At 60.4% G+C, this 56,670-nt stretch carries 55 protein-coding genes, 1 pseudogene and 1 riboswitch (1 of these 57 only partly in view); of the genes and pseudogenes, 38 read left to right on the forward strand and 18 right to left on the reverse strand.

The window, feature by feature from the left end:
• Positions 1–135 precede the first annotated feature (135 nt).
• From hslV to QUE41_RS19855, 3 genes are read left to right on the forward strand one after another with little or no spacing between them, the layout of a single operon-like run.
• A complete protein-coding gene (gene hslV, locus QUE41_RS19845; RefSeq protein ID WP_286340683.1) occupies positions 136–666 on the forward strand; it encodes an ATP-dependent protease subunit HslV in 531 nt (176 codons plus the stop codon).
• Positions 667–671: 5 nt separating this feature from the next.
• Positions 672–1,997 (forward strand): ATP-dependent protease ATPase subunit HslU, encoded by a 1,326-nt coding sequence (gene hslU, locus QUE41_RS19850; RefSeq protein ID WP_286340684.1) that lies wholly within the window; start codon positions 672–674, stop codon positions 1,995–1,997.
• Between the two features lie 17 nt (positions 1,998–2,014).
• Positions 2,015–2,404, forward strand: a complete 390-nt coding sequence (locus tag QUE41_RS19855; protein WP_286340685.1) for a gamma-butyrobetaine hydroxylase family protein — start codon at positions 2,015–2,017, stop codon at positions 2,402–2,404.
• 73 nt (positions 2,405–2,477) lie between these two features.
• Here QUE41_RS19855 and QUE41_RS19860 read toward each other — a convergent pair whose 3' ends face one another.
• A complete protein-coding gene (locus QUE41_RS19860; protein WP_286340686.1) occupies positions 2,478–3,539 on the reverse strand; it encodes an MJ1255/VC2487 family glycosyltransferase in 1,062 nt (353 codons plus the stop codon).
• Between the two features lie 13 nt (positions 3,540–3,552).
• Positions 3,553–4,071: a phosphatase PAP2 family protein gene (locus QUE41_RS19865; protein WP_286340687.1), complete on the reverse strand. Its 519-nt coding sequence runs from the start codon at positions 4,069–4,071 to the stop codon at positions 3,553–3,555.
• Positions 4,072–4,274: 203 nt separating this feature from the next.
• On the opposite strand from QUE41_RS19865, the pseudogene QUE41_RS19870 reads away from it, so the two are divergent.
• A pseudogene (locus tag QUE41_RS19870) lies at positions 4,275–5,221 on the forward strand (IS1595 family transposase).
• A gap of 55 nt (positions 5,222–5,276) precedes the next feature.
• Here QUE41_RS19870 and QUE41_RS19875 read toward each other — a convergent pair.
• Entirely contained in the window at positions 5,277–5,525 is a 249-nt protein-coding gene (locus tag QUE41_RS19875; RefSeq protein WP_028107844.1) for a YgjV family protein, read from the reverse strand.
• A gap of 342 nt (positions 5,526–5,867) precedes the next feature.
• On the opposite strand from QUE41_RS19875, the gene rraA reads away from it, so the two are divergent.
• Together rraA and QUE41_RS19885 are read left to right on the forward strand one after the other, a co-directional pair.
• Positions 5,868–6,353 (forward strand): ribonuclease E activity regulator RraA, encoded by a 486-nt coding sequence (gene rraA / locus QUE41_RS19880; RefSeq protein WP_028107845.1) that lies wholly within the window; start codon positions 5,868–5,870, stop codon positions 6,351–6,353.
• A 2-nt stretch (positions 6,354–6,355) separates the two neighbouring features.
• Complete coding sequence (locus QUE41_RS19885) at positions 6,356–7,417, forward strand: formimidoylglutamase (RefSeq protein ID WP_286340688.1); 1,062 nt, start codon at positions 6,356–6,358, stop codon at positions 7,415–7,417.
• Here the strand turns inward: QUE41_RS19885 and QUE41_RS19890 are convergent.
• Positions 7,389–9,305 (reverse strand): EAL domain-containing protein, encoded by a 1,917-nt coding sequence (locus tag QUE41_RS19890; protein WP_286340689.1) that lies wholly within the window; start codon positions 9,303–9,305, stop codon positions 7,389–7,391. The two genes, QUE41_RS19885 and QUE41_RS19890, sit on opposite strands and share 29 nt — an antisense overlap.
• Positions 9,302–9,967: a transglutaminase-like cysteine peptidase gene (locus tag QUE41_RS19895; RefSeq protein ID WP_286340690.1), complete on the reverse strand. Its 666-nt coding sequence runs from the start codon at positions 9,965–9,967 to the stop codon at positions 9,302–9,304. The genes QUE41_RS19890 and QUE41_RS19895 overlap by 4 nt, the downstream gene beginning before the upstream one ends.
• Positions 9,968–10,125: 158 nt before the next feature.
• Here QUE41_RS19895 and ubiE point away from each other — a divergent pair, with 158 nt between their 5' ends.
• From ubiE to QUE41_RS19960, 13 genes are all read left to right on the forward strand, one after another.
• On the forward strand, positions 10,126–10,878 hold the full coding sequence (ubiE, locus tag QUE41_RS19900) for a bifunctional demethylmenaquinone methyltransferase/2-methoxy-6-polyprenyl-1,4-benzoquinol methylase UbiE (protein ID WP_286340691.1): 753 nt from the start codon (positions 10,126–10,128) through the stop codon (positions 10,876–10,878).
• A 12-nt stretch (positions 10,879–10,890) separates the two neighbouring features.
• Entirely contained in the window at positions 10,891–11,493 is a 603-nt protein-coding gene (locus QUE41_RS19905) for a ubiquinone biosynthesis accessory factor UbiJ (protein ID WP_286340692.1), read from the forward strand.
• Positions 11,490–13,124, forward strand: a complete 1,635-nt coding sequence (gene ubiB, locus QUE41_RS19910) for a ubiquinone biosynthesis regulatory protein kinase UbiB (protein WP_286340693.1) — start codon at positions 11,490–11,492, stop codon at positions 13,122–13,124. The genes QUE41_RS19905 and ubiB overlap by 4 nt, the downstream gene beginning before the upstream one ends.
• A gap of 65 nt (positions 13,125–13,189) precedes the next feature.
• Positions 13,190–13,414 (forward strand): twin-arginine translocase subunit TatE, encoded by a 225-nt coding sequence (gene tatE, locus QUE41_RS19915; RefSeq protein WP_286340694.1) that lies wholly within the window; start codon positions 13,190–13,192, stop codon positions 13,412–13,414.
• Positions 13,415–13,420: 6 nt separating this feature from the next.
• The gene (gene tatB / locus QUE41_RS19920) at positions 13,421–13,813 is read left to right on the forward strand and encodes a Sec-independent protein translocase protein TatB (protein WP_028107852.1); all 393 of its coding nucleotides are present in this window, start codon (positions 13,421–13,423) and stop codon (positions 13,811–13,813) included.
• Between the two features lie 2 nt (positions 13,814–13,815).
• Positions 13,816–14,571, forward strand: a complete 756-nt coding sequence (tatC, locus tag QUE41_RS19925; protein WP_286340695.1) for a twin-arginine translocase subunit TatC — start codon at positions 13,816–13,818, stop codon at positions 14,569–14,571.
• A gap of 71 nt (positions 14,572–14,642) precedes the next feature.
• Entirely contained in the window at positions 14,643–15,158 is a 516-nt protein-coding gene (locus QUE41_RS19930; protein WP_286340696.1) for a hypothetical protein, read from the forward strand.
• A complete protein-coding gene (locus QUE41_RS19935; RefSeq protein WP_286340697.1) occupies positions 15,155–15,931 on the forward strand; it encodes a TatD family hydrolase in 777 nt (258 codons plus the stop codon). The genes QUE41_RS19930 and QUE41_RS19935 overlap by 4 nt, the downstream gene beginning before the upstream one ends.
• Positions 15,932–16,084: 153 nt before the next feature.
• Positions 16,085–17,056, forward strand: a complete 972-nt coding sequence (gene hemB / locus QUE41_RS19940) for a porphobilinogen synthase (RefSeq protein WP_502876032.1) — start codon at positions 16,085–16,087, stop codon at positions 17,054–17,056.
• 162 nt (positions 17,057–17,218) lie between these two features.
• On the forward strand, positions 17,219–17,758 hold the full coding sequence (locus QUE41_RS19945) for a thioredoxin family protein (RefSeq protein ID WP_286340699.1): 540 nt from the start codon (positions 17,219–17,221) through the stop codon (positions 17,756–17,758).
• Positions 17,759–17,951: 193 nt separating this feature from the next.
• Positions 17,952–18,031, forward strand: a riboswitch (cyclic di-GMP riboswitch).
• A 79-nt stretch (positions 18,032–18,110) separates the two neighbouring features.
• Positions 18,111–20,756: a hypothetical protein gene (locus tag QUE41_RS19950; protein ID WP_286340700.1), complete on the forward strand. Its 2,646-nt coding sequence runs from the start codon at positions 18,111–18,113 to the stop codon at positions 20,754–20,756.
• Positions 20,757–20,873: 117 nt separating this feature from the next.
• Positions 20,874–21,437, forward strand: a complete 564-nt coding sequence (locus QUE41_RS19955) for a prepilin-type N-terminal cleavage/methylation domain-containing protein (protein WP_286340701.1) — start codon at positions 20,874–20,876, stop codon at positions 21,435–21,437.
• A 231-nt stretch (positions 21,438–21,668) separates the two neighbouring features.
• Positions 21,669–22,028 (forward strand): DUF3718 domain-containing protein, encoded by a 360-nt coding sequence (locus tag QUE41_RS19960; protein ID WP_286340702.1) that lies wholly within the window; start codon positions 21,669–21,671, stop codon positions 22,026–22,028.
• 45 nt (positions 22,029–22,073) lie between these two features.
• Here the strand turns inward: QUE41_RS19960 and QUE41_RS19965 are convergent, their stop codons facing one another.
• From QUE41_RS19965 to rhlB, 4 genes are all read right to left on the reverse strand, one after another.
• Complete coding sequence (locus tag QUE41_RS19965; RefSeq protein ID WP_286340703.1) at positions 22,074–23,408, reverse strand: CoA-disulfide reductase; 1,335 nt, start codon at positions 23,406–23,408, stop codon at positions 22,074–22,076.
• A gap of 59 nt (positions 23,409–23,467) precedes the next feature.
• Entirely contained in the window at positions 23,468–24,862 is a 1,395-nt protein-coding gene (locus QUE41_RS19970) for an L-cystine transporter (protein ID WP_286340704.1), read from the reverse strand.
• A gap of 169 nt (positions 24,863–25,031) precedes the next feature.
• Entirely contained in the window at positions 25,032–25,955 is a 924-nt protein-coding gene (locus QUE41_RS19975; RefSeq protein ID WP_286340705.1) for a Ppx/GppA phosphatase family protein, read from the reverse strand.
• On the reverse strand, positions 25,942–27,225 hold the full coding sequence (gene rhlB, locus QUE41_RS19980; protein WP_286340706.1) for an ATP-dependent RNA helicase RhlB: 1,284 nt from the start codon (positions 27,223–27,225) through the stop codon (positions 25,942–25,944). Before rhlB ends, QUE41_RS19975 begins: the two co-directional genes overlap by 14 nt.
• Positions 27,226–27,547: 322 nt before the next feature.
• On the opposite strand from rhlB, the gene trxA reads away from it, so the two are divergent.
• Together trxA and rho are read left to right on the forward strand one after the other, a co-directional pair.
• Entirely contained in the window at positions 27,548–27,874 is a 327-nt protein-coding gene (gene trxA, locus QUE41_RS19985; protein ID WP_028107862.1) for a thioredoxin TrxA, read from the forward strand.
• Positions 27,875–28,097: 223 nt separating this feature from the next.
• Positions 28,098–29,363: a transcription termination factor Rho gene (rho, locus tag QUE41_RS19990; protein WP_286340707.1), complete on the forward strand. Its 1,266-nt coding sequence runs from the start codon at positions 28,098–28,100 to the stop codon at positions 29,361–29,363.
• A 50-nt stretch (positions 29,364–29,413) separates the two neighbouring features.
• On the opposite strand, the gene QUE41_RS19995 is transcribed toward rho, so the two are convergent.
• Positions 29,414–30,367, reverse strand: coding sequence for a LysR family transcriptional regulator (locus tag QUE41_RS19995; protein WP_286340708.1), 954 nt, complete (start codon positions 30,365–30,367; stop codon positions 29,414–29,416).
• Between the two features lie 451 nt (positions 30,368–30,818).
• Between QUE41_RS19995 and QUE41_RS20000 the strand changes: the two genes are divergently transcribed.
• Genes QUE41_RS20000 through QUE41_RS20020 form a run of 5 tightly spaced genes read left to right on the forward strand, consistent with a single transcriptional unit; the run spans position 30,819 to position 33,450 of the window.
• The gene (locus QUE41_RS20000; protein ID WP_286340709.1) at positions 30,819–30,998 is read left to right on the forward strand and encodes a hypothetical protein; all 180 of its coding nucleotides are present in this window, start codon (positions 30,819–30,821) and stop codon (positions 30,996–30,998) included.
• A 46-nt stretch (positions 30,999–31,044) separates the two neighbouring features.
• Complete coding sequence (locus tag QUE41_RS20005) at positions 31,045–31,512, forward strand: cytochrome c3 family protein (RefSeq protein WP_286340710.1); 468 nt, start codon at positions 31,045–31,047, stop codon at positions 31,510–31,512.
• Positions 31,509–32,174, forward strand: a complete 666-nt coding sequence (locus tag QUE41_RS20010; protein WP_286340711.1) for a 4Fe-4S dicluster domain-containing protein — start codon at positions 31,509–31,511, stop codon at positions 32,172–32,174. Before QUE41_RS20005 ends, QUE41_RS20010 begins: the two co-directional genes overlap by 4 nt.
• On the forward strand, positions 32,174–33,133 hold the full coding sequence (gene nrfD, locus QUE41_RS20015; protein WP_502875912.1) for a cytochrome c nitrite reductase subunit NrfD: 960 nt from the start codon (positions 32,174–32,176) through the stop codon (positions 33,131–33,133). The genes QUE41_RS20010 and nrfD overlap by 1 nt, the downstream gene beginning before the upstream one ends.
• 26 nt (positions 33,134–33,159) lie before the next feature.
• On the forward strand, positions 33,160–33,450 hold the full coding sequence (locus tag QUE41_RS20020; protein WP_286340713.1) for a cytochrome c3 family protein: 291 nt from the start codon (positions 33,160–33,162) through the stop codon (positions 33,448–33,450).
• A 536-nt stretch (positions 33,451–33,986) separates the two neighbouring features.
• Here the strand turns inward: QUE41_RS20020 and QUE41_RS20025 are convergent.
• Complete coding sequence (locus tag QUE41_RS20025) at positions 33,987–34,460, reverse strand: NfeD family protein (protein WP_286340714.1); 474 nt, start codon at positions 34,458–34,460, stop codon at positions 33,987–33,989.
• Positions 34,457–35,389 (reverse strand): SPFH domain-containing protein, encoded by a 933-nt coding sequence (locus QUE41_RS20030; RefSeq protein WP_286340715.1) that lies wholly within the window; start codon positions 35,387–35,389, stop codon positions 34,457–34,459. Before QUE41_RS20030 ends, QUE41_RS20025 begins: the two co-directional genes overlap by 4 nt.
• A 124-nt stretch (positions 35,390–35,513) precedes the next feature.
• On the opposite strand from QUE41_RS20030, the gene ubiD reads away from it, so the two are divergent.
• Positions 35,514–36,980 carry a 4-hydroxy-3-polyprenylbenzoate decarboxylase gene (ubiD, locus tag QUE41_RS20035; RefSeq protein WP_286340716.1) on the forward strand — a complete coding sequence of 489 codons (1,467 nt, stop codon included), beginning with the start codon at positions 35,514–35,516 and terminating at the stop codon, positions 36,978–36,980.
• A gap of 102 nt (positions 36,981–37,082) precedes the next feature.
• Positions 37,083–37,778: an NAD(P)H-flavin reductase gene (fre, locus tag QUE41_RS20040; protein ID WP_286340717.1), complete on the forward strand. Its 696-nt coding sequence runs from the start codon at positions 37,083–37,085 to the stop codon at positions 37,776–37,778.
• A 66-nt stretch (positions 37,779–37,844) separates the two neighbouring features.
• On the opposite strand, the gene ubiA is transcribed toward fre, so the two are convergent.
• The 5 genes from ubiA to QUE41_RS20065 form a co-directional block, all read right to left on the reverse strand.
• The gene (gene ubiA, locus QUE41_RS20045) at positions 37,845–38,705 is read right to left on the reverse strand and encodes a 4-hydroxybenzoate octaprenyltransferase (protein ID WP_286340718.1); all 861 of its coding nucleotides are present in this window, start codon (positions 38,703–38,705) and stop codon (positions 37,845–37,847) included.
• An 86-nt stretch (positions 38,706–38,791) separates the two neighbouring features.
• Positions 38,792–40,423, reverse strand: coding sequence for a methyl-accepting chemotaxis protein (locus QUE41_RS20050; protein WP_286340719.1), 1,632 nt, complete (start codon positions 40,421–40,423; stop codon positions 38,792–38,794).
• 150 nt (positions 40,424–40,573) lie between these two features.
• Positions 40,574–41,077 (reverse strand): aminoacyl-tRNA deacylase, encoded by a 504-nt coding sequence (locus QUE41_RS20055; RefSeq protein WP_286340720.1) that lies wholly within the window; start codon positions 41,075–41,077, stop codon positions 40,574–40,576.
• 150 nt (positions 41,078–41,227) lie between these two features.
• On the reverse strand, positions 41,228–43,402 hold the full coding sequence (uvrD, locus tag QUE41_RS20060; RefSeq protein ID WP_286340721.1) for a DNA helicase II: 2,175 nt from the start codon (positions 43,400–43,402) through the stop codon (positions 41,228–41,230).
• 60 nt (positions 43,403–43,462) lie between these two features.
• Positions 43,463–44,176 (reverse strand): HAD-IA family hydrolase, encoded by a 714-nt coding sequence (locus QUE41_RS20065; protein ID WP_286340722.1) that lies wholly within the window; start codon positions 44,174–44,176, stop codon positions 43,463–43,465.
• 385 nt (positions 44,177–44,561) lie between these two features.
• Between QUE41_RS20065 and QUE41_RS20070 the strand changes: the two genes are divergently transcribed.
• The 9 genes from QUE41_RS20070 (at position 44,562) to QUE41_RS20110 (ending at position 54,016) form a co-directional block, all read left to right on the forward strand.
• Complete coding sequence (locus QUE41_RS20070) at positions 44,562–46,628, forward strand: TonB-dependent receptor (protein WP_286340723.1); 2,067 nt, start codon at positions 44,562–44,564, stop codon at positions 46,626–46,628.
• Positions 46,629–46,669: 41 nt separating this feature from the next.
• The gene (locus QUE41_RS20075; protein ID WP_286340724.1) at positions 46,670–47,896 is read left to right on the forward strand and encodes an ATP-binding cassette domain-containing protein; all 1,227 of its coding nucleotides are present in this window, start codon (positions 46,670–46,672) and stop codon (positions 47,894–47,896) included.
• Positions 47,883–48,578 carry a CbiQ family ECF transporter T component gene (locus tag QUE41_RS20080; RefSeq protein WP_286340725.1) on the forward strand — a complete coding sequence of 232 codons (696 nt, stop codon included), beginning with the start codon at positions 47,883–47,885 and terminating at the stop codon, positions 48,576–48,578. Before QUE41_RS20075 ends, QUE41_RS20080 begins: the two co-directional genes overlap by 14 nt.
• Complete coding sequence (locus QUE41_RS20085; RefSeq protein ID WP_286340726.1) at positions 48,511–49,050, forward strand: core component of ECF transporter; 540 nt, start codon at positions 48,511–48,513, stop codon at positions 49,048–49,050. The genes QUE41_RS20080 and QUE41_RS20085 overlap by 68 nt, the downstream gene beginning before the upstream one ends.
• The gene (locus tag QUE41_RS20090) at positions 49,047–49,772 is read left to right on the forward strand and encodes a DNA-binding protein (protein WP_286340727.1); all 726 of its coding nucleotides are present in this window, start codon (positions 49,047–49,049) and stop codon (positions 49,770–49,772) included. The genes QUE41_RS20085 and QUE41_RS20090 overlap by 4 nt, the downstream gene beginning before the upstream one ends.
• A gap of 12 nt (positions 49,773–49,784) precedes the next feature.
• Positions 49,785–49,967 carry a hypothetical protein gene (locus QUE41_RS20095; protein ID WP_286340728.1) on the forward strand — a complete coding sequence of 61 codons (183 nt, stop codon included), beginning with the start codon at positions 49,785–49,787 and terminating at the stop codon, positions 49,965–49,967.
• Between the two features lie 113 nt (positions 49,968–50,080).
• A complete protein-coding gene (locus tag QUE41_RS20100; RefSeq protein ID WP_286340729.1) occupies positions 50,081–52,279 on the forward strand; it encodes an OmcA/MtrC family decaheme c-type cytochrome in 2,199 nt (732 codons plus the stop codon).
• A 95-nt stretch (positions 52,280–52,374) separates the two neighbouring features.
• Positions 52,375–52,707 carry a DUF2956 domain-containing protein gene (locus QUE41_RS20105; protein ID WP_286340730.1) on the forward strand — a complete coding sequence of 111 codons (333 nt, stop codon included), beginning with the start codon at positions 52,375–52,377 and terminating at the stop codon, positions 52,705–52,707.
• 175 nt (positions 52,708–52,882) lie between these two features.
• The gene (locus QUE41_RS20110; RefSeq protein ID WP_502875913.1) at positions 52,883–54,016 is read left to right on the forward strand and encodes a hypothetical protein; all 1,134 of its coding nucleotides are present in this window, start codon (positions 52,883–52,885) and stop codon (positions 54,014–54,016) included.
• 121 nt (positions 54,017–54,137) lie between these two features.
• Here the strand turns inward: QUE41_RS20110 and QUE41_RS20115 are convergent, their stop codons facing one another.
• Positions 54,138–55,673, reverse strand: a complete 1,536-nt coding sequence (locus tag QUE41_RS20115) for a sigma-54 interaction domain-containing protein (RefSeq protein WP_286340732.1) — start codon at positions 55,671–55,673, stop codon at positions 54,138–54,140.
• 552 nt (positions 55,674–56,225) lie between these two features.
• Between QUE41_RS20115 and QUE41_RS20120 the strand changes: the two genes are divergently transcribed.
• A protein-coding gene (locus QUE41_RS20120; RefSeq protein WP_286340733.1) for an HAL/PAL/TAL family ammonia-lyase crosses the window boundary here: on the forward strand, positions 56,226–56,670 show its start. It continues 1,202 nt past the right edge of the window; only the first 445 of its 1,647 coding nucleotides appear in the window; its start codon is at positions 56,226–56,228; its stop codon lies beyond the right edge, outside the window.

The following is a 56,670-nucleotide window of genomic DNA, read 5'->3' on the forward strand; positions in this document are numbered from 1 at the left end:
GGCCAAAGGTTAATGGAGAATCACGAAATCAAACGCTTCGGGGTTGAAGGCGGAGGTGGCCGTCCCCACATCTATCTCAACGCAAGAGAAGATTCCCCTGTCGGGCACGGGCCCGACAACAGATAAGGATTCAGTATGACCACCATTGTTTCGGTTCGCCGCGGCGACAAAGTTGTCATTGCCGGTGACGGCCAGGTCTCCCTGGGCAACACAGTGATGAAGGGTAACGCCCGCAAGGTTCGCCTGCTGAGCGGCGGCAAGGTGCTGGCCGGATTCGCCGGCGCCACCGCCGATGCCTTCACCCTGTTTGAACTGCTGGAAGCCAAACTCAGTGCCCATCAGGGGCAGCTGACCCGGGCCGCCGTGGAACTGGCCAAGGCCTGGCGCACCGAACGCTCCCTGCAGAAGCTGGAAGCGATGCTGATTGTGGCCGACGCCGAGACCACCTTGCTGATCTCCGGCAACGGCGACGTGGTGGAGCCGGAATACGAGGCGATCGCCATCGGCTCCGGCGGCAACTACGCCCAGGCCGCCGCCCTGGCCCTGGTGCAGAACACAGATTTGGGTGCCCGGGACATCTGCGCCAAGTCCCTGCAAATCGCCGGTGACATCTGCGTGTTCACCAACCAGCACCACACCATCGAAGAATTGACTACCAAGGGTTAACCACCATGTCCGAGATGACCCCAAGAGAGATTGTTTCCGAACTGAACCGTCACATCATCGGTCAGGAGGGCGCCAAGAAGGCCGTCGCCATCGCCCTGCGTAACCGCTGGCGTCGCATGCAACTGGACAGCGAGCTGCGCCAGGAGGTGACCCCCAAGAACATTCTGATGATCGGCCCCACCGGTGTGGGCAAGACCGAGATCGCCCGCCGTCTGGCCAAGCTGGCCAAGGCGCCCTTCATCAAGGTGGAAGCCACCAAGTTTACCGAGGTGGGTTATGTGGGCAAGGAGGTGGAGACCATCATCCGCGACCTCACCGACTCCGCCATCAAGATGACCCGGGACATGGAGGTGGAGCGAAACCGCTTCCGCGCCGAAGAGGCGGCCGAAGAGCGCATCCTCGACGCCCTGCTGCCCAAGCCCAAGGATGAGTGGTCTCACGACAACAAGGGTGACAGCGCCACCCGCCAGACCTTCCGCAAGAAGCTGCGCGAAGGCCAGTTGGACGACAAGGAGATCGACATCGACGTGGCCCAGTCCCCCGCCGGTGTGGAGATCATGACCCCTCCAGGCATGGAGGAGATGGCCAGCCAGCTGCAGTCCATGTTCCAAAATCTGGGCAATCAGCCCAGCAAGCGTCGCAAGATGAAAGTGCGCGACGCCATGAAACTGATGATCGACGAGGAAGCCGCCAAGCTGGTGAACCCGGAAGAGCTGAAGGAGAAAGCGATCGAGGCCGTGGAGCAGAACGGCATCGTCTTCCTAGATGAGATCGACAAGATCTGTAAGCGTGGCGAAACTTCCGGCCCGGATGTGTCCCGGGAAGGGGTGCAGCGTGACCTGCTGCCCCTGGTGGAAGGCTGCACCGTCAACACCAAGCACGGCATGGTGAAGACCGATCACATCCTGTTTATCGCCTCCGGCGCCTTCCAGCTGGCCAAGCCGTCGGATCTGATCCCCGAGCTTCAGGGGCGTCTGCCGATCCGGGTTGAACTGGAAGCCCTGTCAGCCGAAGACTTCGTCCGCATCCTGACCGAGCCCAATGCCAGCCTGACCGAGCAGTACCAGGCACTGATGGCCACCGAAGGGGTGACCATCGCCTTTACCGAAGATGGCATCAAGCGCATCGCCGAGGCGGCCTGGCAGGTGAATGAGCGCACCGAGAACATCGGCGCCCGCCGTCTGCACACCGTGATGGAGAAGCTGATGGAGGAGATCTCCTTTGACGCCTCCGACAAGGGCGGCGAGACCCTGACCATCAATGCCGACTATGTGAATGCCCATCTGGATATGCTGGTAGAGAACGAAGATCTCTCCCGCTTCATCCTCTAACAGACAAGGAGTGGACCATGCGCCAGGCCCCAAAGGTGATCAAACTCAAGCTCAAGCGCCAATCCCGCATCCTGGAGGTGGGTTTCGAGAATGGCGAAACCGCCCAGCTCAGCTGTGAGCTGCTGCGGGTCTGCTCCCCCTCTGCCGAGGTGCAGGGGCACGGCAACCCGGTATTGGTGACCAACAAGAAAATGGTCAACATCGACAAGATTGAGCCGGTGGGCAACTACGCGGTGAAACTGGTGTTCGATGATGGCCATGACTCCGGGCTGTTCTCCTGGGACATCCTCTACGCCTTTGCCATGAATCAGAGCACCATGTGGGAGGACTACCTCAAGCGGCTCAAGGCCGCCAAAGGCAGCCGGGAGCCCCTGCTGGATGTGCAGATCCACTACAGCGATAAGTGACACCAGACCAAGTCACTGACGTGAAAAAGGAGCCTATCGGCTCCTTTTTGTTTGCGCGCTAACAACAACGAAATCAGTAGGCGTAGGCCCATTTGTGCTTCCAGCTCTCCGGCAACCTGGCTTCACTCCAGGCCTGCTGACACAGCTCTGAGACCTTATGCCACTCTCCCTTGGCCAACCAGCGGGCCAGCATCTGGCCCATCTGGGGGTAGTGAATTACCTCCTGGGCGCTGGAGGCCATCCAGCTGCGAATCTCTTCCCTGTCCCCCCGCTCCATGGTGCGGGCAGCCCCAAGCAGTTCAAGGGCCAGGGCATTGGATTTCTGCTCGAACTGGCCCTTGAGAGGCTTGAGCAACAGCTTCTTCCCCAGCACCAGGGCCTCGGACACCAGCTCAAAGCCCGCAGAACAGACCACCCCGGCGCAACCGGTCAGGTGCTGGTGGAATCCGGCGCGCTCGAAACCGTGCCAGTGAATGTGGCCAGGCAGGTTGGCCGGCGCCGGCTTGCCGTGATAGACGTGACACTGAATCTCAGGCACGACAGCAAACATGGCGGCGATGTCCTCCGGTTCCTCGAACGGCAGGTAGATCAACAGATGCCCCACATCCCTGGCCTCAGATTCAGGGGGCTCAATGAAGGGGGGCAGCAGATCGCAGCCGAAGTGGTGCCAATGGCAGCCCAGGTGGATGGTGGCCGGAGCAAACTTCTCCATGATCATCCTGTCTATCCAGCGCTGACCGGCCACCGGCACCTTATGCTGAAAGGCGTTCTGATGGCTGACACTGACGCACTCCTTGCCCTGCTGACGGGCCGCCCAGGCGCTGATGGGTTCAAAGTCATTGAGCACCAGGTCATACTGGCTCAGATCCAGACCTCTGACATCACGCCAGAACTGACTCAGGCTGTTCTGCCTGTAGGTGCCCCACATGCTGACCTCGCCCCCCTTGGTGGCAAAGGTCAGCCCGGCGCGACAATCGAAGTCACCAAAGGGCGCCATATCGAAAAACTGCTCTCTGGGGCGGCCGGAGAACAGATAGTCCACCTGGATCCCCTCCGCCGCCAGGGCCGGGGCCATCACCCGTCCCCGGGTCAGATGGCCATTCCCCGTCCCTTGAATTCCATACAAAATTCGCATTTGACCTCGTTTCCTAAAGCAGCATGTTCATACTCATCAGGGCCGCCATGGTCCCCAGTGAGGCACCGGCCACCACATCCCCCGGATAGTGGACCCCCAGTACTATCCGGGCCCAGGCAACGCCGGAGGACCACAGGAAGCACCAGGGGCCCAGTTCCGGTATGTACCAGCACAGTATGGTGGCAAACAGAAAGGCTGCCGCACTGTGACCTGAGGGCAGACTGAATTTGTCGTGAGGGTCCACCAGGGCCCGGCATCCGTTCACCACCTGACAGGGGCGGGCGCGGCGCAGCCGGGTTTTCAGGACCCAGTAGAGAGGCAGTTCGATGGCGTAGGCCATCAGCAGCAAACCGAATAACAGCGGCCCCTGATGGGGATCCGCCGCAGCCGCAACCAGGGCGAACAGGGCGTAGCCCGCTCCATCACCGCTGCGGGACAGTTGACGCGCCGCCAGCTGACCCAGGGGGCGGTCAGCGGCGCGGTTGAGTATCAGGAAACAGCGCTTGTCCCAGTCATCCAGTCGTTGCCACATGGGTATCTGCCTCTTCAGGTCGATGATTCAGACCTTATTTATCGGCAATGACACTAGCGTGACAGGGCAGGGTCAGTTCGGTGACAAAGCAAGCAGGAGAAGAGGCAGGGAGGCAGCGAACGTCGGCCACAAAAAAGGGCTGTGTCTGCGTTAATTGTTGAGGTTCTATAATTAGGGTAACTCTTTGATAGAGAGGGCCCGTTATGGATAGTTCAGCTTTTGCCCGTATCCTGCGTTCCCTGCCTGAGCTTACGCCCAGTCAACGAGAACAGCTCCTTACTCATGTGCGCTTCGATGCTCCTGCCGTCGTGGCGCTACTCATTGAAAACCATCCTAAAGACTGTCCACATTGCCACGAGGAAGCTCTACGCCCTTGGGGCTCAAGCCATGGTCTGCCTCGATTTCGGTGCCGTGCCTGTGGCAAAACCTCTAACCCATTGACTGGCACACCATTGGCACGATTGCGCATGCGCGAACGCTGGTTGGAGTACGCACTTTGCTTAAACGATGGCTTGACCGTTCGCCGAGCTGCAGCCCAATGCCAAGTTAATAAAAACACTGCGTTTTTGTGGCGACATCGATTTCTGAAATTGATAGCTGACATGCGCCCTGAAAAGGAGCACGGCATTGTTGAAGCCGATGAAACCTTCTTTTTGAAATCGTACAAAGGGCAACGCAACCTCCCTGGCCAGCGCGTCAGCGTGGTGGTGTCAGCAAGACCAAAGGCGGTGGTAGTGAAGACCAGGTATCGGTCCTAATAGTGCGCGATAGGTCGGGTAAGACGGCGGACTACATGCTGAAAAAACTGGATGCAGCACATGTCACGACGGCTTTGGACTCGATTCTGGACAAGGATGCCTGTCTGTGTACTGACCGTGCTGGCGTTTATCTGTCTTACGCAAAATCAAAGAGAATCAGACACGAGCCTATCAAGGCATCAGGCCCGCGCAGGCGAGGTCCCTTCCACATCCAGAACGTAAACGCCTACGACAGCCGGTTGAAAGGGTGGATATCAAGGTTTAGAGGGGTGGCGACCAAGTATTTAGGAAACTACTTGGGCTGGCACAGAATGCTGGACCGGCATAAGTACCGACCCAGCTCTGAGCAGTGCCTGTTCGAAGCTGTTGGGTGGGGTTCAACAGTTACTTAGGACACAGCCCAAAAAAGGGCCGCCACTGGCGACCCTTTCTTCAGGTAGAGGTGGCTTACGCCCCTTCTGCCTGAGGTGACTTCTGCTCGCGGAACATCTTAACCAGGTAGTAGACGTTTACGCTGGCCACGAAGGCGTTCATGGTCCACACCGGAGATGCATCGATGATAAGACCGTAGATAACGAATAGAGAGCAACCGATGAAGTTCAGCACACGCAGGCGAACAATGTTTTTCATCATCAGAGAGATGGCAACCATAACGGAAGCCATGTGACCGACTACTTCAACCAGGTTCAGTTCCATAGTATTAACCTTAAGAAAACGACTGACTGATCCCCTCGACCCTGACTGGTGCTGGGGGTTCCTTGCCCCGAACTGTCTGGTGAATCATTAATCAAACTGTAAGAAATGGTAGCAAACAAGTTGTTAACATCAATACATTTGTGCATTTAACGTGATCATGATCACGCCAAAAACCGCCTTGAGGTTGATTTGTTTCGTCAATTTACAACACTCTGTTTTCGGCGGACGGCAAAGATTACTAAAAGTCGATTAACAAACAATGAGTTCTGCCACAAAAGCCGCATTTCAACGGGAAAAATTGCGGTTATACTTGAGCTGCACCAGTTACGCGAGGAGGGCATCATGCACTACAACACTTCTGAACTATGCGATCTGTACGCCGAGCAGGTGGACGTGGTGGAACCCATGTTCAGCAACTTCGGAGGCTGTAACTCCTTCGGGGGAGAGCTGCACACCATCAAGTGTTTCGAAGACAATGTGCTGATTGCCGAAACCCTTGAGCAGGACGGCACCGGCAAGGTCCTGCTGGTGGACGGAGGCGGTTCCCTGCGCCGTGCCCTGGTGGATGCCTCCCTGGCCGAGCTGGCCGCCCGCAACAACTGGGAAGGTCTGATCATCTATGGCTGCGTCCGTGAAGTGGATGCCCTGGAAGACATCGACATCGGCATTCAGGCCCTGGCCCCCATCCCGGTGGGTGCTTACCAGACCGGTGAGGGCGCCGTGGATGTGCCGGTGAACTTCGGCGGGGTCACCTTCCTGCCCGAAGATCATGTCTACGCCGACTCCACCGGCATCATCCTGTCACCTGACCCACTGGACATCGATTGATCATGCCCTTGCAACTGGCTGACCGCGCCTATCTGGCGCGGTTTTTGTCTCACCGTGCCGGCGAAGCTCACCAGGGTGAACACTGGTTGCTGGCCGGCGAGCTCAGCGGACACACCCTTCCTCAGGTTCTGGCTCAGGCGAAACAGCAGGGGGCCAACTACGTGCTGCTCGGTGTGCCGGAGGATCTCGGTCCCCGGGCCAACCTGGGCCGCGGCGGTGCCACCGAGGCCTGGCACGCCTTCCTTGGCCAGTTCGCCAACATGCAGTCCAACCCCTTCCTCGGCGGTGAGCAGATTCTGCTGCTTGGGGAGATTCGTACCGACGCCCTGCAGCAGCAGGCCCAGGGCCTGAGCAGCGACCACCCACAGCAGCTGGCCACATTGCGCCAGTTGACCGAACAGCTGGATGCCCTGCTCAAGCCGGTGATCGCTCAGGTGGTGGCTGCCGGGCTGGAGCCCATTGTCATCGGCGGGGGCCACAACAACGCCTACCCGATACTGGCGGGCGCCAGCGACGCCATCGACGGCCCCCTCTGCGCGGTCAACCTGGATCCCCACAGCGACTTTCGCGCCACCGAGGGCCGTCACAGTGGCAACGGCTTCGCCTATGCCCACGAACAGGGCGCCCTGGATTACTACCACGTTCTGGGCCTGCACGAACTGAAGAACAACAGCGCCAGCCTGGCGGCCCTGCAGGAGAGCGGCAAACGCTGGACCAGCTATCAGGCGATCTGGGTTCGGCGGGAGCTGAGCCTGGCCCAGGCTCTGGAGCGCATCAGCGACGATCTGCACCTGGCAGGCAAACCTCTTGGAGTGGAGCTGGATCTGGACGCGATAGCCGGCCTGGCCAGCTCGGCGGAGACCGTCGCCGGCATTCCGCTGACCGACGCCCTGCACAGTGTCTTCCATCTGGCACAGCATCACCCTTGCGCCTACCTGCACCTGGCGGAAGGCGCCCCCGCCTGCCATCCCGCCGGAGTGGACGCCGGTCGCCGCCAAATAGGCCAGGCCCTGAGCGAGCTGGTGTACAGCTACCTCAGCGGTCGCCTGTCGGCAGCTCACTGAAGGCCACCGGGCCGCTGAAGGCAAAGCCCTGCAACCCATCCACCTGAAAGTCGTGGAGGCGCTCAGCCACTGAGTGCTCCTCCACCTGCTCCGCCACCACCAATACGCTGCGGGCGTGGGCGGCGGTGACCATCAGCGGCAACAGGGATTCGTAACTGCCCTCCTGGTTCATGTGCCGGCTGTAGGCCGGGTCCAGTTTGATCCCCTCCACCGGCAGGCTCTCCAGCTCCGCCAGTCCCGCCGGGGTCACATGATCCAGCCAGACAGGAATTCCCTCCTGCTGCATCAGGGTCACGAAGTGGCGGCAGCCATCGCGATACTCCAGCGCCGCCTGCTCCGGGATCTCCACCGCCAGGACGGCCCCCAGAGTCGCCGCCTCCCGGCCAGCCTCCCGCAACCGGCTGATGAAGTGCTGAGACAGCAGGGAGGCGGTCGTCAGGTTCAGGGCCAGGGTCTGGGCAACCGGGGCCTCTCTGAGCTGGGACAGCAGGGTCTCCAGCACCAGCAGGTCCACCTCCACCTGGCGCTCCAGCCTCTGGGCCAGCACCACCACCGCCCCGGGTGTACGCCACTGCTTGCCGTCGTGGAAGCGGGTCAGCACTTCGTAGTAGAGGGTTCGGGCTTCCCGGTCGATCACCTGATGAGCCATCAATCTGGGCGGATGGGCAAGCATGGCGTCCAGCCGTTGGCTCTGAGCCGCCTGATCGCTGGGCACCACGGTCGTCACCGGCCCGGGCTCCCCCGCCAGCAGTCGCTGCAACTGCTGGTGCAGCCGCTGCTCCACCTCGGCTACCTCACCGCCAAACACGAAGGCTTCGGAGGCCACCATCGCCCTGGTGGCTCCCGCCTGCTGCAGCCGCTGACACAGGCTCTGTTCCAGCTCCGCCCCCTGGGGCAACCAGTCCTGCAATTCGATCCCAGGCAGCAGCGCCCAGAAGTCCGCCTGCCCCATGCGATACAGGCGACCCAGGGGGAAACGCGCCAGCTGCTGACGCAACAGTTCGGTGATCCCCACCATCAACGGCTGCTGAGCGGCCACGCCTCGGCTTCGCTCCAGCCCCTCCAGGCCCGAGAGGTGCACCTGCACCACCACTCCCTGCTCGACCTCCCGGTCCTTGAGCAGGTTGTCCAGCCGGTCCCGGCCGCGGATGCCGTTGCCCAGGCCGGTTTCCCCATCGATAAAGCAGTTCTGCTGCAGCTGCCGCATCCGCTTGCACTGCTGCCGGTACTGCAGCTCGCTGTTTTCCACCATGCGGTTCATGGTCAGGGTCAGCGCCTTGAGCTCCAGCACCCAGGGCAGTTTCTGCTGACGAAGGAAGCTGCGTCGCCGCAGGGCTTCCGCCTGGGCCTGGGCCGACTTCAGCGGTGCCAGAATCCAGCGCAGGCCCCAGGCGCCAGTGGAAATGGCCACCGCCGCCACCACCAGAGCCACCAACAGGGCATTGAGGGAGATGCGATACAGATGTACCAGGGCCGGTTCGGGATTGACCTCCACCCGCAAGGTCGCCACCAGCTGCCAGCCGGCGTTGATCTCGGTCTCCCGGATTGGCACCTTGAGGTCGATCCACTGCCGGAACCAGTCGGGAGCGGTTTCCGGCGACGCGGTAATTTGGCGCGCCAGCCTGTTGTCACGGCCGACCAGCTCCAGGGAGGCGTAATCGCCCCGGTCGAAGATGGCGTCCACCATGGACTCCGCCAGCACCCAGTCTCCCTTGGCCAGCACCGGCGACAGAGACAACCCGAATGAGGTGGCGGTGTCCTGGCCGTGGCTGGCCAGTTGCTCCACCAGATAGGCCTGACTGCCGCGGACAAACAGCAGCAGGGTGGTGGCGGTCAACGAGGCCACCAGCAGGATCAGGCAGATGAGAAGGAGTCGGAATAGGGTCATGAGGAGTCTCCTGCCAGTCGCTGCAGCAGGTCCTGCCACAGCAGTATGCCGTTGTCGCCCTGTTTCAGGCGCACCCCTTGATCAAAGGCCCGGGCCCGCCACAACCCCTCACCATTGAAGGCGTAGACGGGCAGCAGATCTGGCCGTTGATCGCCGGGAAGAATCTTGGGATTGAGGTTATCCAGAACCAGGGGCATGGCGTCCTCGGTCTCGAGGTAGATCAGCACCATATGCGCCTGATTCAGCTCCAGGGCCTTGGCGTACATCAGCCTGAGGTGTTCGGAGGAGAGGCCCAGCACCCTCAGGGTAAAAAACTTGGCCAGGGAGAAGTCTTCACAGTCCCCACCGCCACTGGCGACAAACTCAAAGGGGGTCGCCCAGTAGTCGTCCCGGTTCCAGTGGGTGGCGTCCGCGACAAAGTGGTAACGGTTGAAGTGGTCATTGACCGCGGCAAGGTGTTGGTGGGCGGGCAACTTCATCGCCAGCCTGGCCTCGATAAAGGCCTTGAGCTCATGAACCTGGGCAAGCCCCTGTTCGCCAAAACGCCTTTCTATGGGCACCAGGCGCTCCGGCAGGAAGAAGTCGCGCCATTGTGGCACCTCCTCCGCCCACCCGGGCAGGCTTGGCAGCAGCAAAAGGAGAAGCCAAACTGTAACTCTCACATCCCTGTGTCCTGTGGCCTGTCTGTCCCTATGAATCCGGTCACCGTCGTGCGCCACAGTGATAAGGGTTACAGATTGATCCCGCACCATTTCTGTTCATTGCTTTAAAGTGTAGACTGTGTCCAATTTCCAGCTAGCAAACATAGGAATGCCCGCTCATGGCAGACAACGGGGACAAGACCCATTTCGGATACAAGACGGTGGAAGCCGACAAGAAGGCCGAGATGGTGGCCGACGTATTCCACTCCGTCGCATCCAAATATGACCTGATGAATGACCTGATGTCCTTTGGCGTACACAGGTACTGGAAACGCTTCACCATTGAGTGCGCCGCCGCCCGTCCCGGCATGAAGGTGCTGGACCTGGCCGGTGGTACCGGCGACCTGACCCGCAAGTTCTCCCAGCTGGTGGGCGAGAAGGGTGAGGTGGTGTTGGCGGACATCAACGACTCCATGCTGAAAGTGGGCCGCGCCAAGCTGCAGGACCAGGGCGTGGTGGGTAACGTCAACTATGTTCAGGCCAATGCCGAAGCCCTGCCCTTCCCGGACAACCACTTCGACATCATCACCATCGCCTTCGGCCTGCGTAACGTCACCGAGAAGGCCAAGGCACTGGCCTCCATGCAGCGGGTGCTCAAGCCCGGTGGCAAGCTGCTGGTTCTGGAGTTCTCCAAGCCCCTGAACCCCATGATGCAGAAGGCCTACGACTTCTACAGCTTCCAGGTGATCCCCCGCATGGGCTCCATGGTGGCCGGCGACGCCGAGAGCTACCAGTACCTGTCCGAGTCCATTCGTATGCACCCGGACCAGGAAACCCTGAAGCAGATGATGCTGGACGCCGGTTTCGACCAGGCGGACTACGTCAACATGACCAATGGTGTGGTAGCCCTGCACCGCGGCTATAAGTTCTGATCCCGAGGTAATATGCACCTTGCGACCCTGGTAGCAGGCAGCCTGGAAGCGGCGCTGGGGCACCTGCTGACGTACCATCCCGACCCCCGCCCCCTGGCCGATTGCCGGGGGCAGGTAGTGGAACTGCAACTGGCGGAGCTGCCCTGGCCGCTCTTCCTGATCCTCAATCACCCCCTCCAGGTCTACAGCCGTTACGGCGGCGAGCCTCAGGCCACCCTGAGCGTCAGCCTGTCGGTGCTGGCCGACATCCAGCAGGGCGCCCCCCTGTCGGAGCTGGTGCAGCAGAACAAACTGGAGATCAGCGGCGACATGCAGCTGGTGGGTAAGCTGGCCCAGGTACTGACCGGCATCGAACCGGACATCACCGAGCCTCTGAGCAAGGTACTGGGTGACGGCATGGCCTACCGGGTACACAACCTGGGACAGAGCCTGTTCGCCATGGGCAAGAAGCACATCGGCGCCACCCAGGCCCACCTGGGAGACTACCTGGTGGAGGAGCGACGGGTCTCCCCGGCCGCCGATGAGGTTGCCGGTTTCTGCCGTCAGGTGGATGAGCTGGAGCGGCGCACCCAGGCCCTGGCCGCCAGGCTGGCGGCACTGGAGTCCCGCTCATGAGCTGGGGCGCCATCAAGCGGGCCTATCAGGTTGCCCGCACCTTTCGCCAGTACCGCCTGATCGAACTGCTGCCGGAGCAGCGTCGCCCCCTGCCCCTGAAGCTGATGGACGCCAGCCTGTTCTGGGTCGGCCGCAAGTCCCTGGATGCCCACCCCTCGGTGCGGGTGCGCCTGGCCCTGCAGAGTCTGGGACCGGTATTCATCAAGTTCGGTCAGATGCTCTCCACCCGACGGGATCTGCTGCCGGACCTGTTCGCCGATGCCCTGGCCCAGCTGCAGGATCAGGTGCCTCCCTTCGACGGTGAGCTGGCCAAATCGGAGATCGAGTCCGCCCTGGGCCACAGCATCGACACCCTGTTCGATGATTTCGACATTACTCCTCTGGCCTCGGCCTCGGTGGCTCAGGTACACACGGCCACCCTGCGCAGCACCGGCGAAGAGGTGATCCTCAAGGTGGTGCGCCCGGACATCGAGGCGGTGATCCTGGCGGACCTGGCGCTGATGGAAACTGGCGCCCGGCTGGTGCACAACACCCGCAAAGGCAAACCCTTGCGCGCCATCGAAGTGGTCGAAGATTATCGTAAGACCATCCTGGCCGAACTGGACCTGGTGCAGGAAGCCAGCAACGCCCGCCGACTGCGGGACAACTTTGCCGGTTCCCCCGCCCTCTACATTCCCCGGGTCTACCCTGAGCTGTGCCGGCGTAAACTGCTGGTGATGGAGCGAATCCACGGCATCCCGGTGACCGACATCGAGGCCCTCAAGGCTCAGGGCACCAACATGAAGCTGCTGGCGGAGCGCGGCGTGGAGGTGTTCTTCACCCAGGTGTTCCGGGACAACTTCTTCCACGCCGACATGCACCCGGGCAACATCTTCGTCAGCCGGGAGCATCCGGACGACCCCATGTACATCGGCATCGACTGCGGCATCGTCGGCAGCCTCACCGAGAACGACAAACGCTACCTGGCGGATGTGTTCCTGGCCTTCTTCAACCAGGACTACTCACGTCTGTCCCAGGTCTATATCGACTCGGGCTGGATCAGCGCCGACACCAACCCGGTGGAGTTTGAGAAGGCGTTGCGCAAGGTGCTCGAGCCCCTGGAGAACAAGCCCCTGTCGCAGATCAGCTTCGGCCACCTGCTGGTGGAGCTGTTCCGCTGTGCCCGAGAGTTCGAGATGGAGGTACAGCCGCAACTGGTGCTGCTGGAGAAGACCCTGCTCTACATCGAAGGGCTGGGACGTCAGCTCTACCCTCAACTGGACCTGTGGCAGACAGCCAAACCCTTCCTCGAACAGTGGATGGCGGAACAGCTGGGTCCCTCGGCACAGATGAAGCGGGTAAAAGAGGCTTTGCCCTTCTGGTTGGAGAAGCTTCCGGAGATGCCGGATCTCATCCACGACAATTTACAGTTGAGCAAGGCGCTATTGCGACATCCGCAAGGTGTGATGGAGCGCTACATAAATCAGCGTCGAACAATTCACAATAGTCACTACTTCCTCATTATTGGCTCGGTTTTGTTGATCTCGGGCACACTATTGATAGGGAAATTCAGTACAATCTGGCCTTCTATAACCCTCGCCCTGACCGGGCTGGCCTGCTGGGCCAAAGGGTGGCGACTTAACAACCAGTGAAAATGTCGCCGATACTTGTTACATTGAACATCGTTTATTGACCTGTTAAATACCCCGGAGACAACATGGGCGGCATCAGCATTTGGCAACTTCTTATCATCGCACTCATCGTGGTACTGCTGTTCGGTACCAAGAAGCTGCGCGGCATGGGCTCTGATCTGGGCGGCGCTGTAAAGGGCTTCAAGAAAGCCATGGGCGACGAAGACAAGGGCGCAGAAAAGAAAGCGATCGAAGAGAGCAAAGCAGAGGACACCACCACTGCCGAGCAGAAAAACAAAGAACAGGCCTAAACCACTATGATCGACGGTATCGGCCTGTTTGAACTGGTCCTGATTGCCGTTCTGGGCTTGGTGGTTCTGGGGCCCGAACGTCTGCCAGTGGCGGTGCGCAGCATCAGCCGCTGGGTCAGCACCATCAAGCGCATGGCCAACTCGGTGAAGGATGAGCTCGAACAGGAGCTGAAGATCGAGCAGCTGCAGTCGGATCTGAAGAAGGCCGAGTCCAAAGGACTCGAGTCTCTGGATCCCGGCCTGAAACAGTCTATCGAGGAGCTTCGTTCCGCCGCACAATCGGTGAACCGCCCCTACCAGACGGACGAAGGCAAGCCCGACGCATCCACCCCCACTGTCTCGCCACAACCCGAGATCAGCGAAAAGAAAGCCGCTGAACCGGGTAAAACCGCAGAGTAAGTATGTCCGAGCAGCAACCCCTAATCAGTCATCTGCTCGAGCTGAGAAACCGCCTGTTGCACGCAATAGGCGGCGTCCTGCTCGTGTTCGCCAGCCTCGCCTACTGGGCCAACGACATCTACAACTTCCTGTCGCTGCCCCTGTTGGAGGTGATGCCGGAGAACGCCTCCATGATCGCAACGGACGTGGCCTCCCCCTTCTTCGCCCCGTTCAAGCTGACCATGTTTGTGGCGCTGTTCATCGCCATGCCCTATGTGTTGTATCAGGTGTGGGCCTTTATCGCCCCGGGTCTGTACAAGCATGAGAAGAAGCTGGTCTTCCCTCTGCTGATCAGCAGCTCCCTCCTGTTCTACGCCGGCATCGCATTTGCCTACTTTATCGTGTTCCCCGTGGTGTTTGGCTTCTTCACCAGCGTTGCTCCGGAAGGGGTACAGGTGGCCACGGACATCAACAGCTACCTGAGCTTCGTCCTCAAGCTGTTCTTCGCCTTCGGCCTCGCCTTCGAAATTCCGGTGGCGGTGATCCTGATGGTGTGGACCGGCATGACCACCCCGGACGATCTCAAGAAAAATCGCCCCTACATTGTTGTCGGCGCCTTCGTTGTTGGTATGCTGTTAACGCCGCCGGACATCATCTCTCAGACCATGCTGGCTCTGCCCATGCTGTTGCTGTTTGAGGGTGGCCTGTTCTTCTCCCGTCTTTACCAGCCTAAGGACGACGAAGAGGAAGAGGTACAAGAGGAGCCCACCGAAGAGTAGCCCAGTCACGGCGGTCACTAAGCGCATTGCCCATCAATGCGCTTGGCATCAGGTTTAATCAAGGAACTGTTATGCTTAAGACCGCCGTTTTCTCCCTGCTGCTTGCCCCGGCAGCTGTCTCTGCCGCCGACGCGGCCTGCCACTCAATCAAAGATCAGATCCAGCGCCTGGCCTGTTACGACAAGGCCGCCGAGGCGGTGGTGAACTGCGCCAGTGAGAAAGACAAACTGGACCGGTTGGTGTGCTTCGACAAGTTGGGTAAGCCCATGAAAGCGCTCGCCCAGTCCAAGAAAGCCCTTCCCCCTCAGGCTAAGGCGCCCGAAGCCGCCAATGAACGCTTTGGCCTGAGCGACAAGCGTCCCGAAGAGCCGGAAGCGATTAAGGCCAGTGTTAGCAAGCTGAAGCAGGATCCCTACGGTAAGTTCATCATCACCCTGGACAATGGCCAGGTGTGGAAGCAGATCGACTCCAAGCGATTCCGCTTCAAGAAGGACAAGCCGGTCACCATCGAGAAGGCCTCCCTTGGCTCCTTTATGCTGACCCAGGAGGGCAGCAGCAAGAGCGCCCGGGTGAAGCGCGTGCAATGATCGACATTGCGGTCAATCTGACCTCCAGCCAGTTCAGGGAGGACCTTGAGCTGGTGCTGGCCCGCGCCCAGGAAGCCGGAGTCGATACCCTTATCGGCCTGGCCAGCGATCTGGAGGAGGCGCGGCAGCTGCAGCCCCTGGCGGAGCAGCATCCCGGCGTCTTCATTACCGCCGGCATCCATCCCCACTACGCCAGTGGCTTCGATGCCAGCAGTCCAGCACAGATCGAAGCCCTGTGCCGTCACCCCAGGGTGGTGGCCGTGGGTGAGTGCGGCCTGGATTTCAACCGGGACTTCTCCCCCAGGCCGGATCAGCGCCGCGCCTTCGAGGCCCAGCTGAGGCTGGCCTGCGACCTGGGCAAACCGGCGCTGATGCACTGCCGGGATGCCGGCGAGGAGTTCACCGCCATGGTGTCAGAGGTGCGAGGCAACCTCAGCGGCGGGGTGCTGCACTGCTTCACCGGCAGCGAACAGGAACTGCATCAGGCCCTGGAACTGGACCTCTATATCGGCATCACCGGCTGGGTCTGTGACGAGCGCCGGGGGGCAGAGCTGGCCCGGCTGGTACCGCAGATCCCCGATGACCGCCTGCTGCTGGAGACCGATGCCCCCTATCTGATCCCCAGGGACATCCGCCCCAAACCTAAGACCCGGCGCAACGAACCGAGATGGCTGCCACACATCGCCAATAAAGTGGCCGAGCTGCGCAACCAAAGTGTGGATACGCTGTCCCAACACTGTCTACAGAATGCCAAGCGCCTGTTTCAAGTGTGATTAAGCTCCTGCCTTAAGGAGTAGAGTTTGCTAATATTGACGCCGTTCTATCGGCCTGACCTCCGTCACACTGTGATCGGTCTTTGGCGATAACCCCTCATTCATAAGGAGCTGCAAGTGACCGTTGTAACCGGACCTTTTTCCCGCCGCCGTATGCGTCGGATGCGTCGCCATGACTTCTCCCGTCGCCTGATGGCCGAGAGCCAGCTGAGCGTCAACGATCTGATCTATCCGGTGTTCGTTCTGGAGGGCAATGCCCGTAAGGAACTGGTCGACTCCATGCCCGGCGTCGAGCGTCTCTCCATCGATCTGCTGATCGAAGAGGCCCGCGAGCTGGTGGAGCTGGGTATTCCGGCCGTAGCCCTGTTCCCGGTCACCCCTCAGGAGAAGAAGTCCCTGGGTGCCGAAGAGGCCTACAACCCTGAAGGCCTGGCCCAGAAAGCGGTCCGTGCCCTCAAGCGCGAATTCCCCGAGCTGGGGGTGATCACCGATGTGGCCCTGGATCCTTTCACCACCCACGGTCAGGACGGCATCATCGACGACGAGGGTTACATCCTCAATGACATCACCACCGAGGTGCTGGTGAAGCAGGCCCTGTCTCACGCCGAAGCCGGCGCCGACGTAGTGGCCCCCTCCGACATGATGGATGGCCGCATCGGCGCCATCCGTGACGCCCTGGAAGAGGCGGGTCACGTCAACACCCAGATTCTGGCCTACTCCGCCAAGTACTCCTCCAGCTACTACGGCCCCTTCCGCGACGCGGTCGGCTCCGCCGGCAACCTCAAAGGTGGCAACAAGCACACCTACCAGATGGATCCCGCCAACTCCGATGAGGCCCTGCAAGAGGTGGCCATGGACATCGAAGAGGGTGCCGACATGGTGATGGTGAAGCCTGGCATGCCCTACCTGGACATCGTGCGCCGGGTGAAAAGCGAACTGCAGGTGCCCACCTTCGCCTATCAAGTCAGCGGCGAGTACGCCATGCACATGGCCGCCATCCAGAACGGCTGGCTGGACGAGCGTAAGATCGTCATGGAGTCCCTGCTGTGCTTCAAGCGTGCCGGCGCCGATGGCGTGCTGACCTACTTCGCCAAGCGTGTGGCCCAGTGGCTGAACGAGAAGTAAGGTTCCGCGCCTGAACGACACAAGGGGAGCTTCGGCTCCCCTTTTCATTGCCCGCCCCTGTTCGGTTTTGACCGATCCCGGTCACGTTTCCACAATTCTGGAAGAACAAAGTCGACAATTCTGAGTCAGACTGGTCAGCAGGATAGAGAGAATGAGAGCACCATGAAAAAGACAACTTTGCTGGCCATGATGCTGGCCCCGGCTTTGATGAGCCCCTACGCTATGGCAAACTCCGGCTGTGGTTTCGAAGAGGGCCAGAAGGGCCCCTTCGCCACCTGCACCCAAGAGGAGAAACAGGAGGTAATTTTGACCGGTGAACTGGCCATGGCCGACATTATTGACGCGATCCCCGGCTACGGAGACAACTTCGACAGCTACGCACCCCAGTCCAACTGGGTTGACGCCCTGAAGGCGGTAGACACCCCCACGGAGATCGTGGTGATCATCGGCACCTGGTGCCCCGACTGCCATCGCGAGACCCCACGCTTCGCCAAACTGCTGGAGCAGGTCGGCAACGACAAGCTGTCCGTGCGCTACATCGGCGTCGATCGCCAGAAATCCGATCCGCAGAACCTGGCGGCCGCCTATGAGTTCAAGCGCATCCCCACCTTTATGGTGATCCAGGATGGCAAGGAGATCGGCCGCATCGTCGAGACTCCCAAGCACTCCCTGGAGCAGGATCTGGCCGAGATCCTCAAATAATCCCCTCAGGCCGAATCAGCCCAACTGGTTCGGCCTCTTAGCGCCACTTCAAAACATTGATTTGTAAAGACAATATTTACAAGCGCCCATCACTTCATCTCAGTACCAAGTACACCCACTGACACCCTCACTTCACCATGCTCTAATGGTCCCGACCCAAGGATAAACCGAGTCCTGGGTTCAGTTTTCGTTACGCTGACAATGGCAAACCAACCGTGAGGTTGGGACGCAAAGCTTCCGGTCTCGCCCAAGCGAGATAGCGGGGTTTCCAGCGGTGAGTCCCTCTTTGGGAGGACTCCACACAGCCAAAGACAGCGTTTGGATAGGATCAACCATTGGAGATGGTAGATTTATGCAGTTCAAGCGCCACCTTATCGCCCTGTCCCTGACAGCGGCTCTGACCCAACTCACCGCCTGTGGCGGCGGCTCCTCTGACTCCGCCCCGGCACCTCAACCCGAACCCCAGCCAGGCCAAAGCCTTGAAGGCGCGACCGCCGATGGTTATCTGGTCAATGCCCAGGTATGTCTGGATCTCAACCGCAACGGCGAATGCGACGCCGATGAGCCCAGCACCCTGACCCAGGCCGGAGGCCAGTACAGTTTCGAAAACCTCGATGCCACCCTGGATCTCAGCCAGGTGCAGATGCTGGTGAAGGTGATTGCCGGCCAGACCGAGGATGAAGACAACCCGGGCGTAGTGCTGACCCAGGGCTACACCATGACGGCACCGGCCGGTGTGGTGGAGTTTGTCAGCCCGCTGACCACCCTGCTCGCCTCTGAGATGGACAGGGCCGGTGTGGATCAGGAAACCGCGGCAGCGGCCCTGGAACAAACCCTGGGCATTCTGGGCTCGGATCTGAGCCTGGTCGAGGACTACATCGTCGGCAAGCAGCAACAGGCCAACGGCGACGGCTACAAGCGGCTGCACCGAGTGGCCCAGGTGGTCGCCCGGGTGACCGCCAAGGCGAAACATGCCGTAGAGCAGAACGGCGGCACCGGCGGCGACGCCGAAGACAATGAAGTGGCCGACGCCATCGCCGAAACCCTGACCGAAAACCTGGAGCGTCTGGTGAACCGGGTGGATGAGGCGGAAGCCAATGGCCAGGAGCCCGATGCCGACACCATCGCCGACGAAGTCGCCGGCGAGCTGCCTCTTGACCCGGAAGACGTGCAGGACAGAGTCGAGCGTAAGCGCGAGCGCGGCGACCTCGAAGAGGCCAGTCTGCTGACCCTGCTTGAGTCTGAAGGGGGCATGTTCGAGCTGGATGGCCACTCCGAGGTGTTCTTTGACGCCAGCACCAACCAGTGCATCAAAGAGCGCGAGCTGGGCTACCAGCAGATTCAGAAGGTGGAATCCCTGATCACCTTCAACCGCTTCCGTTATGACGGCCCTGACGCCGGTTTTGTCGAGATTACCGAAGAGGAAGATCGCGACATGCTGGTGTGGAAAGGGGAAGCCTGGGCGGAGATGAACGACCAGGTGGAGGTGGTCTCCCTGGAGGAGGATGGCTCAGTCATCGTCAGCTCCGATATGGATGGCCGCCAGCAGGTCTGGGCTCAGCAGCTGGATCTGTCTGATTTGAAACTTAAGCGCTACGCCAAGGGCGAACACGAGTGGAAATCCCTGTTCAGTGGCGACCACCTCTTCCCTGAGGGTGCCAGCGGTTTCCAGATGACCTTCAAGCAGCTGGAGAGCCGCGCCATGCTGCCCTACCGGGCAGAGTGTGACGCCTCGGTTCGGTGGTGCAACCAGGTGGTTCTGCCAACGGGTCCGGTTCAGACTCTGGCCGAGCTGATGAATGACGCCGACACCGAAGAGCCCAAACTGGTCTACATAGGTGGTGACGATGACACCAGCCTGGCCGTTGCCCTTCAGGGCTCCATTGAACAGGAGCAGGGTCAGGTACAACTCTATGTCATAGAGCACGATGAGTGCGATGACAACGGCTGTGGCGCTCCCGAGCTGAAAGAGAACGCCGACGCCAGCTGGAACAAAACCCCCATGGGCCTGGTGCTGAACCTGCCTGAGTGGGGCCACTCCTTTACCCATCGTCGCCGGGCGCAGCCTCTTCTGACCGAATACGAAGGGGCGGTACGTCACGGCTTTGTCCTTGGCGAAGGCCTGACCCGCAGCGATCAGTGGGGCTTCAACCAGGTGGCCATGGACGCCTTCCTGGCCAATCTGGGGACTCCGGAGCTGCGTGAGGTAGAAGATGCCGAGGAGTGTGGCTTCGAACCAGACGACGGCCAGGAGCCCGATGACGGTGTGGAGCCCGGCGAAGAGCCGACCACCCCGGATCTGGTGGCCGATGAAACCGCCATGGCCGCCCTGGTGGGCAAACGTTATCTGGCTCAGGACGGCGACTTTGAGGCGCTGATCCACTTCAGCCGCGAAGGACAGGTACAGGTCTGGCTGGAGGAGCTGGAGGGCGACCTCATGGAAACCGAGATCCTGCTTGGTTCATGGCTGGTTGACGCCAACCATCAGTTGCAAATGCTGTTTGGTTCCGATGATCAGGTACTGATTCAGCTTCCTGCGGAAGGTCTGGGCAGCGACGTGATGAAAGTGTCTGAAGAGGAGGAGGGCCAGGTACGCGAATACAGCATGAGCCTGGTGCGCCCCTTCACCCTTGAGGGACTGGCAGCGCCACTGGACCTGAGACTCTCCGCCATGGGTCAGGAGAGCTGCGTACTGGATCTGCACCTCAATGGCCTGCCCACCGATCAGGAAGGTTTTGGCTGGGTCGATCAGGCCCAATGTCCTGAAGAGGATCCCAATGCGCCGACGGCCTTTGAGATGGTCTGGTACCTGACCGACTCCGGCCTGGAGCTGAGCCCCATTGATCCCAATGGTGAAGCCTCACCCCAGCGCCATCACCTCTACTGGTTTGGCAGTGAAGGCACGGAACAGGTGCTGACCCGAAGCTTTGCCATCGCCGAGGATGGCACCGCCGAGCTGGAATCTCTGGACAGTTTCCAGTTCAGCCTGATTCGTTAACCCTAGCATCAAGGGGCGGCCTGAGCCGCCCCTTCTCTTTGATACTCTTACCAATTTCCTGCAAATCCGTTACCCTTACCCCTCTGGACTGATCTGTGCTGACCTAAGGGCTCAAGGATGAAGATACGCGGATTTACCCTGATTGAACTGGTGCTGGTGCTGATCCTTCTGGGCATTTTGGCCATAGTGGCCCTGCCCCGCTTTCTCAACCTGACACCGGAAGCTCAGGCAAATGCCGCCAGGGCCCAGACAGCCGCCCTGCAGCAGGCGGTGGAGTTTGCCCATGCCAAATGGCAGTTGGAGAGCCCAGGCGAGGAGATCGTCAACCTTCCCGGCTATGTGGGCGGCGTATTGGACATGAATCCCCTGGGCTACCCATTGGGCATCGACAAAAACAGTCCCATGGGACAGCCGATGCAGATAGGCCAGGGCGATCAGGGGTGCGTCTCGCTTTGGGACACCTTACTGACCGATCCACCACTGGCGACACTGCCAGGTGATGCCAACTCGGCGGACGCCGATTACCATGCCTACCGCCACAATGAAAATGGCGACAGCGCCCCCATGAGCCGCTGCAGCTACGTCTATCGGGGGGGCGGAGACACCAGGGACAGGAGCAGTGCCGCACTGGTGGTGGAGTACAACTCTGAGCTGGGACACGTTCGCCTTATCGAGCGCTAAAGATGGCTGGCCAGAGACCAGCCATGGTGTGTCAAACTGTATCGCCCTGTAAGAGGGCATTTGCGCCCTGAAGCGGCGCCTCTTCATAAGCCGCTGAGAATCTGCTGTTCATCCCGTCACTCCCCAAATGGGGAGTCTAAGGCGGTTACATCTGCTCACCCTTTGCTAACAGCATTCCCCAGGCTCTCTGCCACAGTGTGCTAACCCCCACCACAGAAAGGACACTGAATAATGAAAACACTGTTGATGACCGGACTGCTGGCCTTGGGAACCCTGGGGACAGCCACAGCTCAGGACAGGCAATTTATTGCCGCCGATGACAGGATCGAAACCCAGCTCTGCCTGACTGCGGTCACCGAAAACTGGCGTTCGATGGATCGCACTCTGGCGCATTCCGGCTACCGCCTGATGCAGGTTTCCCGGGAACTGAAGTGCAATGATATCCCGGTTGCCGTATTCGCCGCCCAATACAATGCGGACCCCAGGGTGGCCAAACACCTGGCCAAGTTCAGCCGGGATGCCATCAAGCAGGAGGTGGAGATCACCGATCTGACCGCCATGACCGGCACCTTCAGGATAGAGGGCCACTAGCCAAAGAGAAGGGGAGCCTCCAGGCTCCCCTTTCAGGCTCAAGCTTTACTTCGCGACATTGCCCGCCACGTTGAGGGCGTCCCAGGTTCGGGCAAAGGGGGGCGCATAGACCAGGTCCAGCATCCCCAGGTCTTCGGTGGTCAAACCGCCAACGATGGCCGCCGCCAAAGCATCCACCCTAAGCACCGCGCCCGGTCCACCGGCCACCTGGCCACCCAACAGACGCTTGTCCTCGGTGCGGTACACCAGCTTCACCCGCAAGTCGCTCTGACCCGGTACATAGTTGGTGGTGTTCTTGTCATTGATCACCACGGTACTGTAAACCAGCCCCTGGGCCTTAGCCTCCTGCTCACTCAGTCCGGTTCGGCCTGCTTCCAAGCCCAGCACCTTGACCCCGGCACTGCCCAGGGTTCCGGGGAACTGCTTCTCCCTGCCACAGAGGTTTTCGCCGATCATCCTGCCCAGCTTGTTGGCGCTGGTGGCCAGAGGCAGATAAGCGGGACGGCCAGTCACTCTGTGAGTTACAGTGGCGCAATCCCCCGCCGCATAGACGCTGGCCAGGCTGGTGCGACCCTGGGGGTCGATGACGATGGCACCGTTGGCCAGGCGGTCAATGCCGGTGTCGGCCAGAAACTCGGTGGTGGGCTTCACCCCGGTGGCCAGGATCACCAGATCCGCCGGATACTGTCCCAGCTCCGACACCACCTGGCGCACCTGACCCTCCCCTTCCAGAGCGGTCACCGACTCGTTCAGGTGCAACTGCACCCCCTGGCGGAGCAGCTCCGCCTCCATCAGTTCGCTGATCTCGGCGTCAAAGGATTCGCTGAGCACCCGCTGGGCGCGCTCTATCACCCTCACCCGCTTGCCCTGATGCACCAGGGCCTCGGCCACCTCCAGGCCGATGTAACCGGCGCCGATGACCACCACGTCCTGCACCTGGTCGGATGCCAGCAATGGCTTGATGGTCAGGCCATCCTCCAGGGTCTTGAGGAAAAACACCCGCTCCAGATCCAGGCCAGTCACCGGAGGCGCCACCGGGGCAGCACCGGTGGCGATCAGCAGCTTGTCGAAGGACTGGGGAAAGCTGCGGCCCTTGGCCAGATCGGTCACCAGCAGGGTGCGCTTGGCCATGTCCAGTCGTTCGACACGGTGGCCAACGCGCAGATCGATGCCGGAATCGCGAAACTGCTCGACACTGCGCTCCGCCATAAACCCACTGTCATCGAAGCTGTCACCGATGTAATAGGGCAAGCCACAGGCGCCGAAGGAGACCACCTGGGATTGCTCAAAGACGATGATCTCCGCCTCAGGGTCGGTGCGCCTGGCCTTGGCGGCGGCGCTCATTCCGGCGGCTTCGGCGCCGATGATGACAATTCTCATACACTATCTTCCAAATAAAAGGCCGCCATGGGGCGGCCTTGATCCTATTCTTGGGCGGCTCAGGCCGACTCCAGATCCACGTCCAGTTCCTGCTCAGAGTTATACACCGACATGTCGGTCTGACCCAAGACCCGGCTGGTAACAAAACCGGCGGTCATGGCGCCATTCACGTTCAGCGCGGTACGCCCCATGTCGATCAGCGGCTCGATGGAGATCAGCAAGCCGGCCAGGGCCACTGGCAGATCCAGTGCAGTGAGGACGATCAGCGCCGCGAAGGTGGCACCGCCCCCCACACCGGCCACACCGAAGGAGCCCACCACTATGGTGGCGATCAGGGTAGCGATAAAGGTCGGGGTCATGGGATCGATGCCCACTGTGGGGGCGATCATCGCCACCAGCATCGCCGGGTAGATGCCGGCGCAACCATTCTGACCTATGGTGGCTCCGAAGGAGGCCGCCAGGTTGGCGATGCCATCAGGCACCCCCAGCCTCTGGGTCTGGGTCTGGATGTTCAGCGGTATGGTGCCGGCGCTGGTGCGGCTGGTGAAGGCGAAGGAGAGCACAGGCAACACCTTGCGCACGAAGGTCACCGGGTTGCCGCCGAAGAAGGTGACAAGCCCCAGGTGCACCAGGAACATCAGCCCCAGGGCCAGGTAGGAGGCGGCCACGAAGTTGATCAGGTTGAAGATGTCGGCGAACTGACTGGTGGCCAGCACCTTGGTCATCAACGCCATCACACCGTAGGGGGTCAGCCTCAGCACCAGGGTGACGATGCGCATCACCACCGCGTAGGCCACCTCCACGAAACGGTCGAAGCGCTCTGCCACCTCCGGCTGCTTGCGGTGCAGGCCCAGGCCAGCCACCCCAACGAAGGCGGAGAAGATCACCACGGAGATGATGGAGGTATCCCGGGCCCCGGTCATATCCAGGAAGGGGTTGGCGGGGATCAAGTTGACCAGGGTGGTGGCGATGGAGATGCCGGTGGCCGCGCCCTCCCGGGACATCAGGTAGGCGGCGCGATCCGCTTCCCGGGCCCCCTGGGTCAGCCCTTCCGCGGTCAGGCCGAACAGGTTGGCCACGAAGAAACCGATGAGGCCGGCGATGGCCACGGTGACCAGCAGAATCCCTATGGTCAGGCCGCTGATGCGCCCCAGGGCCTCGGCATCCTTGAGCTTAAGGATGGCGCTGATGATGGAGACCATCACCAGGGGCATGACGATCATCTTCAACAGCTGGACATAGCCCTTGCCGACGATATTGAAGTAGTCGATGGAGGTGATCAGCTCCGGAGAGTCCACTCCGTAGATCAGCTGCAACACCAGGCCGAAGGCAACACCCAGGCCCAAACCGGCAAACACCCTGTGGGTAAATTTCATGTGCTTCTGCTGCATGCGGTACAGCATCCACAACAGGGCCAACATCACCAACAGGTTGGCGACCACCAGTAGACTCATACTCTTTTACCTCGCCCCAACGGGGCTCTCTCTGCGAAATGTGAAAAAATTTGGTGCGATATTGTTCTTTAGACCCGGAATTCGAGGGATTTATTTCGGGCGGTAGTACAGGATACCCGAGGCCAAAAGCCCGGCTTTAGCACCAAAATGCATTGCATATAAGTAAAAGTTAATAAGAAGCCAGGGCACTCTGCAAACGGTGCAACAGCCCCTCACGAAGGGCGCCCCCCGCCAGTCTCAAGGCATCGATCTCCAGCAGCTCGAACAGGGCCAGCAAGATGGCCACGCCGGCGGCAAAGGGGATGCGCCGCTCCTCATCCAGCTGGGCCAGCAAAGCGTCGCTGTCCTGACACAGACTCTGACGCACCTGACGCAGATACCCAGGCGTCAAAGCATCCAAGTCGTGCCCCTGGGCCTGAGCCAGCTCAAACAGGGCACGGACCGTGCCAGAGACGCCAAGGCAATGCTGCCATCGCTGCGCCTTCAGCCGGGGCAGCTGTTCCGCCAGCCTGGCCTGCACCGCCGCATTGGCCGCTTCGAAGGCGGCTTCGTTGATCTCGCCAGAGAAGTAACCCTGGGTGTAGAGGACGCAGCCCAGATCAAAGGAGTGCTTGTAGTGGATCTGCCCCTCGTCTCCCACCACCAGCTCGGTGCTGGCGCCGCCGATGTCGATCACCAGGGCTTCCCCCTGAACCGGGGTGGAGGCGCGCATGCCGGTGTAAATAAGCTCCGCCTCCTCATCGCCAGAGATCACTTGGATGGCATGACCCAGCAGAGGCTCGGCCCGGTCGCAGAACGCGGCACCATTGGCGGCGCAGCGCAGGGCGGCGGTGGCCAGCACGGCCACCTGGGCAGGCTGAGCCTGGGCCAGGATCTCGCCGAACCAGGCGAGGCAATCCAGCCCACGTGCCTGTGCCTCAGGGGAGAGGCCGCGCTCATCCATCCCTTCGGCCAGACGCACCTTGCGCTTGTGTTTGGCGACGATGCGAGGAAGAGAACCCGGCACGGGCTCGGCCAGGAGCAGATTGAAACTGTTGGACCCTAGAGTAACGGCGGCCAAAAGGCCGCCGTTGCTGGTATTAACGCTTGTCATGTCGACGCTGACCGGAGGAGCGGTCACGTCCGCCGGGGCGCTTGCCGCCGGTGTTGGTGCGGCGATGGCGCTGAATCCGCTGAGGCCGTTTGAGATCGCTCAGCAGGGCGTCAGGGTCATAGCCGGTCACCGGAACGGAGTGACCGATGTAGGCCTCGATGTCCGGCAGGTTGAGGGCGTACTCTTCACAGGCAAAGCTGATGGAGGAACCTTCGGCACCGGCACGACCGGTACGACCGATGCGATGCACGTAGTCTTCGCAATCATCCGGCAGGTCGTAGTTGAAGACATGGGTCACGTCGGAGATGTGCAGGCCACGGGCCGCCACGTCGGTGGCCACCAGGAAGTCGAGCTGGCCGCCTTTGAACTGCTCCAGGATGCGCAGACGCTTCTTCTGGGGCACATCGCCGGTCAGCAGGCCGACGCGATGGCCATCGGCCTCCATCCAGCCGTGAATGTCTTCACAACGGTGCTTGGTGTTGGCAAAGACGATCGCCTTATCGGGCCACTCCTCCTCGATGAGGGTCAGCAGCAGCGGCATCTTTTCCTTGTTGGAGGGGTAGAACAGCTCCTCCTTGATGCGCTTGGCGGTCTTCTGCTCAGGCTCCACCTCGACGTGCACAGGATCGTTCATGTGCTCATAGGCCAGCTCCTTCACCTTGAAGGAGAGGGTGGCGGAGAACAGCATGTTACGACGCTCTGCGGCAGGAGGCATGCGGCGGAAGATGTAACGGATATCACGGATAAAGCCGAGATCGAACATCCGGTCCGCCTCATCCAGCACCATCACCTGAATGGCGTTGAGGTTGTAGACCCCCTGCTTGAGGTAATCGATCAGCCGGCCGGTGGTGCCGATGAGGATATCGGTGCCCGCCTGCAGCTGATTGCGCTGGGCGTCGTAGCCCTCGCCGCCGTAGACCAGGCCCATCTTCAGGCCGGTGCTCTTGGCCAGGGGCTCCGCATCCTTGTGGATCTGGATAGCCAGTTCCCGGGTTGGAGCCATCACGATGGCGCGTGGACTCTTGCCGTCGTGCTGTTCTGGCACAGGGCGAGTCATCAGTTCATGGAAGGTCGCCGTCAAAAAGGCCAGGGTCTTTCCGGTTCCGGTTTGAGCTTGACCGGCAATGTCCTTGCCGCCCAGCACGATAGGAAGGGAGAGGGCCTGAATCGGCGTACAGTGGGTAAACCCGGTCTCCACCAGAGCGTCAGCCACCTCTTTGGTGAGTGGCAGGTCGGTGAAACGGGTGTCAGTCAAGTGTGTTTTGCTCATGGTTGGAAAGCATACCGGATGCGCTTGCATTAGAAAACGTGATCCAGTCAAATATTACCGATTCTGTTGCCCTGTTCGAAACTCGATCCTCCGAGGTCCGGTCTGAAGAGGAAATGCCCCGGAAACAGAGCCTGTCCGCGAAAGCGGCACTGGCGCGCACATCTTCTGTGGCAGGGAGTAAATCCCAGCAGAAACCGACACAAACAGTGCCCCGGTGAAGATTTACACACTTTTTTAGCCGCCGGAGGCTTGAAAGCCCAGGCAAGGAGCCCAAGATCGCAACCATGGCTCCGAACCGAGCTATCACTAAACGGAGTAAACAATGAGCGATAAGATTGTACAGCTGACCGATGACAGCTTTGACGCTGACGTACTGCAATCCAGCAAGCCTGTGCTGGTCGACTTTTGGGCGGAGTGGTGTGGTCCCTGCAAGATGATCGCCCCGGTCCTGGATGAACTGGCGGAAGAGTATGGCGAGCAGATCGTCATCGGTAAGGTCAACGTGGACCAGAACAACGCCACCCCGGCGAAGTTCGGCATCCGCGGCATCCCTACCCTGCTGCTGTTCAAGAATGGCGAGCTGGCCGGCACCAAGGTTGGCGCGGCTTCCAAGACCCAGCTGAAAGAGTTCATCGACTCTCATCTGTAATGGGATCCAGCCCAGGCTTCGGCCTGGGTTTGCCCCGCCTCTCTCACAAAGCCGTAAAATCCCCCAGGGACACTGGACGCCTTTTTCCTTTAGTGCTAGTTTATTAGCCAACACTTGCCTGCCTGAATCGGCTCCTGCCCTCGGGCACTCCCTTAATATTTCAAATAATTTGTAATGAAAGCGTGGGCATCAGCCGCACGCAAACAACCACAAAGACCCTCCCATGAATTTATCTGAACTTAAGCAGAAACCCATTTCCGAGCTCGTTGCCTTGGCAGAGTCCATGGGCCTGGAAAACATGGCTCGCGCCAGGAAGCAAGATATCCTGTTCGCCGTACTCAAAGCCCACGCCAAGAGTGGCGAAGACATCTTCGGCGGTGGCGTCCTGGAGATCCTCCAAGACGGTTTCGGTTTCTTGCGCAGCGCCGACGCCTCCTTCCTGGCCGGTCCGGACGACATCTACGTCTCCCCCAGCCAGATTCGCCGCTTCAACCTGCGTACCGGTGACACCATCGCCGGTAAGATTCGGCCCCCGAAAGAGGGCGAGCGTTACTTCGCTCTGCTTAAGGTCAACCAGGTCAACTACGACCGTCCGGAAAACTCCCGCAACAAGATTCTGTTCGAGAACCTGACCCCGCTGCACGCCAACGATCGTCTGCGCATGGAGCGAGGCAATGGTTCTACCGAAGACATCACCGCCCGGGTTCTGGATCTGGCCAGCCCCATAGGTAAAGGCCAGCGCGGCCTGATTGTGGCGCCGCCCAAGGCCGGTAAAACCCTGCTGCTGCAGAACATCGCCCAGTCCATCGCCTACAACCACCCGGACTGTGAGCTGATCGTACTGCTGATCGATGAGCGTCCCGAAGAGGTGACCGAGATGCAGCGCCTGGTGAAGGGTGAGGTTGTGGCCTCCACCTTCGACGAGCCCGCCTCCCGCCACGTTCAGGTGGCCGAGATGGTGATCGAGAAGGCCAAGCGCCTGGTGGAACACAAGAAGGACGTGGTGATCCTGCTGGACTCCATCACCCGTCTGGCCCGTGCCTACAACACAGTGATCCCCTCCTCCGGTAAGGTTCTGACCGGTGGTGTGGACGCCAACGCCCTGCACCGTCCCAAGCGGTTCTTCGGCGCGGCCCGTAACGTGGAAGAGGGTGGCAGCCTGACCATCATCGCCACCGCCCTGATCGACACCGGCTCCAAGATGGACGAAGTGATCTACGAAGAGTTCAAGGGCACAGGTAACATGGAACTGCACCTGTCTCGTAAGATTGCCGAGAAGCGCGTCTTCCCTGCCATCGACTTCAACCGCTCCGGCACCCGCCGTGAAGAGCTGCTGACCAGTCAGGATGAGCTGCAGAAGATGTGGATCCTGCGCAAGATTCTCCACCCCATGCAGGAGGTGGAAGCGATGGAGTTCCTTATCGATCGTCTGGCCATGACCAAGACCAACGATGAGTTCTTCACCGCCATGAAGCGCTCCAAGGGTTAAAGAACCCTCCATGAAAAAAGGCCGCTGATGCGGCCTTTTTTGATCCCGGGTCAATCCCTCGACTGAGCGGCATCCCGAACGAACTCTCGAACCGATTCCACCAGCCAGGCAGGTGCCTGATGGCCAGGACGCTGCAACATGTGGAACCCTGGCATCTGTTCGCCGAAGTTGTGCTTGACCACCACCCGGCGCAGCTCTTCCGGCAATCGTTGCACCCGAATGCCGTACACGGAGCGCAGGAAACCCACCGCCTGACTGCCACAGACCACAGACAGATTCTCTGAGTCCGCCACCATCTCCACCAGCTCCGCCAGACTGTTTACCCGAGCCTCCACCAGCACCTCCTGCCCCATGGCCCGGGCGGTACGTTGCAGCAGGTCCTCTTCCGAGTTCACCTCGGTCATCTCGGTGACCACCTGGGGGTAGCTCATCAGCGCCTCCAGAGTCAGCGGCGCTTCCTGCCAGATGTCGTGACCGGCGCAGCCCACCAGGTAACTGGCCTGATTCTCCGCCACCAGTTCACTGCCCATCTTGGGGTAACCGTGGGCGGAACAGAATACGCCGATGTCCACCTGGTTTCGCTCCATGTCCTCGATAACTCCGGCGCCCCAGGTGCGGGTCACCAGGTCGATGCTGGCCTGATGTTCGTGACAACTGTAATTCAGATGCTGGGTGAGCCCGGCACGCAACGGGGCCGGCACACTCAGCACCACCTTGAGCTTCTCCTGCTCTACAGGATGCAGCTGTCTGGACAAGGCTTTGGCATGCTTGAGCAACTGTTCCATCTCGGGAAAGATGCGGGTCGCCACGGGCGTGGCTTCGAAACCGTACTGGCGGCGAATGAACAGCGGGTCACCCAGGCTTTGACGGAGGGAAGCCAGGGCACGACTGACTTTGGAGGGCGGCACCTGCAGATGCTTGGCGACCGCTTGAGAGTTCAAGGTGCCATAGAGTCGAACAAACACCAGAATATTAAACAGGGTTAACTCACAAAGTTTATCCATTCCATATTCTTCAGACATGGTTAGCCCCTCGCAAAAAAGCTTGAATTTAAAATAGCATTAATTAGCCATAGTGCGCCACATAATTAAAGTTTTAAATTGAGAGTTTTATAATCCTGTTATCCGTTTTCTGAAACCGGCTCTTTCACTTAGTGCATTTGACTCCTTGGGAAACCTTAAAAAAGCCGGTTTTACGTAGAATTACGATAATCATAATGACCTATTGCACTTATTCACATATAGAAAGCCAGGAAACCGAAAGACAACTATGTAATTATCCGATTTTCGCAGAATACTTTTCCTAAAAATGGAAATATTTTCCAGATCAAAAAATGGGTCGGTTTTATTTATTTGCACGATTTAAATTGATCGCAATCAAGTAATTTCTATTATTTAAATGGAGATAATAATAACCAAGAAAGGGAAACGCCCTTTTTAAATCCAGGAGGATATTATGAGCTTCGGTACTTTCTTAACTGTCGTTATACCTTATCTGTTCCTGTTCTTCGTTCTGTTCGTTGCCCTGCCCTATATCGCCTCTGCGATTGTTGTCGGCATGTATGAATATCTGACTCAAGGACGGAAGCGGGAGGTGAAAAGCACTGCCCCCCGCCACATCAACCACCAACACTGAACACCCTGGGCGCCCGCAAGGGCTCCCGCTCTCCCCGGAGGAAATTATGAGAGATCGATGCCTGATTTCGATCCTGGTCAGCTGCGCCCTGATGCTTGGGGTGCAGCCCCTGGCCCAGGCGGCAAAAGACCCATCCGCTCAATGCCTGCGCTGCCATAAGCGCAATGGCACCATGGAGGGAGTCCACGCCTCCATCGGCAGCAAGGGGCTGGCCTGCACCAGCTGCCATGGTGACAAGGGACAGCATCCCAAGAACAAAACCCCAGTGATCACCTTTGGCCCGGACAGCGTCACCGATGTCACGGTACAGAACCAGCGATGCGCCCGCTGTCACAAGCCGGGCAAGCTGAGGGCCGAAGACTGGACCCATGATGTGCATCAGAAGGTGCTGAGCTGTGCTGCCTGCCACCAGCTGCATCCAGGCCAGGATCCCATCCGGGGCATCGGCGAAACCCAGCGCACCCAGCTGTGTGTTGACTGTCACGGCGCCCGTAAGGCTAAGGAGTCACTATGAGCCTGACCAGACGAGATTTTCTGGGCTGTTCCGCCCTGTGCGCTGCCGCCGCGGCGGTGGGCATCAGCGAGGCAGGCGAGTCCTCTGCTCAAGGGAAAAACCTGGCCCTGATTCACGATGAGACCAAGTGCATCGGTTGCCGCGCCTGCGAGCAGGCCTGCCGTGAAGTCAATCAGGTGCCCGAAGGCGTCAGCCGCCTTAAACTGAACATCGATGGTCCCTACCACAAAGAGGACCAGCCCTATTACGTCTTTACCCGTGAGAGCTGCCAGCACTGCCAGGATGCCCCCTGCATCAGTGTCTGCCCCACAGGCGCCGCCTTCCGTGATGAGGCCACCGGCATCGTCGATGTGGACCCCTTCAAGTGCGTCGGTTGCCAGTACTGCCTGGCCGCCTGCCCCTACCGGGTCCGTTTCATCAACCCAGTCACCAAGGCCGCCGACAAGTGCGACTTCTGCCGCAAAACCAACCTGGCCCAGGGCAAACTGCCCGCCTGCGTCGAAGCCTGCCCCACAGGGGCACTGACCTTTGGTGACCTCAACGATCGCAACAGCGAGCTGGTGTCGGTGCTGCGCAGTGCCCGTACCGTCCGCGACAAACTGGACCTGGGCACCAACCCCAAACTGTTCCGCATCCCCAGTCAGAAGCCGGGAGTCCTATGATGAGCAACTTAGACAGCGTACTGCACTTCGACACCCTGGTGTGGCACTGGCCCATCGCCATCTACCTGTTCCTGGCCGGGGTCTCCGCCGGGGCCACCCTGGTGGGCATTCTCACCAAGCGTAAACTGGAAAACAAAGGCCTGCCGGCCCACCACAGCGGCATCGTTCAGGGCGCCGCCGCCGTCGGTCCTCTGGCGATCATGGTCGGCCTGATGCTGCTGGTGTTGGATCTGACCAAGCCATTGGAGTTCTGGAAGATCATGGTGTTCTACAACCCCACCTCGGTGATGAGCCTGGGGGTGATCGCCGCGTCGCTTTACATCGGCGTGCTGCTGGTGTGGCTGCTGATCGCCTTTGCCGGCCCGCTGCAGAAGCTGGATGTGGCCCTGCCCAGATTCGTCAAGCTGGTGAACTGGCTGTGTCGCCATGCCCGCCCCATAGAGAACACCCTGGCACTGCTGGCGATCATCCTGGGCGCCTATACCGGATTCCTGCTGTCCGCCCTCAAGGGCTATCCCATGCTGAACAATCCGATTCTGCCCATCCTGTTCCTGGTGTCCGGGGTCTCCTCAGGCATCGGCGCCTCCATCCTGATGAGCCTGGCGCTGTTCAAGCACAAGCCCACCGATGAAGACATCCACTATGTGCACCACCTGGAAACCCCTGTGGTGATCACCGAAGCCTTCCTGCTGTTCGCCTTTTTCATTGGGCTGGCCTTTGCGGGAGGACAAAGCCTGGTGGCCGCCAAGGTGGCGCTGGGCGGAGGCTTCTGGTCCGCCATCTTCTGGGGACTGGTGGTGGTCGGCGGCATGCTGGTGCCCGCCGCCCTCAATCGCTGGCTGCCGGAGCGGATCAAACAGAGCAATGCCATGGTGGTCACCAGTTGCCTGCTGACCCTGGTCGGGGTGTTTGCCCTGCGCCACTTCGTACTCTACGCAGGCCAGATGACCGTGGCCTGATCCAACAACCAATAAGGGAAATGATGATGAAACCTAGACTCATGCTGTTGGCTGCCTGCCTGGCCTGGCCCCTGGCGGCCCAGCCCCTGGCGGATATGCACAGCGAGATGTCCGGCTGCGAAAGCTGCCACGCCGACGGTGTGCCCAGCAGCGATCTGGTCCATGAAAACCAGGCCTGTACCCAGTGCCACGGTACGCTGGCCGAGCTGGAGGGGGAGACCCATCAGGCTCATCAGGGAAACCTGGAGTGCGCCGACTGCCATCAGGTCCATGAAGACACCGACGCCAGCGACAGCTGCGACAACTGTCACCAATAGCACCACCGGGGGCTGGGGACCCGATGGAGCCCCAGATGAGCCAGGAAGGCTCTGTCTTTCGAGACTCTCATCCAATTTGGCCACCCTCAGGGTGGCCCTTTTTTATCTTGAGTCAATTAAGCCAAATGCAGAATGGGAAATCGAGGACTGCCCAATAAAACAAACTTTATAAATCAGTTAAATCCAAATATGGTGAAATTCCGAAAGTCACACTGACACTTTGCAAAAATTAAAATTACGCAATATTCAATCTACAGAAATGTCAGGCTCACCGCCTTGGCGGAAATGCCTTAAAATCGAGTGATGAGTTTCCCTTTTAGATCCTACTCTCTGTGATTCTTTCCCTCTGGCCCTTCACTTTCCCGGGCTGAGGTGGCTCACAGCAATCCGAAACAAAAAAATGCCCATGATGACTAGAAAGGTAGATTGAATCCGCAACTTCAGAACAAGTGGCCGCAATTAGTGTAAACACTCCCCTGTGCGCAGAGAATAAAAAAGGGAGCAGATGACTGCTCCCTCTGAAAAATATCTGACTGTCAGGGGTGTTCCTGGGCGTCGATGGCAGACACCACCAGTTTGGTTCCCTCGACCCGCACCACCTGAACCTTGGCACCGGGCTCCAGGGTGCCGCCACCCTCGGTACAGGCCAGCCAGCTGCTGTCCCCCAGCTTCACCCTTCCGTCCTGAGCGGTCACCTGGGTCATCACCACGCACTGGCTGCCCACCAGGGCTTTGGCCCTCTGATTCAGGCCGCTTCGCTGACGACCCAGCTTGTCGCGGCGACGCTGATACAGGTACCAGGCCAGGGTAAACAATACCGACAGGGTGGCAAACAGCACCCATTGGTTCTCCGCCCGGATGTCGCTGAGTCGTGCCACCACACTGGTGGCCATGGCCGCCCCGCCTATCCACAGCAGATAGCCGCCGGAGCCGAGCAGCTCCATGGTCAGCAACACCAGACCCAGGATCAGCCAGTAGGTGGCGTTCATGGAGAGGAAGAGATCGATCACGACTGTTTCCTCACGGTTTCAATCAGCTCGGTAATGCCGGCAACGGAGCCCGCCAGGTTACTGCCCTCCATGGGCAGCAGCACCAGCTTACTGGAGTCGGCGGTGCCTATGTTGGACAGCGCCTCGGTGTACTTCTGGGCGATAAAGTAGTTGATGGCGTTCAGATCGCCCTTGGCGATGGCGTTGGATACCGTGGTGGTGGCGTTGGCTTCCGCCTCCGCCTGACGCTCCCGGGCTTCCGCCTCGAGGAAGGCCGCCTGCCGCTCACCCTCGGCCCGCAGAACCGCCGCCTGCTTCTCACCGTCCGCCTTGAGGATGGCGGACTGCTTGACCCCTTCCGCTTCCAGGATCTCGGCCCGCTTGGAGCGGTCCGCCTTCAGCTGGGCATTCATCGCTTCGATCAGCTCCCGTGGCGGGGCGATGTCCTTGATCTCGATGCGGGTGACTTTCACCCCCCAAGGCTGGGTGGCCGCATCCACCACCGCCAGCAGACGGTCGTTGATCTCATCACGACGTGACAGCATCTCATCCAGCTCCATGGAGCCGAGCACCGTCCTCAGGTTGGTCATCGCCAGGTTCTGGATGGCATTCTCCAGATGGTTGACCTCATAGGAAGCCCGGGCCGCGTCCACCACCTGGATGAAGGTCACCCCATCCACGGTGACGTTGGCATTGTCCTTGCTGATCACCACCTGGCTGGGGATGTCCAGCACCCGCTCCATCATGTTGACCTTGTCGCCGATCTGGTCGACGAAGGGCACAATCAGGTGCAAACCGGGTTTCAGGGAGGTGGTGTAGCGGCCGAAACGCTCTACGTTCCACTCATACCCCTGGGGCACGATCTTGACCGCGGTAAAGACCGCCACCAGGGCGAAGACCACGAAGATGATGCTGGGGCCCAGCAGTTCGATTAGAAGACCTAAGTCCATCTCTCTTCCTTATCTCAATGGGTTGTAGGCGGCGACAGCCGGCCCTGGGACCAGTATACTGTCGGGCAATGATGTCATGACCACTTTCGGGAATGATTGCAGTCAGCAATGTAGAGACTATCGCATGAAATTCAGGGATATACGAGAGTTCATCAACCACCTCGAACAGGCTGGGGAGCTCAAGCGGGTGACTGAACAGGTGGATCCCCATCTGGAGATGACCGAGATCAGCGACCGGGTGCTGCGCAGCGGCGGCCCCGCCCTGCTGTTTGAGAACGTCAAGGGCAAACAGATGCCGGTGCTGGCCAATCTGTTTGGCACCCCCAAGCGGGTGGCCATGGCCCTGGGCCGGGAAGACAGCAGTGCCCTTAGGGAAGTGGGCGAACTGCTGGCCTTCCTCAAGGAGCCCGAGGTGCCCTCCGGCTTCAAGGACGCCATCTCCAAGGTGCCCATGTTCAAGCAGGCACTGAACATGCCGCCCAAGCGGGTCTCCAAGGCTCCCTGCCAACAGGTGGTGATCAGCGGCGACGACGTGGATCTGACCCAGCTACCGATCCAGCACTGCTGGCCAGGCGACGTGGCTCCCCTGGTTACCTGGGGCCTGACCATCACCAAGGGCCCCAACCAGAAGCGTCAGAACCTGGGGATCTATCGCCAGCAGCTGCTGGGCAAAAACAAGCTGATCATGCGCTGGCTGGCCCACCGGGGCGGCGCCCTGGACTACAAGGATTTCCAGGAGAAGCACCCGGGTGAGCGCTACCCGGTGTCCGTGGCCCTGGGCTCGGATCCTGTCACCATCCTGGGGGCGGTGACCCCGGTGCCCGACGCCATGAGTGAGTACGCCTTCGCCGGCCTGCTCCGCGGCGAGCGCACCGAGGTGATCAAGTCCATCAGCAACGACCTGGATGTGCCCGCCCACAGCGAGATCATCCTCGAGGGCTATCTGGAGCCCGGTGAAGAGGCCGACGAGGGCCCCTATGGTGACCACACCGGCTACTACAACGAGGTGGAGCGCTTCCCGGTGTTCACCGTCACCCACGTCACCATGCGCAAAGACGCCATCTACCACAGCACCTACACCGGCCGTCCACCGGATGAGCCCGCCATGCTGGGTGTGGCGCTGAATGAGGTGTTTGTCCCCATCCTCAAGAAGCAGTACCCGGAGATCGAGGACTTCTACCTGCCGCCGGAAGGCTGCAGCTACCGGATGGCGGTGATCACCATCAAGAAGCAGTATCCCGGCCACGCCAAGCGAGTGATGATGGGGGCCTGGAGCTTCCTGCGCCAGTTCATGTACACCAAGTTCATCATCATCTGCGACGACGACGTCAATGCCCGGGACTGGAACGACGTCATCTGGGCCCTGACCACCAGGGTGGATCCCACCCGGGACACCCTGATGGTGGACAACACCCCCATCGACTACCTGGACTTTGCCTCGCCGGTGGCGGGACTGGGCTCCAAGATGGGCATCGACGCCACCAACAAGTGGCCGGGCGAAACCGACCGCGAGTGGGGCGAACCCATCGTCATGGATGATGAGGTCAAGCGCCGGGTGGATGAGCGCTGGGCGGATCTCGGCATCGATTAGCCCCATCGAAAATATCCTACTGCCGCCCTGGGGCATCACTGGCCCCGGAGACGGCGTTCGCGCTACAATGCGCCGCAAAACCGGAATAAGAATGAGAACTCAATGCAAAGGATAAGCTGTAACATCGCCTCGGTGACGCCCCTGTGCGACACCGTGTTCAAGGTCATTCTCACCCCACAACACCCTGTCCAGTTCAAGGCCGGTCAGTACCTGACGGTAATCATGGGCGAAGAGGACAAGCGCCCCTTCTCCATCGCCTCCAGCCCGTCGGACACCAGCCAGTTGGAGCTGCACATCGGCGCCTCGGTGGCGGAAAGCTACGCCATGCAGGTGATCGAGCGCCTGCAACAGAGCGACAACATCGAGGTGGAGCTGCCCTTTGGCGACGCTTACCTGCGCCAGGAGAGTGATCGCCCCCGCCTGCTGGTGGCCGGCGGTACCGGTTTCTCCTACATCAACGCCATCATGGACACCCTGATCGCCCATGGCGACACCACCACCACCTTCCTCTACTGGGGATGCCGTAACCGGGATGCCATGTACCTGGCAGAGAAAGCCAACGCCTGGGCAGAGCAACTGCCCCACCTGACCTTTGTGCCGGTATTTGACCAAGCCGAAGAGGGGGCACGTCAGGGCACGGTGATCGACGCCATCTGCAGTGACTTTGTGGGACTGGGTGAATACGACATCTACATTGCCGGCCGCTTCGAGATGGCCGGGGCCGCCCGTGAGGCGTTCCGCCAGCATGGCGTCGATGAGGCTCACCTCTATGGCGATGCCTACGCCTTTATGAAATAGGCCACAGCCCGAACCAAAAAAACACCGCCAGATGGCGGTGTTTTTTTATCTGTTCAGAACTCAATATCAGCTGATGGCGTAACTGGCCACCACGCCGGTGAACAGTGCCAGGCCCGCCCAGTTGTTGTTGAGGAACGCCTTGAAACACTGGGCCCGGTCTCGGTGGCGAATCAGCCAGTGCTGATACAGGAACAGGCCGGCGATGGCCGCCATGGCGGAGAAGTAGGGCCAGGGCAGGGCCAGGCGGAACCCCAGGGTCAGCAACAACCCAAGACAGGTCAGCTGCAGCAGGGCGATGATGCCCTTATCCCAGTCACCAAACCAGATGGCGGTGGAACGAATCCCCACCTTGAGGTCATCCTCCTTGTCCACCATGCCATACATGGTGTCGTAGGCTACGGTCCAGCACCAGTGGGCCAGGAACATGATCCAGGCTTCCAAAGGCACCGCGTTGGTCTGGGCGGCAAAGGCCATGGGGATCGACCAGCTCCACACCACCCCCAGCACCATTTGCGGACCGGGAAAGAAACGCTTGGTGAAGGGGTAGATCACCGTCAGGGCGATCCCGACGAAGCTCATCATGATGGTGAGGGTATTGAGGGTCAGCACCAGGGAGAAGCAAATAAGCCCCAACACCACGAACAGTGCCAGTGCCTCCCAGGGCTGCAGTTCACCGCTGGCCAGGGGGCGCCCCTTGGTGCGCTCCACATGGCCATCCAGATCCCGGTCAGCGTAATCGTTGATGATGCAGCCGTTGGCCCGGGTCAACCAGACACCGATGAAAAACACCAGCAGGACCCGGGTTTCCGGCGCCCCGTCGTGGGCCGCCAGCCAGATGGCAGACAGGGTGGGCCAAAGCAGCAGGAAGGTTCCTATAGGGCGATCCAGCCGGGCCAGCCTCATATAGGGGCCCAGGCGATCACGCATAACAGCTAGCATCATCCGTGCACGGTCTCTCAAGAGTTCAATTGCGGCCATTATGCGTGATCCAGATCAGATTTTACAGTGGGTTGCTAACCGCTGAAGTTGAATCTCTGCAGTTGATTCTGCAGGGATGCCGCATGATCCAACAGGGCCTGACTCTGTCCGGCCACCTGCTGAGCCTGGAGCTCCACCTCACTGCCGGACTCATTGGCCCGGATCAGGTTCTGGTTGATCTCCTCCGCCACGGCACTTTGCTGCTCCGAGGCGGTGGCGATCTGGCCAGCACGGTCGTTGGCATCGCGGATGCGGCTCACCACCTGTTCCAGTTCCAGGGCCATCGCCTTACTCTCGGCGGCACTGTCGCTGGCCAGGGTGGTGCAGCTGCCCATGGCTTCCACGGACACCATGGCCCCATTCTGCAGTGTCTCGATGGTGCTCTGTACCTGGGAGGTGGACTCCCGGGTGCGGGCCGCCAGACCCCGCACCTCATCGGCCACCACGGCAAAGCCTCGGCCCTGCTCACCGGCCCTGGCCGCCTCGATGGCCGCATTGAGGGCCAGCAGGTTGGTCTGTTCGGAGATGCCGTTGATCACATCGGTGATCTCACTGATCGCCTGCACCCCCTGGTGCAGTTCGCGGATGCGATCGGCACTGGCACCGACACTGGCTGCCAGGTCATTGATCCGCGCTTCGGCCTGGTGCATCCGCTGCTGCCCCTGCTCGCTGCTGGCGCTGGCGGCATGGGTGGTGGTGGCGGTTTGCTCGGCGTTATTGGCCACATCACCGATGGTGTGACTCATCTCATTGACCGCGGTGGCCACCTGCTGCAGCTGAGACTGCTGCTCGATAATTGAGTGACGGCTGGCCTGGGCCGAATCCGCCAGGGCCAGCGCCTGCTCCTGGGCATCGGTGGCGGTGCGCTTCACTTGCGACAACACAGTCACCAGAGACTGGCGCATCTTACCCAAAGCCTGAGCAAGATGACCCAGTTCATCCTTACGGTCATGCAGGTGGCTGTCCTTATCACTCAGGTCGCCGTCGGCCATGGCATCACAGGCCACCTCCAGCTCGTGGATGGCGGTGGCGATGTCGCGGCGGACGAAGTGACTCACCAGTTGGGTGACGGCGGTGGCGATCAGCGACACCCAGATCAGCCTGATCACCAGATCCCAGAACAGGGCCTGACCGCTGGCGTGTTCTATGCCGGCGCCAATGATCCAGTTCCACTGGTTGTCACGGACCACATAGGCCGTTTTCTCCACCGGCTGACCGTCAGCGCCCTTGAGGTGGTAGGTCAAGAAGCCCTGTCCCGGCCCTCGGCCCAGATTCACCATCTCCAGCCAGAAGGGGGAGCCTTCAACGTCGGTTTCCCGGGTGATGTCCTGACCTAAGGTCTCTGTTTTGTGAGGGTGGGCCAGCAGTTTGCCGTCGGTGTCCAGCACCCAGAAGTAGTGCTTACCCTCGAATCTGAGTTGGGTCAAAGCCGCCAATGCCTGTGACTTGGCTTGCTCTTCTCCCAATTGAGCCGCCTGCCCCTGATAGAAGGTCACCAGAGAGTGCGCCTGATCCAGGTGCCCCTTGAGGGCCTGATCCGTGGCATCGTTGATGCGGCTTTTGAGGAGGTTGGCGGAAAAGATAAGCAGCCACAGGGTGGCAATGATGGAGAGAATGACCAGAAGCCACAGCTTCTTGCTGATAGAAATTCGTTTCAGTAACAGCACTTTAACTTCTTCCTTGAGAAACGTGTAACCGCAAAATACACGCTTCTCAAGGTGGGGCACTGATCTGGATCACGACTGTAACAACTTCGGTGTGATCCCCGCCAAGCCTCTGAGTTTATCGTCACTCAGATCTACCCCGGCGCGGCGACTCTACAGCCAGCGGCGCTGGCCATAATCCAGCGTGGGCTGGACGCTGAATCGACCATGGCGGTCTTTACGCATCACCTTGTCAAAGCCTTGCTTGTCCAGCTGCACCAGCAACTGATGATCCCCGGCCTCAAAGTAGACCCTGTCCTGATCCGCCAGGGCATCATCCACCACCACCGGCAGATTGTAGGCCTGACCCAGGGCAGGCAGGGCACCGAACTGGCAATCGGGGAAGCTTCGGGCCGCTTCCACCTCCTCCATCAGGCTGAACTCCCGCTCCATGATCTCGCCCAGGCGCTTGAGGCGAATGCGGCGATCGGCGGGAAGCACCGCCATCAGGTGGCGCCCCTCATGATCTTCCAGCATCACGGCCTTGGCCACCTGCTGCTTGGGGATGCCGGCGCTGATGGCGGACTGCAGGGCTGACTCGGTGTAGGGGTGTGACACCACCTTAAAGGGGATGCCTTGTTGATTCAGGTATTCACTGACGCTGATAGCAATGCCCATAATCCATCCTCCTCACCAAGAAAGAACCTCAGTGTAAGTGTAGGGGTTATGGGTCCTGGAGGCGTAGTTTTGCGGCGAACTTTGTGCGAGCCGGGGGCGGGCCGCCGCCCCCCTGTGCGCCACCAGTGAAGCGCCCATAAGCGCAAGATGTTATGCGGGTTGTAGCCTGGCGTAAGCCACCACCAGCCACTTGATCCCTTGGCCGTCGAACGCCACCTGTACCCGACTCTGGGGACCGGTGCCTTCGTAGTTGATGATCACTCCGTCGCCAAACTTGGGGTGCTTGACCCGCTGCCCCAGCTTCAGGCCGGTGTTGTCGAAGCTCTCCTGGGTCCGGCTGAAGCGGTTGACCGCCTTGGCCTGGGTCACCTGGGTCTGAGGACGAATCTGCTCCAGGTACTGTTCGGGGATCTCACTGAGGAAGCGGGACGCCTTGGCAAAGGTCTCCCGACCGTAGATGCGGCGGCTTTCCGCATAGGTGAGGTAGAGCTTCTCCATCGCCCGGGTCATGCCCACATAGCAGAGGCGACGCTCCTCCTCCAGGCGGTCCCCCTCCTCCACCGCTTTCTGGCTGGGGAACATCCCCTCCTCGACGCCACAGATGAACACCAGGGGAAACTCCAGGCCCTTGGCGGAGTGCAGGGTCATCATCTGCACCGCATCTTCACTGTCGCTGGCCTGATTCTCCCCCGCCTCCAAGGCGGCGTGGGCCAGGAAGGCGTTGAGATCGCTCATCTCATCCGCTTCCTCGGGCTTCTCGAAGGTGCCGGCGGCGGTCACCAGCTCCTGCAAGTTCTCCACCCTGGCCTGGCCCTTCTCGCCTTTTTCCTGCTCATACATGGTTTTCAGCCCGGAGTGCTGAATCACATGGTCGGTGGCCAGCTTCAGGCTGAGATCCTCGGTCTCATCCTCCAGCTCCTCCACCAGGGACATGAAGCCGCGCACCGCATTGGCCGCCCGGCCTGAGAGGGCTTTCTCGTTGAGCAGTTGCTGGCAGGCGCGCCACAGGGAGAGCCCATGCTGACGGGCGGTGGTGCGCAGTATGTCCAGGGTACGGTCGCCGATGCCCCGTGCCGGGGTGTTGACCACCCGCTCGAAGGCGGCATCGTCACCCCGGTTGGCCACCAGGCGCATGTAGGAGAGGGCGTCCTTGATCTCCTGGCGCTCGAAGAAGCGCAGCCCGCCATAGATGCGGTAAGCCACCTGCTGATGCAGCAGCGCCTCCTCCAACACCCGGGACTGGGCGTTGGAGCGATAGAGCACGGCACAGTCGGAGAGGGCGCCGCCCTGCTCCAGATGCTGCCGGATGCGGCTGACAATAAAGCGCGCCTCCTCCAGCTCGTTGAAGGCTTGGAACACCGAGATCAGGTCGCCATCCCGTCCTTCGGTCCACAGCTCCTTTCCCATGCGCTCGGCGTTGTTGGCGATCAGGGTGTTGGAGGCGGCCAGGATGTTGGCGGTGGAGCGGTAGTTCTGCTCCAGGCGGATCACCTGGGAGCCGGGGAAATCATCCAGGAACTTGGACAGGTTCTCCACTTTGGCGCCGCGCCAACCGTAGATGGACTGGTCGTCGTCGCCGACGATCATCACATTGGTGGTGTTGCCCGCCAGCAGACGGATCCAGGCGTACTGGATGGCGTTGGTGTCCTGAAATTCGTCCACCAGCAGGTGGCGGAAGCGACCCTGGTAGTGAGCCAGGATATGGGGGTGGTTCAGCCACAGCTCATGGGCACGCAGCAGCAGCTCGGCAAAGTCCACCAGGCCGGCCCGATCGCAGGCGTCCTGATAGGTGGTGTAGATCCGCAGCAGGGTCTGCTCCATGGGGTGGTGACTGGCATCGATGTGCTTGGGACGCAGCCCGTCATCCTTCTTGGCATTGATGTAACCCATGGCCTGACGGGGAGGCCAGCGCTTCTCATCGAGATCCAGGCTCTTGAGGATGCGGCGAATCATCCGGTACTGGTCATCCGCGTCCAGGATCTGGAACCCTTCCGGCAGCCCCGCTTCCTGATGATGGGCCCTGAGCAGCCGGTGCGCCAGGCCGTGGAAGGTGCCGATCCACATCCGGTTCATGGGCCCCCCGACCAGGGACTCAATCCGGCCGCGCATCTCCGCCGCCGCCTTGTTGGTGAAGGTCACCGCCAGGATGGCGAAAGGACTCTCACCCTGATCATTGAGCAACCAGGCGATGCGATGGGTCAGCACCCGGGTTTTGCCACTTCCGGCCCCGGCCAGCACCAGCACGGAGCCCGGCGCCGACTCCACCGCCGCCCGCTGCTTTTCGTTGAGCGAGTCGAGAAGGGGGTGAGAGTGTGCTGCAGTCATGATGGGGCTCCGGGGACAAAAAAGGCACTATACCAAAAACACTGAATATTTAACCAGTACTCAGAGGGGCAATTGTAACAGTTGCTCCAGTTGACTGAAGCTGAAGGTGGGCAGGCTTTGCCCCATGGGTCTGGCCGCCTGACCATAGGGCGGGGTCAACCAGCCACTCTGACAGCCAACCCGGTTGGCACCCTGAATGTCTGCTCTGGGGTGGTCGCCGATGTGCAGCAGAGCATCCGCGGGAATACTCAGCCGCTCCAGGGTGGAGAGGAACAGATCCTTGTCCGGCTTCATGCGGCCATCTGGACCGGCGTGGACGCTGAACTGAAACGGCGCATCCGGCCAGAAGCGCGCCAGGCTGGCGTTGCCATTGGTTATGGCCACCAAGGGGCGCCGCTGAGCCAGAGTCATCAGGACCCGCTTCACCTCTGGCGCCAGGTGGATTTGTGAGCGCCACTCCAGGAAGTTGGCCATGGCCCCGTCCGCCAGCTCCTGGGCTTCACACGGCGGTGCACCCAGAATTTTCAGCCCTGTCTCCAGGGTGTAATGACGCAGCTTGGTGGTGTCGTGCCTCAACTCGGGCTGTGACAGCAGCACCTGCAGCTTCTGCTCGCGCCACCAGGCGGTGTCGGCGGCCTTTGAGTGAAAATGGTGCCCCAGCCAAGCCATCAACCGGGACTCCGCCGCCAACAACACCGGCTTGTTGTTGTACAGGGTGTCATCCAGATCAAAACTGATGGCTTCGATGGGGCAGAGGCGGCGATAAAACTTCATGGGGGATCCACAGTCGGAGGCTCGTTGGACTTAGCATATCTTGCCCTTTTCAGGCCCCCAACCAAAAAAAGGCCAATTGAATGAAATACCCCGGCGAATAAGCGGGTCTTATAGATGACTGTCCTGTCTGTTCATCATTTCATCCTTAGCCGGGGTGCCTTCGGGCCCCCGTTTTTTTTGCCCATGAGACAAAAGGTCGGCCACATCGTCCAGGTTGGGACATTGTGTCCATGAGGCGCTGTTATTTTAGGTCATCCCTTCCCCTTTACATGATTTGGTGTTGATCCAACTCTAAGAGCAAAGAGGGCGCGATTGAAAAACCGTGAACCCGACTGAAAAAATGGACCCATTCGGTCTCGCTTTTCTTGTCAGGAATTCACTCACTATGCGGTTACACCCCCTGTCCTGGGCCATCGCCTTCGGCCTGTGCTCCCCCTTCGCCACAGCCCAGTCTGATCAGTTTTTCAATGTCCAGGAGGTGATCGTCGTCTCCGGTGATGCCCCCGCCCCCCAGCAACTGGCCACCACCAGCTTCAGCATTGATCAGCAACAGTTGCTGGATCAGGGAGTGGTGACCCTGGATCAGGCCCTGGCGACCCTGCCAGGCGTCTACGTCCGCACCGGCGGCGAAGGGCGGCCCAGGGTGGATATGCGTGGCTTCAAGACCCGCCATGTGCTGCTGCTGGTCAATGGTGTGCCGGCCAACTCCAGCTATGACGGCCAGTTTGACCCCAGCCTGATCCCCGCCGACCGCATCCAGGAGATCCAGGTCTCCATGGGCGCCGGATCTCTGCTGTATGGCACCGGCGGCAATGCCGGGGTGATCAATGTGATCACCCGTACCGGCGGCGATCAGCAGGCCCTCTCCGCTCACGCCGGACTGGGCAATGATGACCGCTGGCAGGCGGGCGCCTCGGTGGCCACAGAGAGCAAGCAGGGCGATCTGCTGCTCTCCTACTCGGGTCATGGTCAGGATGGCTTTCCCCTGCCCGATGACTTTCAGCCTGCACCCGAAGAGCAGGGCGGCCTGAGAGACAACAGCGACAACCGCAGCAACAGCCTCTACGGCAGTGGTCACTGGCAACTGAGCGATGATACCCGCCTCGGCCTGACCGCCGAATATGAAGAGGCTGAGTGGGGCAAGCCTGCCCGCATCGGTCGGTTGGCAGACAGTAAGGTGAAGTATGAGCGGGTGGACGATCTGGAGAAGGGGGGAGTCCAGTTGACCTTCTCCCATCGCCTGGGAGAGATGGGTGGTCTGCGTGGCTTCGCTTACTACAACTGGCAAGACAAGTTGGAAAACCGCTTTAACGACGCCGACTACCAGGATCTGAAACAGACCAGTGATTCCAAGGCGGTCAACCAGGGGGTCAACCTGCAGTGGCTGCTGCAGGGCGATCACCACCTACTGACCGCCGCCGCCATTCTGGAGAACCAGCAGTACCAGGGAACGGTCACCAAGCTGGCCGGCTCCGGGGGCAGCAACAAGAGCGTACCCGCCCTCGCCGGCGGCAACGGCTCAGGAGGTGGCACAGGCGGCGGCACAGGCGGCGGCACTGGTGGCGGTACCGGTGGCGGTACCGGTGGGGGTACCGGTGGTGGTACTGGCGGCGGCAGCGGTCAGTCCAGCATCACCCAACTGGACGAAAGCCAGAACCTCACCAGCCTGGTGATGGAGTATCAATGGCTGGCCGACGGCAACTACGGCGCCACCCTCTCCGCCGGCTGGCATCGCAGCGATCTCGAAGAGAAGAACCGCTACTCCGCCCTGGCCTCCGGTTACTACCTGATCGATCCGGACACCAGGCTGTTCGGTTCCGCCAATAGAAAAGTGCGCTTCCCCACCCTGCGTAACCTCTACGAGGGCAGCGGTGCCAACCCGGATTTGACCCCGGAGACCACGGTTCAATTTGAGGTGGGCATCAGCCAACAACTGACCGCCGCCACCAGCTGGCAGCTCTCCCTCTATCATACCGATGTGGACGATTACATCGAGAAGGACATGGAGGATGTGTATCGCAACTATGCCGAATACCGTTTCCGCGGAGCCGATCTGTTGCTGAGCAACCGCAGCCTGGATGACCTGGATATCGATCTCAGCTACAGCTATCTGGATGCGGAAAACCGCGGCGAGGACGACCAGAACCGTGAGCAGTTGCAGAACCGTCCGACCCATATGGTCAAGGTCAGCCTGCTGGCTCGGCTGCCCTGGGCATTCAAGGCGCGCCTGGACGCCCAGCGGGTGATGGACCAGGTCTACTACGACGCCAATGGTCCGGTGGATGTTGAAGACTACAGCCTGGTGGATCTCAGCCTGAGTCAGCCCCTTCCCTGGGATGGGCTCTCCTGGCAACTGACTGCCACCAACCTGCTGGACCAGGAGTATGAGCAGAGCGAAGATCTGCCGGCGGCGGGTCGCCAGTGGATGCTTAGCCTGAGGGGCAGCTTCTGACCCGGGACCTTCTGACCCTGTCCGGGGTCACCCTGAAACGCATGGGGGCACCACTCTGGTCCCCCCTGGATCTGTGCCTCGCCCCCGGTGAGGCACTGCTGATCCGGGGGGATACCGGCATCGGCAAAAGCAGCCTGCTGCAGTTGATGGCCGGATTGCTGGCGCCGGACTCTGGCCAGATCAAGATCAACGGCAGAGCCGCCCTGGTGATGCAGGACCCTGACCTGCAGCTGGTACGGGAGATGATCGGCCCTGAGGTGGCCCTGTGGCTGGAAAACCTGGGTATGGCACCGGATGCCATGGTGCCCAGGGTCCGCCAGGCCCTGGACAGCGTCGGTTTGGATCTGCCCTTCACCCACCCTTGCCGGGCGCTCTCACTGGGTCAGCAGTACCGGTTGCTGCTGGCCTGTCAGTTGGTGGCGCATCCGCAACTGCTGCTGCTGGACGAGCCCTGGGGGCAATTGGATGAGGCGGGCTTCCGCACGCTCAAGCCTCTGCTGCTCGATCTGAAACGACGGGGGGTAGCCCTGGTGATCAGCGATCACTGCTACGCCCCCTATAAGGACCTGTGTGACCGTACCCTGACCCTGACCCGGGAGGGGCTGACTTCGGCAGCACCCACACACTCCTCAGTCCCCCCCTGGCCAGATCTGAAGCCGGGACCAAGTTGCCTGCGTCTGAGCGGCACGCTTGCCCTGGCCGAGCGCCGACTGTCGCTCTCTGACCTCTCTCTGGCACAGGGGGAAGTGGCGATCATCTGCGGTGCCAATGGCAGCGGCAAAACCACCCTGGCCCGGGCCATTGCCGGCCTGGGCAGCGCCCGCCCCGATGGCATCGAGGTTCGAGGCGGCTGCCGGCTGGCGTTGGTGTGCCAATCCCCCTCCCATCAACTCAGTGCCTGTACCCTGTCTGACGAACTGGCCTTCGGTCTCTGCCTTCAGGGCCTGAGTGAAGCCCAGGCGCACCCGCGCATCCTGCAACAACTGACGCAGCTGGGGCTGAGCCATCTGGCAGAGCGCTCTCCCCAGACCCTATCTTACGGCCAGCAACACCTGGTGGCCATCGCCGCACAACTCTGCCTGGAGCCGGATCTGTTGATTCTGGACGATCCCTTCGCCGGCCTAGATGGCGACAGTCGCCAGCGTCTGTGGTTGGCGTTGCAGGGGCAGGTAGCAGCGGGGGGAAGCGTGCTGATCACCAGTCATCATCCCATTGAGGCAGGCATCCGCCAGTGGCAGATCCAGGAGGATAAGCTTGTTGCGCTATGACCCCTTAGTCCGGACCCGCTTCAAGCTGGTGGTGACCCCGCTGGCCACCTCCCTGGTGCTGTTGGGGCCGCCGTGGTTACTGCCCCCAATGGCGCTGCTGCTGCTCTGGGCCACCGCGCGCTGCCCAAAGGGTACCGCTGCCCTGTGGCAACTCAGATACATCGCCCCGGTTCAGGGGACGGTGATCGCCCTGCTCTATCTGCTGAAGTTTGGCCCTGGCGGACTCACCGCCGCCGCCCTGGTCTGGAGCCGGATGATGCTGATGCTGCTTCCGGGCCTGTGGTTTTTTCTCAGCACCCAGTCTCATCAGGTGGTGCGTGCCTTAAGAGGGATTCTGAGCAGCCATCAGGCACTCATCCTCTCCACCACCCTGAGCCTGTTACCCAGACTGACCCGTGAAGCCACCGAACTCTACCAGCTGCAACTATGGCGGGGACACCCCCTGGCCCCAAGCCAGTTCTGGCGTCCCAAAGCCTGGCAGGCGCTGACGAAACTGGTGCTGCTGCCTCTGCTGATTCGGGTGATTCGACTCTCTCAGCAGCAGGCAACCGCCCTTCAGGCCCGCGGCTATCGCCCGGATGCCACCCTGACCCACTTCCCAATGGAGGCCCCCAATGACCAAACTCCCCCTGGCCGACGCCATACTTCTCGGTGCCCTGGCGCTGCTGATGGTGGGCCTTAAGTCCCTGCTTCGACTGAAACTTGGGCTGGCTGGCCACTCCATGTTCCTGCTGGTGCTGATCCTGCTGCTGGCCAGGGGTCTGGTGCCCGTCAGGGGCAGTGTGCTCTATTGTGGCCTGATGGCCGGTTTGTTGGCCCTGGTGCTCGGCGTCGGCAAAGGGGGCCCGCTGGTGATATTGAAATTTGCCTTGCCCGCCCTGGCCATGGAGGCGGCCCTGCTGTTCCTTCCCCAGGCGCCCTGGTTTCGCATTCAGGCGATACTGGTTGCCCTGGCCGGACTGACCGCCTGGCTGCTCAAGGGCGGTGTGGAGCTCCATCTCGCCGGGGCCGACCCCTCGGTGATCGCCGCCCAACTGGCCTGGAAAGGACTGGGAGGCTGCCTGTTCAGCCTGCTCGGCGCCCTGGCGGTGCCCCCGCTGATGTCGCTGCTGGCGCACCACCAACTGATCTCACCCCGGAGGCAACCACAATGATCCTCTACCTTTGCATAGACGACACAGACCAGATCGGCACCAAGGGAACCGGCGAACTGGCCGAGGAGCTGGCGGCGCACATTCAGCAGCTGGGGTTGGGGCGTTGCAGCGCCGTGACCCGCCATCAACTCTATGTCCATGAATCGATTCCCTACACCTCCCACAACAGCGCCATGTGCTTTGCCATACGCCAGCCCGGGGCTGTCGCCACCATTCGCAACCTGGCCATCGACCACCTGAACAAGGAGTCCGCCGCCGGCTCCGATCCCGGCCTTTGCCTGTATCAGGGGGGCGATGATGCCAGTCGCCGCGCCCTGATCGCCTTCGGCTATCGGGCCAAGAGCGAGGTACTCACCAAGACACAGGCCTATGAGATGGCCGAACGCTGCGGCGCCCTGCTGTCGGAACATGGCGGAACCGGCGACGGCATCATCGGCGCCCTGGCGGGAATCGGCCTCCGACTCGGCGGCAACGACGGCCGATATAAAGGGCAGTTTCAGGCGCCAGCAGAGGGGGAGCACTTTACCGTCGCCCAACTGCTCAGAGAGACCGCCCTGGATCAGGTGCTGTCTCTCAGCCACGAATCACTCTCCCCCACAGAGCGGGTGTGCCTCGAGGGAAAGCGCAAGGCAGTGCTGCTCAATCACCGCATGACCCTGCTGGTGTCCCGTGAAGGACAACATTGGGTCAATGCCCAGAAACGCCACCTGCACAGCTATTGAGGAATCCACACCATGGAGCTGGACACAAGCCGATTCAGGGCACAGCAGTGCCGCAGATTTCAGCCGGATGATGAGGATGAGCAGGTGGATGACCAGCTTCGCTCCTGCGTCAATTGCGCCTACCGGCGCTGGCTGGCTTCCGGCTACCTGTGCTGTCACCCGAAGATAACCTCGCCACCCCGAGTATCCGACTAAAACAGTAAGACATTATTCTCCTGAACTTTTTTGTGGTTTTTTCCTGTCGGGCCGAACCAAGCTCAACTACCTTTTAGGGGCACCTCCCGATAAGGACAAAAAGGAGAGTAATGATGAGCAGTTGGAACCGCTTGGGACTCGCCCTGCTGGTGGGTTCTTCTTTAATGCTGAGCGCCTGTGACGGCGACGATGGCGCAGACGGTGCCCCAGGGCCTGAGGGGCCTCCCGGACCTCCAGGGGATCCCGGGCTGCCCAGTGACGGTTTCACCCGAGGCGCCGAGCTGGCCTCGGACGTCACTTTGACCCTGGAGAGCATCACAGTCACCGGGGCCGATCCCTTTGCCCTGGCCTTCACCGCCTCCGGCAAAAACGAGCGGGGTGAATCCGTGCCCCTGGTCGGCCTGTCCCGTATCGCCCTCTATGTGATGAACCAGACCGCCAACAGCAGCGACAGTGGCGCTCCGGTGCAGTGGATCAGCCATACCCAGGCCAACGGTTTTGGCAGCTCCATGTTCTGCACCCCAACGGGCAGCACAACCTCCAGGGGCAGTGAGGTCAATGCCTGCACCCTGATGGAAGATCCGGACAATCCGGGCCGCTACACAGGCAGCTGGAGCCACGACGGCAGCGCACCTGTCATCCTGACGGATGGTGACGCCAACGCCCTGCACCGGGTGGTGATCCGCGCCTACGATCTGACCAACAGCGACGGCGAAGGGGTGGAGGACAAGGTAATGTCCCAGCCCAAGGACTTCATACCCGCCACCGGAGCGGACGCCGTTTCGGTCAAAGACAGTGTGGCCAACGCCGCCTGTATCCAGTGCCACGGTGCCCTGGACGGCTACCCGGAAGGGGACGACCGATTCGCCTCCATATCACGCCACGGCAACTACCAGAAGGTGGAGCAGTGCGTCGCCTGCCATACCCCGGCTCTGGGGGGCGCAGACTTCGCGCCGATGATTCACGGTATCCATGCGGCGGCCCTGGAGGGGTATGACACCCTTGGCTATCCGGCGGAACTGTTCCAATGCCAGCATTGCCACGGTGAGATGGACAGCTGGCAAGCCAATGTCTGGGGCCAGGCCTGTCAGGCCTGTCACACCAGCGAAGCCGCAGCCAACCACATCAGCACCGTCGGCACAGACCGGGGCTGTAACAGCTGTCACGGCATGGACGCGCCTCCCGCCGGACCTGGCCTGCCCGGGACGGTGGCAGACAACCACATGCCGATGCGCCGTGCCATGATGGCGGCCACTCCAGGGATGGCGTTTGAGTTCACCTCGGCGGCGGTCAGCGACAACGGCATCGACGATGGCCTGAGCACCCTGACGGTCACCGCCAACCTCAGCTTCAATGGCGCCCCGGCGGCAGACGACTTTGACTTCACCCCCTACATGACCAACACGGGCCGCGGCATTCTGCTGGGTAATGTGGCCAGCGACGGCGTGGTCACCCGCAGTACCACCCTGGATATCCACGGCGACAGAGTCAGCCTGACCGGAGGCGTATTGACGGTGGCCAGAGATCTGGCCGACGCCAGCCTCACCGGTACCATCTACCTGACCGCCGAAGTGCAGTTCTGCGGTGAGGCGGGCATGGCCATGCCCTGCGAGGCGGACGGCATCGGCTACGCCAACCTGGCGCCGGTGGCCTACTACAACCTGGATGGCGGCGATCCCACTCCGGCTCGCCACAGCCAGCCTGATCGGGTGACGGTCACCGAGGCCAGCTGTAACGCCTGCCACGACAACCTGACCCATGTAAAAGGCACCCATGGCGCCACCGAGTTCACCCAGTGCATGCATTGTCACAACAGCACCTGGGCAGGCTCCTTCCATCCCCAGGTGAACCTGATCAACGACGATGGCAGCTTCACGGCCATACCTGGCCTGACGTACGCCAACCGGGATCTGTTCACCGTGGTACACCGCTATCACAGCGGAGCCTGGGACAGCGAAGAAGCGGGCGGGGTGTACCTCAATGGTGACGGCGAACTTCAGGGCTACCCAGCCAGCATCGCCGACTGCGGCGCCTGCCACACCGAAGGCCAGTCTCTGTTTGCCGCCGACGGCGGCCTGACCTCCGGCAAGCGCGCCATCGCCATCGGCACCGATCAGTACATCACCCCGGTCGCCGAGAGTTGCCGCAGCTGTCATGCCCATTCCGACGCAGCGGCCCTGGCTCACTTCGAAAGCAATGGGGCCACCACCGCAACGGCTCCGGACAGCAGTGCTGACCTGCCGGTAGAGAGCTGTGCCACCTGTCACGCAGAGGGCAAGACCTTCGGCATCGACACGGTTCACGGTCACTGATCCAAGCCAAGCACCACAGGGCCCCGGTCGGGGCCCTGTTTCTTTGTCCCGTCGGCAGGGGTACACTGCCCTTCCAGCATCACGACAGAGTTCCCATGAGCAAGAAAGATCAACACACTCCCTCCCCCCAGGTGGTGGCAGAAGCGGAGAAGATCGCCCGGGCCACCCAGAAGCCGGGGCAGACCAAAGAGCAGACCCGACTCATCGCCAAGGGGATCGAGAAGGGGATCGCCGAATACAAGAAGCGCGAGAAGGCCAAAGCCCGTGAGCGGGATAAGCTGAAAAAGAAGCAGGTCCGGGCCAAGGCTGACGCCGAGCCTGAAGCGGTGGCTCAAGCCGAAACCAGTGACAGCAAATCACAGCCCCTGCCCTGGATTCTGCTGGGGATCAGCTGGGCCGGATTCCTCGCCTATCTGCTGACAAGCTGATTCTGTGACCTTGAAATATCGTTGAAAATACGAAATATGGTGACGCAGCAATCACCATATTTCGTCAATCCCCTTCGCAATTCAAACAATCCCCCAACTAAAGGGGTATTTTCTCTTTTGGCACGTCCCCTGCTCTCTATTTACCACAACAAAAAACACTCTATAGGTAAATATGATGATGCCCATGCGTTTGACCAAATCAGCTTTGGTGATCTCCGCTCTGTTCTCCTCTATGTTCGCGATGAATGCCGCGGCTGAAGATGGAATGAATATCGGCGGCTCCGTTCGCGTTAATTACGGCCTTCGTTTTTACGATGACCAGCAGAAAGACAAGGGCGGCGATTTTAATTTCGACGTTCTGACCCTGAAGTTTGACGGCACTCACGGAAAGTGGGGCCTCTCCAGCGAATATCGCTTCGCCTCCGGCAAACACTTCATCAAGTGGGGCTACGGCTACTACCAGATGAACGACGACCTGCAGATCCAGCTGGGTGTAAACAAAACCCCCTTTGGTAACCCCGGCTTCATCTCCAACAGCTGGTGGTTCGGCCTGCCCTACTACCTGGGCTTCGAGGATGACTTCGATGTGGGCGCCAAGGCGGTTCACCACAGTGGTGACCTGACCACAGAGTTTGGTTTCTACAAGAATGGCGAATACAACTCCGGTGACAACAAGGCCTACGCGCCCGACATCTACAATGGCGTGGTCAACGGCACCGAGTACAACAACCAGGAAACCAACCAGCTGAACCTGCGCCAGGTGTACAAGCACAGCAGCGGCGAGCTGACCGTCAAAGCCGGTTACTCCCTGGAGTACGGCCAGATCTACAACACCAAGACCGAGAAGAACGGCGACCGCTACGCCGTGGCCCTGCACATGGACGCCAGCTACCAGGGCTGGAACCTGCAGCTTCAGGCGATGCAGTACGAGTTCGATGCCGAGAACCCAGAAGGCATGGACAACAACAAGATCGGTCTGGGCGGCGCCGGCTGGCAGTATGAAGTGGCGTCCAAGGCGCAGATCTACTCCTTCAACATCGCCAAGACCATCCCCACCAGCTTCGGCAGCATCAAGTTCTACAACGACTTCGGCATGCTGACCCCGGATACCGATGACAGCAGCTTCGATGACAGCTTCCAGAACGTCACCGGTGCCGCCATTTCCGCCGGTCCTGTCTACATCATGGCTGACTTCATCCAGGGTAAGAACATGACCTTCTCCACCAAGATGGATGACCACGTAGGCCTGCCTCAGGCCGGCGATGGCTGGGACCAGCGTATCAACATCAACTTCGGTTACTACTTCTAACCCGTTCTCCCCTGTTCAATTTTCCTGACCCTTTTGCCACCGCTTCGCGCGGTGGCTTTTTTATGGGCGCGGCTCAAAAAAAAGCCGGGCTCACTGCCCGGCTTTTCCTGTCTCGACTGCCCTACATCAATCCCAGCTTCTTCATCCGGCTGCGCAGGGTATTGGGGTGGATCTCCAGCCGCTCGGCGGCGCCCCCCGGCCCGTGGATCTTACCGCCGGTCAGGCGCAGGGCGTGCTCGATGTACTTGGCGGTCATGGTGTCCAGGGGTACCAGATGATCCCCGGCGCGGCTGGGGTCAATCACCACGGTCTCGCCGCCGGACGCAATAGGCACCTGATCGTGCTTGCCCGGTGCCAGGAAGTCGAACAGCAGGGGGCCGCCCCTGGATTGGATCATCGCCCGCTCCACCGCATTCACCAGCTCTCGCACATTGCCCGGCCAGTCGTAGTTCTGCAGTCGGGACAATTGCTCCGGCGCTATGGTGGGGAGCCGCTCCAGTTTGAAGCGCACCCGGAACTGCTCCAGCAGATGATGCACCAGCAGGGGAACGTCTCCCCGGCGCTGACGCAAGGCGGGGATGGCGATGGGGAACACGTTGAGTCGGTACCAGAGATCTTCCCGGAACCCGCCGGCCCGGACCATCTGTTGCAGATCCCTGTGGGTGGCGGCCACCACCCGGATATCCAGCTCCACCGGCTCCACCCCGCCAACCCTTACTATGGTGCGGCTCTGCAGTACCCTGAGCAGTCGCACCTGGGCAGACAGGGGCAATTCACCCAGCTCATCCAGGAAGATGGTGCCGCCATTGGCCTGCTCGAAATAGCCCTGCTTGCGCTTCTCGGCGCCGGTAAAGGCCCCCTTCTCGTAGCCGAAGAGTTCGGAATCGATCAGGCTGTCCGGGATGGCACCGCAGTTGACCTTGACGAAGGGACGGCCGGCCCGGGCCGAGCGTACGTGGATGGCGTTGGCGATCACCTCTTTACCGCTGCCGGTCTCCCCCTGAATCAGCACCGTGCTGTCCAGGGGGGCAATGGCTTCCACCTGCTCCATCACCTGCTTAAGTCCGGCGTGGGCGCCAATCACCTCATCCCGGCTGTCCATGGTCCGACGCAGGCTGCGGTTCTCCGCTTCCAACTGCGCCTTCTCCGCCAGCAGGTTGCGCCCCTGCAGGTTGAAGGCGGTGACCATGGCGAAGGGCTGATGCAGTGACTGCAGCAGATCCCCGTGGCGGGGGCGGAAACTGTGCTCCTCTCTGGAATAGAGCCCCACCACCCCGAGGTGAAAGTCGTCGCAACGCATCCGCAGCAGCATCACGGATTTGGCGTCGGGGATCAGCTGAGACAACACATGATGGGTCACACTGTCCTGCTCTATGGCATTGAGGATGCGGATGGGTGGGCGCTCCCTGTCCGTCAGCCCCTCACACATCTCCGGCGTCAGGGCGATGCGCCGGTCCAGCAGCTGGCCACCGCCGGCATTGGCATGGGCCAACATCTGTATCTCCTGGCTTTCCGCCACAAAGATGTTGATGTAGATGCCGTCCACCGGAATGTGGTCCGCCAGATACTCCAGGCAGGATTGGAGGGAGCACTCCAGCTGAAGGCTGCCAGACAGCCGCTGGGTCACCTCATAGAAAAAGCGCAGTTCGGAAGACATGGAAACGCTCAGGCAGTTACGAAGTCTCGTAATGGTAGGTCACAGCTGCAGGGTAAACCGGGGGTCAGGTCATGTATTTATATTTAGCTATATGGGGAATTTTAAAAAATGAAGCCTTGCTATCATTTTTATAATCCCTTAATTAAGTTTCGGCTTAATTTCCATTTTGTGCGCCACTGTTTTTTGCGTTTATTATCCTATTAACTCTATTTGAAATACGCTTTAGATCACAGTTTTGTTTTTCTGAGCCCGAGGCCACAAAGTACGATTTTTTTTGATATTGTTCACATCATTAGGCCGAGGCATCTTATTCCTTTGGTGTGACGATGCCACACTCTCAGCCAGATAAAGCCCTTGGTTAGATTTCGTAGATAACCACGATATCCAGTAAACGGATGTACGAGATATCGTAGCTCGGGGCCGCCGATCATAGTTCTGCGGCCAAAACCTCCCTTTGGCACGGCTGGCACACTAGCTGCAACCTCAGGGCAAGAGACGAGGGAACCCCCCTGTCCATCGCAGACTAACAATAGATAAGCTGGAGATAGTGAAGTGAAAGCTGTAACGAGTAAAGTCGCACTTGCCCTTGCCCTTAGCCTGAGCGCCGGTAGCGCCCTGGCCAAGGATACCATCGCCCTGAACGGTTTCGACATGACCCTTGATCAGGCGTGGGCCATCGCCAAAGGCGACGCCAACGTGGACATCGCTAAGAAAGCCCACAAGCGTCTGGACAAAGCCTTCGACACTTTGATGACCGCCGCACGCCTGGGCAAGCCCGTTTACGGCCTGACCGTAGGTGTGGGCCTGAACAAGGACCACAAGCTGTTTGACGCCTCCGGCGAGATGACCGAAGAAGCCCTGAAAGCGTCCCGCGAATTCCAGTATAACGCCCTGCGTGCCCACTCCGCCGCTGTGGGTGAACCCATGCCAGCCGAACTGGTTCGCCTGGGCATGGTGGTCCGTCTGAACACCCTGCTGCACGGTCAGACCGGTGTAC

Origin of the sequence: Ferrimonas sp. YFM, from assembly GCF_030296015.1 — a bacterium.
Lineage (GTDB): Bacteria > Pseudomonadota > Gammaproteobacteria > Enterobacterales > Shewanellaceae > Ferrimonas.

Coding starts and splice junctions, on each gene's coding strand:
- hslV (WP_286340683.1), top strand. CDS start 136: ATGACCACCATTGTTTCGGTTCGCCGCGGCGACAAAGTTGTCATTGCC.
- hslU (WP_286340684.1), top strand. CDS start 672: ATGTCCGAGATGACCCCAAGAGAGATTGTTTCCGAACTGAACCGTCAC.
- QUE41_RS19855 (WP_286340685.1), top strand. CDS start 2,015: ATGCGCCAGGCCCCAAAGGTGATCAAACTCAAGCTCAAGCGCCAATCC.
- QUE41_RS19860 (WP_286340686.1), bottom strand. CDS start 3,539: ATGCGAATTTTGTATGGAATTCAAGGGACGGGGAATGGCCATCTGACC.
- QUE41_RS19865 (WP_286340687.1), bottom strand. CDS start 4,071: ATGTGGCAACGACTGGATGACTGGGACAAGCGCTGTTTCCTGATACTC.
- QUE41_RS19875 (WP_028107844.1), bottom strand. CDS start 5,525: ATGGAACTGAACCTGGTTGAAGTAGTCGGTCACATGGCTTCCGTTATG.
- rraA (WP_028107845.1), top strand. CDS start 5,868: ATGCACTACAACACTTCTGAACTATGCGATCTGTACGCCGAGCAGGTG.
- QUE41_RS19885 (WP_286340688.1), top strand. CDS start 6,356: ATGCCCTTGCAACTGGCTGACCGCGCCTATCTGGCGCGGTTTTTGTCT.
- QUE41_RS19890 (WP_286340689.1), bottom strand. CDS start 9,305: ATGACCCTATTCCGACTCCTTCTCATCTGCCTGATCCTGCTGGTGGCC.
- ubiE (WP_286340691.1), top strand. CDS start 10,126: ATGGCAGACAACGGGGACAAGACCCATTTCGGATACAAGACGGTGGAA.
- QUE41_RS19905 (WP_286340692.1), top strand. CDS start 10,891: ATGCACCTTGCGACCCTGGTAGCAGGCAGCCTGGAAGCGGCGCTGGGG.
- ubiB (WP_286340693.1), top strand. CDS start 11,490: ATGAGCTGGGGCGCCATCAAGCGGGCCTATCAGGTTGCCCGCACCTTT.
- tatE (WP_286340694.1), top strand. CDS start 13,190: ATGGGCGGCATCAGCATTTGGCAACTTCTTATCATCGCACTCATCGTG.
- tatB (WP_028107852.1), top strand. CDS start 13,421: ATGATCGACGGTATCGGCCTGTTTGAACTGGTCCTGATTGCCGTTCTG.
- tatC (WP_286340695.1), top strand. CDS start 13,816: ATGTCCGAGCAGCAACCCCTAATCAGTCATCTGCTCGAGCTGAGAAAC.
- QUE41_RS19930 (WP_286340696.1), top strand. CDS start 14,643: ATGCTTAAGACCGCCGTTTTCTCCCTGCTGCTTGCCCCGGCAGCTGTC.
- QUE41_RS19935 (WP_286340697.1), top strand. CDS start 15,155: ATGATCGACATTGCGGTCAATCTGACCTCCAGCCAGTTCAGGGAGGAC.
- hemB (WP_502876032.1), top strand. CDS start 16,085: ATGCGTCGGATGCGTCGCCATGACTTCTCCCGTCGCCTGATGGCCGAG.
- QUE41_RS19945 (WP_286340699.1), top strand. CDS start 17,219: ATGAAAAAGACAACTTTGCTGGCCATGATGCTGGCCCCGGCTTTGATG.
- QUE41_RS19950 (WP_286340700.1), top strand. CDS start 18,111: ATGCAGTTCAAGCGCCACCTTATCGCCCTGTCCCTGACAGCGGCTCTG.
- QUE41_RS19955 (WP_286340701.1), top strand. CDS start 20,874: ATGAAGATACGCGGATTTACCCTGATTGAACTGGTGCTGGTGCTGATC.
- QUE41_RS19960 (WP_286340702.1), top strand. CDS start 21,669: ATGAAAACACTGTTGATGACCGGACTGCTGGCCTTGGGAACCCTGGGG.
- QUE41_RS19965 (WP_286340703.1), bottom strand. CDS start 23,408: ATGAGAATTGTCATCATCGGCGCCGAAGCCGCCGGAATGAGCGCCGCC.
- QUE41_RS19970 (WP_286340704.1), bottom strand. CDS start 24,862: ATGAGTCTACTGGTGGTCGCCAACCTGTTGGTGATGTTGGCCCTGTTG.
- QUE41_RS19975 (WP_286340705.1), bottom strand. CDS start 25,955: ATGACAAGCGTTAATACCAGCAACGGCGGCCTTTTGGCCGCCGTTACT.
- rhlB (WP_286340706.1), bottom strand. CDS start 27,225: ATGAGCAAAACACACTTGACTGACACCCGTTTCACCGACCTGCCACTC.
- trxA (WP_028107862.1), top strand. CDS start 27,548: ATGAGCGATAAGATTGTACAGCTGACCGATGACAGCTTTGACGCTGAC.
- rho (WP_286340707.1), top strand. CDS start 28,098: ATGAATTTATCTGAACTTAAGCAGAAACCCATTTCCGAGCTCGTTGCC.
- QUE41_RS19995 (WP_286340708.1), bottom strand. CDS start 30,367: ATGGATAAACTTTGTGAGTTAACCCTGTTTAATATTCTGGTGTTTGTT.
- QUE41_RS20000 (WP_286340709.1), top strand. CDS start 30,819: ATGAGCTTCGGTACTTTCTTAACTGTCGTTATACCTTATCTGTTCCTG.
- QUE41_RS20005 (WP_286340710.1), top strand. CDS start 31,045: ATGAGAGATCGATGCCTGATTTCGATCCTGGTCAGCTGCGCCCTGATG.
- QUE41_RS20010 (WP_286340711.1), top strand. CDS start 31,509: ATGAGCCTGACCAGACGAGATTTTCTGGGCTGTTCCGCCCTGTGCGCT.
- nrfD (WP_502875912.1), top strand. CDS start 32,174: ATGAGCAACTTAGACAGCGTACTGCACTTCGACACCCTGGTGTGGCAC.
- QUE41_RS20020 (WP_286340713.1), top strand. CDS start 33,160: ATGAAACCTAGACTCATGCTGTTGGCTGCCTGCCTGGCCTGGCCCCTG.
- QUE41_RS20030 (WP_286340715.1), bottom strand. CDS start 35,389: ATGGACTTAGGTCTTCTAATCGAACTGCTGGGCCCCAGCATCATCTTC.
- ubiD (WP_286340716.1), top strand. CDS start 35,514: ATGAAATTCAGGGATATACGAGAGTTCATCAACCACCTCGAACAGGCT.
- fre (WP_286340717.1), top strand. CDS start 37,083: ATGCAAAGGATAAGCTGTAACATCGCCTCGGTGACGCCCCTGTGCGAC.
- ubiA (WP_286340718.1), bottom strand. CDS start 38,705: ATGCGTGATCGCCTGGGCCCCTATATGAGGCTGGCCCGGCTGGATCGC.
- QUE41_RS20055 (WP_286340720.1), bottom strand. CDS start 41,077: ATGGGCATTGCTATCAGCGTCAGTGAATACCTGAATCAACAAGGCATC.
- uvrD (WP_286340721.1), bottom strand. CDS start 43,402: ATGACTGCAGCACACTCTCACCCCCTTCTCGACTCGCTCAACGAAAAG.
- QUE41_RS20065 (WP_286340722.1), bottom strand. CDS start 44,176: ATGAAGTTTTATCGCCGCCTCTGCCCCATCGAAGCCATCAGTTTTGAT.
- QUE41_RS20070 (WP_286340723.1), top strand. CDS start 44,562: ATGCGGTTACACCCCCTGTCCTGGGCCATCGCCTTCGGCCTGTGCTCC.
- QUE41_RS20075 (WP_286340724.1), top strand. CDS start 46,670: ATGGGGGCACCACTCTGGTCCCCCCTGGATCTGTGCCTCGCCCCCGGT.
- QUE41_RS20085 (WP_286340726.1), top strand. CDS start 48,511: ATGACCAAACTCCCCCTGGCCGACGCCATACTTCTCGGTGCCCTGGCG.
- QUE41_RS20090 (WP_286340727.1), top strand. CDS start 49,047: ATGATCCTCTACCTTTGCATAGACGACACAGACCAGATCGGCACCAAG.
- QUE41_RS20095 (WP_286340728.1), top strand. CDS start 49,785: ATGGAGCTGGACACAAGCCGATTCAGGGCACAGCAGTGCCGCAGATTT.
- QUE41_RS20100 (WP_286340729.1), top strand. CDS start 50,081: ATGAGCAGTTGGAACCGCTTGGGACTCGCCCTGCTGGTGGGTTCTTCT.
- QUE41_RS20105 (WP_286340730.1), top strand. CDS start 52,375: ATGAGCAAGAAAGATCAACACACTCCCTCCCCCCAGGTGGTGGCAGAA.
- QUE41_RS20110 (WP_502875913.1), top strand. CDS start 52,883: ATGATGCCCATGCGTTTGACCAAATCAGCTTTGGTGATCTCCGCTCTG.
- QUE41_RS20115 (WP_286340732.1), bottom strand. CDS start 55,673: ATGTCTTCCGAACTGCGCTTTTTCTATGAGGTGACCCAGCGGCTGTCT.